35 protein-coding genes, 1 rRNA gene and 1 pseudogene (1 of these 37 running past the window's edge) are annotated in these 57,671 nt (G+C 75.1%); 14 read left to right on the top strand and 23 right to left on the bottom strand.

Features of this window, described 5'->3' with window-relative positions; translation table 11 throughout:
* Nucleotides 1-143: 143 nt before the first annotated feature.
* Nucleotides 144-260 (top strand): 5S ribosomal RNA (gene rrf, locus ABZ836_RS07410).
* A gap of 137 nt (nucleotides 261-397) precedes the next feature.
* On the opposite strand, the gene ABZ836_RS07415 is transcribed toward rrf, so the two are convergent.
* Genes ABZ836_RS07415 through ABZ836_RS07435 form a run of 5 tightly spaced genes read right to left on the bottom strand, consistent with a single transcriptional unit; the run spans nucleotide 398 to nucleotide 6,020 of the window.
* Complete coding sequence (locus tag ABZ836_RS07415; RefSeq protein ID WP_361140316.1) at nucleotides 398-1,708, bottom strand: DUF58 domain-containing protein; 1,311 nt, start codon at nucleotides 1,706-1,708, stop codon at nucleotides 398-400.
* Complete coding sequence (locus ABZ836_RS07420) at nucleotides 1,708-2,730, bottom strand: MoxR family ATPase (protein WP_356138582.1); 1,023 nt, start codon at nucleotides 2,728-2,730, stop codon at nucleotides 1,708-1,710. Before ABZ836_RS07420 ends, ABZ836_RS07415 begins: the two co-directional genes overlap by 1 nt.
* Nucleotides 2,727-4,022 carry a DUF4350 domain-containing protein gene (locus ABZ836_RS07425; protein WP_361140319.1) on the bottom strand — a complete coding sequence of 432 codons (1,296 nt, stop codon included), beginning with the start codon at nucleotides 4,020-4,022 and terminating at the stop codon, nucleotides 2,727-2,729. The genes ABZ836_RS07420 and ABZ836_RS07425 overlap by 4 nt, the downstream gene beginning before the upstream one ends.
* Nucleotides 4,019-4,753, bottom strand: coding sequence for a DUF4129 domain-containing protein (locus ABZ836_RS07430; RefSeq protein ID WP_361140322.1), 735 nt, complete (start codon nucleotides 4,751-4,753; stop codon nucleotides 4,019-4,021). Before ABZ836_RS07430 ends, ABZ836_RS07425 begins: the two co-directional genes overlap by 4 nt.
* A 4-nt stretch (nucleotides 4,754-4,757) precedes the next feature.
* The gene (locus ABZ836_RS07435; protein WP_361140325.1) at nucleotides 4,758-6,020 is read right to left on the bottom strand and encodes a glycerophosphoryl diester phosphodiesterase membrane domain-containing protein; all 1,263 of its coding nucleotides are present in this window, start codon (nucleotides 6,018-6,020) and stop codon (nucleotides 4,758-4,760) included.
* Between the two features lie 191 nt (nucleotides 6,021-6,211).
* On the opposite strand from ABZ836_RS07435, the gene mtnA reads away from it, so the two are divergent.
* The 7 genes from mtnA (at nucleotide 6,212) to ABZ836_RS07470 (ending at nucleotide 15,172) form a co-directional block, all read left to right on the top strand.
* On the top strand, nucleotides 6,212-7,303 hold the full coding sequence (gene mtnA, locus ABZ836_RS07440) for an S-methyl-5-thioribose-1-phosphate isomerase (protein WP_361140329.1): 1,092 nt from the start codon (nucleotides 6,212-6,214) through the stop codon (nucleotides 7,301-7,303).
* A 137-nt stretch (nucleotides 7,304-7,440) separates the two neighbouring features.
* Nucleotides 7,441-8,130 carry a two-component system response regulator MtrA gene (gene mtrA, locus ABZ836_RS07445; RefSeq protein ID WP_277350888.1) on the top strand — a complete coding sequence of 230 codons (690 nt, stop codon included), beginning with the start codon at nucleotides 7,441-7,443 and terminating at the stop codon, nucleotides 8,128-8,130.
* A 1-nt stretch (nucleotide 8,131) separates the two neighbouring features.
* Nucleotides 8,132-10,303 carry an MtrAB system histidine kinase MtrB gene (gene mtrB, locus ABZ836_RS07450; protein WP_361140332.1) on the top strand — a complete coding sequence of 724 codons (2,172 nt, stop codon included), beginning with the start codon at nucleotides 8,132-8,134 and terminating at the stop codon, nucleotides 10,301-10,303.
* Between the two features lie 85 nt (nucleotides 10,304-10,388).
* Complete coding sequence (locus tag ABZ836_RS07455) at nucleotides 10,389-12,272, top strand: LpqB family beta-propeller domain-containing protein (RefSeq protein ID WP_361140853.1); 1,884 nt, start codon at nucleotides 10,389-10,391, stop codon at nucleotides 12,270-12,272.
* Nucleotides 12,273-12,380: 108 nt separating this feature from the next.
* The gene (locus ABZ836_RS07460) at nucleotides 12,381-13,148 is read left to right on the top strand and encodes a ComF family protein (RefSeq protein WP_361140335.1); all 768 of its coding nucleotides are present in this window, start codon (nucleotides 12,381-12,383) and stop codon (nucleotides 13,146-13,148) included.
* A 366-nt stretch (nucleotides 13,149-13,514) separates the two neighbouring features.
* Complete coding sequence (gene raiA / locus ABZ836_RS07465; RefSeq protein ID WP_356138567.1) at nucleotides 13,515-14,213, top strand: ribosome-associated translation inhibitor RaiA; 699 nt, start codon at nucleotides 13,515-13,517, stop codon at nucleotides 14,211-14,213.
* A 212-nt stretch (nucleotides 14,214-14,425) separates the two neighbouring features.
* Nucleotides 14,426-15,172, top strand: coding sequence for a response regulator transcription factor (locus ABZ836_RS07470; RefSeq protein ID WP_356138565.1), 747 nt, complete (start codon nucleotides 14,426-14,428; stop codon nucleotides 15,170-15,172).
* Nucleotides 15,173-15,241: 69 nt separating this feature from the next.
* Here ABZ836_RS07470 and ABZ836_RS07475 read toward each other — a convergent pair whose 3' ends face one another.
* Both ABZ836_RS07475 and ABZ836_RS07480 read right to left on the bottom strand, forming a co-directional pair.
* Nucleotides 15,242-16,429, bottom strand: coding sequence for a crosslink repair DNA glycosylase YcaQ family protein (locus ABZ836_RS07475; RefSeq protein WP_361140339.1), 1,188 nt, complete (start codon nucleotides 16,427-16,429; stop codon nucleotides 15,242-15,244).
* Between the two features lie 140 nt (nucleotides 16,430-16,569).
* Nucleotides 16,570-17,139 (bottom strand): GNAT family N-acetyltransferase, encoded by a 570-nt coding sequence (locus ABZ836_RS07480; RefSeq protein ID WP_361140342.1) that lies wholly within the window; start codon nucleotides 17,137-17,139, stop codon nucleotides 16,570-16,572.
* A gap of 322 nt (nucleotides 17,140-17,461) precedes the next feature.
* Here ABZ836_RS07480 and secA point away from each other — a divergent pair, with 322 nt between their 5' ends.
* Together secA and ABZ836_RS07490 are read left to right on the top strand one after the other, a co-directional pair.
* Nucleotides 17,462-20,272 carry a preprotein translocase subunit SecA gene (gene secA, locus ABZ836_RS07485; protein ID WP_356138559.1) on the top strand — a complete coding sequence of 937 codons (2,811 nt, stop codon included), beginning with the start codon at nucleotides 17,462-17,464 and terminating at the stop codon, nucleotides 20,270-20,272.
* A gap of 132 nt (nucleotides 20,273-20,404) precedes the next feature.
* The gene (locus ABZ836_RS07490; protein WP_361140345.1) at nucleotides 20,405-21,070 is read left to right on the top strand and encodes a hypothetical protein; all 666 of its coding nucleotides are present in this window, start codon (nucleotides 20,405-20,407) and stop codon (nucleotides 21,068-21,070) included.
* Nucleotides 21,071-21,119: 49 nt separating this feature from the next.
* On the opposite strand, the gene ABZ836_RS07495 is transcribed toward ABZ836_RS07490, so the two are convergent.
* The 3 genes from ABZ836_RS07495 to ABZ836_RS07505 all read right to left on the bottom strand — a co-directional run bounded on the left by ABZ836_RS07495 (nucleotide 21,120) and on the right by ABZ836_RS07505 (nucleotide 24,982).
* Complete coding sequence (locus ABZ836_RS07495) at nucleotides 21,120-23,495, bottom strand: LuxR C-terminal-related transcriptional regulator (RefSeq protein WP_361140348.1); 2,376 nt, start codon at nucleotides 23,493-23,495, stop codon at nucleotides 21,120-21,122.
* Nucleotides 23,496-23,741: 246 nt separating this feature from the next.
* Entirely contained in the window at nucleotides 23,742-24,467 is a 726-nt protein-coding gene (locus ABZ836_RS07500; RefSeq protein WP_361140351.1) for an HAD family hydrolase, read from the bottom strand.
* Entirely contained in the window at nucleotides 24,464-24,982 is a 519-nt protein-coding gene (locus ABZ836_RS07505; RefSeq protein WP_361140354.1) for a hypothetical protein, read from the bottom strand. The genes ABZ836_RS07500 and ABZ836_RS07505 overlap by 4 nt, the downstream gene beginning before the upstream one ends.
* A 417-nt stretch (nucleotides 24,983-25,399) precedes the next feature.
* Between ABZ836_RS07505 and ABZ836_RS07510 the strand changes: the two genes are divergently transcribed.
* The gene (locus ABZ836_RS07510) at nucleotides 25,400-25,756 is read left to right on the top strand and encodes an Rv3235 family protein (RefSeq protein ID WP_361140357.1); all 357 of its coding nucleotides are present in this window, start codon (nucleotides 25,400-25,402) and stop codon (nucleotides 25,754-25,756) included.
* A gap of 658 nt (nucleotides 25,757-26,414) precedes the next feature.
* Here the strand turns inward: ABZ836_RS07510 and ABZ836_RS07515 are convergent.
* Nucleotides 26,415-27,104, bottom strand: coding sequence for a TetR/AcrR family transcriptional regulator (locus tag ABZ836_RS07515; protein ID WP_356138549.1), 690 nt, complete (start codon nucleotides 27,102-27,104; stop codon nucleotides 26,415-26,417).
* A 145-nt stretch (nucleotides 27,105-27,249) separates the two neighbouring features.
* On the opposite strand from ABZ836_RS07515, the gene ABZ836_RS07520 reads away from it, so the two are divergent.
* The gene (locus tag ABZ836_RS07520) at nucleotides 27,250-28,167 is read left to right on the top strand and encodes an ABC transporter permease (protein WP_356138547.1); all 918 of its coding nucleotides are present in this window, start codon (nucleotides 27,250-27,252) and stop codon (nucleotides 28,165-28,167) included.
* Between the two features lie 7 nt (nucleotides 28,168-28,174).
* The gene (locus ABZ836_RS07525) at nucleotides 28,175-28,963 is read left to right on the top strand and encodes an ABC transporter ATP-binding protein (RefSeq protein WP_356138587.1); all 789 of its coding nucleotides are present in this window, start codon (nucleotides 28,175-28,177) and stop codon (nucleotides 28,961-28,963) included.
* Between the two features lie 48 nt (nucleotides 28,964-29,011).
* On the opposite strand, the gene ABZ836_RS07530 is transcribed toward ABZ836_RS07525, so the two are convergent.
* The 12 genes and pseudogenes from ABZ836_RS07530 to ABZ836_RS07585 form a co-directional block, all read right to left on the bottom strand.
* A complete protein-coding gene (locus tag ABZ836_RS07530; RefSeq protein ID WP_361140361.1) occupies nucleotides 29,012-31,072 on the bottom strand; it encodes a SpoIIE family protein phosphatase in 2,061 nt (686 codons plus the stop codon).
* 397 nt (nucleotides 31,073-31,469) lie between these two features.
* A complete protein-coding gene (locus ABZ836_RS07535) occupies nucleotides 31,470-36,467 on the bottom strand; it encodes an NAD-glutamate dehydrogenase (protein WP_361140364.1) in 4,998 nt (1,665 codons plus the stop codon).
* Between the two features lie 700 nt (nucleotides 36,468-37,167).
* Nucleotides 37,168-38,538 (bottom strand): hypothetical protein, encoded by a 1,371-nt coding sequence (locus ABZ836_RS07540; protein ID WP_361140855.1) that lies wholly within the window; start codon nucleotides 38,536-38,538, stop codon nucleotides 37,168-37,170.
* A gap of 71 nt (nucleotides 38,539-38,609) precedes the next feature.
* A complete protein-coding gene (locus ABZ836_RS07545; RefSeq protein WP_361140367.1) occupies nucleotides 38,610-40,205 on the bottom strand; it encodes a hypothetical protein in 1,596 nt (531 codons plus the stop codon).
* 770 nt (nucleotides 40,206-40,975) lie between these two features.
* Nucleotides 40,976-42,163, bottom strand: a pseudogene (locus tag ABZ836_RS07550) (hypothetical protein); the annotation flags it as partial.
* A gap of 89 nt (nucleotides 42,164-42,252) precedes the next feature.
* Nucleotides 42,253-44,502 (bottom strand): CDP-glycerol glycerophosphotransferase family protein, encoded by a 2,250-nt coding sequence (locus ABZ836_RS07555; RefSeq protein WP_361140370.1) that lies wholly within the window; start codon nucleotides 44,500-44,502, stop codon nucleotides 42,253-42,255.
* 5 nt (nucleotides 44,503-44,507) lie between these two features.
* Complete coding sequence (locus ABZ836_RS07560) at nucleotides 44,508-47,042, bottom strand: CDP-glycerol glycerophosphotransferase family protein (RefSeq protein ID WP_361140373.1); 2,535 nt, start codon at nucleotides 47,040-47,042, stop codon at nucleotides 44,508-44,510.
* Between the two features lie 287 nt (nucleotides 47,043-47,329).
* Nucleotides 47,330-49,585, bottom strand: a complete 2,256-nt coding sequence (locus ABZ836_RS07565; RefSeq protein ID WP_361140376.1) for a CDP-glycerol glycerophosphotransferase family protein — start codon at nucleotides 49,583-49,585, stop codon at nucleotides 47,330-47,332.
* Nucleotides 49,586-49,849: 264 nt separating this feature from the next.
* Nucleotides 49,850-50,791: a carbohydrate ABC transporter permease gene (locus ABZ836_RS07570; protein ID WP_356134167.1), complete on the bottom strand. Its 942-nt coding sequence runs from the start codon at nucleotides 50,789-50,791 to the stop codon at nucleotides 49,850-49,852.
* Nucleotides 50,788-52,089, bottom strand: a complete 1,302-nt coding sequence (locus ABZ836_RS07575) for a sugar ABC transporter permease (protein ID WP_356134416.1) — start codon at nucleotides 52,087-52,089, stop codon at nucleotides 50,788-50,790. Before ABZ836_RS07575 ends, ABZ836_RS07570 begins: the two co-directional genes overlap by 4 nt.
* Before the next feature lie 78 nt (nucleotides 52,090-52,167).
* Complete coding sequence (locus ABZ836_RS07580; protein WP_361140380.1) at nucleotides 52,168-53,544, bottom strand: ABC transporter substrate-binding protein; 1,377 nt, start codon at nucleotides 53,542-53,544, stop codon at nucleotides 52,168-52,170.
* A gap of 595 nt (nucleotides 53,545-54,139) precedes the next feature.
* On the bottom strand, nucleotides 54,140-57,133 hold the full coding sequence (locus ABZ836_RS07585; RefSeq protein WP_361140383.1) for an FHA domain-containing protein: 2,994 nt from the start codon (nucleotides 57,131-57,133) through the stop codon (nucleotides 54,140-54,142).
* A 526-nt stretch (nucleotides 57,134-57,659) separates the two neighbouring features.
* Here ABZ836_RS07585 and ABZ836_RS07590 point away from each other — a divergent pair.
* Nucleotides 57,660-57,671: the 5' end (the start) of a serine/threonine-protein kinase gene (locus tag ABZ836_RS07590; RefSeq protein ID WP_361140386.1), read on the top strand. It continues 1,722 nt past the right edge of the window; only the first 12 of its 1,734 coding nucleotides appear in the window; it begins with the start codon at nucleotides 57,660-57,662; its stop codon lies off the right edge, out of view.

Raw genomic sequence — 57,671 nt, forward strand, 5'->3', positions numbered from 1 at the left:
GTTGATAGGCCAGATCTGGAAGCCCGGTAACGGGTGGAGGTGACTGGTACTAATAGGCCGAGGGCTTGTCCTCAGTTGCTCGCGTCCACTGTGTTGGTTCTGAAACCACGAACAACCTTTTGCCGGTTGTTGTTTCATAGTGTTTCGGTGGTCATAGCGTAAGGGAAACGCCCGGTTACATTCCGAACCCGGAAGCTAAGCCTTACAGCGCCGATGGTACTGCAGGGGGGACCCTGTGGGAGAGTAGGACGCCGCCGAACAATTATTGGGAAAGCCCCCGCACCGTTATGGTGCGGGGGCTTTCTGCATTTCCGGGGAGTTTATCGTCGCGTATGGGTGTGGTGGGGGAAGGAGAAGGGGGGTGCCCGTGCCGGGCGCCCCCTTCTGCGTTTGCGTGTCAGAGCCGGCCCGCTGCCTTCAGGGCGAGGTACGCGTCGGCCAGGGCCGGCGCGAGTTCGTCGGGCGGGGCGTCGACGACGGTGACGCCGTGGCGGCGGAGCTGTTCCGCGATCCGGTGGCGTTCCTCCTGGGTCTGTGCGGCGGAGGCGGCGTCGTAGACGGCTTCCGGAGTGCCGCGGCCCTTGGCCATCTCGGCGACGTGCGGGTCGGAGACGGAGGCGACCAGCAGGGTGTGCTGCTGGGTGAGGCGGCTTAGGACAGGCAGCAGGCCTTCTTCCACGGCGGCCCGGTCCAGGCTCGTGAGGAGGACGATCAGGGCCCGCCGGGGTGCCGCCGCCAGGGCGGCGGTGGCCAGGCCCCGGGCATCGGTCTCCACCAGCTCGGGTTCCAAGTTGGCCATGGCCGTGACCACGGCGGCGAGCAGGTCGTCCGCCGAGGAGGACTGGACGCGGGCGCGCACGCGACGGTCGTAGGCGAGGAAGCCGACCCGGTCGCCGGCCTTGGTGGCCAGCGCGGCCAGGAGCAGGGCCGCGTCCATGGAGGAGTCCAGGCGGGGGGCGTCGCCGACGCGGCCCGCGGAGGTGCGTCCGGTGTCGAGGACGAGGTGGACGTGACGGTTCCGCTCGGGGCGCCAGGTGCGGAGGGCCACGGTCTGGCGGCGTGCGGTGGCCCGCCAGTCGATGGAGCGGGTGTCGTCGCCGGGGACGTACTCGCGCAGGCTGTCGAACTCGGTGCCCTCTCCGCGGGTGAGGAGGCTGGTGCGGCCGTCGAGCTCCCGGAGGCGGGCCAGTTTGGACGGCAGGTGCTTGCGGCTGTGGAACGGCGGCAGGACCCGCACCGTCCACGGGACGTGGTGACTGCTCTGGCGGGTGAAGAGGCCCAGCGGCCCGTAGGAGCGGATGGTCACCCGGTCCGGGGTGCGGTCGCCGCGGCGGGTGGGGCGCAGACGGGTGGTGACCCGGCGGCGTTCCCCGGCGGGCACGTCGATGACGTGGCGGGACGCGGCGGACTCGGTGCCCGCCGGCCAGCTGCTGGGCGGCCAGGCGTCCCGGAGGCGTCCGCGGAGCGGGCGGCGGGACGGATTGGTGACGGTGAGGGTGACCTCGGCGGTGTCGCCGAGGCGGACCGAGGTGTCGCCGGAGCGGCTGAGGCGCAGACGCCGGACGGGGGCGGCCAGCGCGAAGTCGCAGGCGCAGGCCGCCGCCAGGGTGCCGTTCACGGCGAGGACGCCGGTCCAGCTGGGCTCCAGCAGCCCGACCGGGAGCGATCCGATGGCCGCCAGGAGGGCGGCCCGTCCGGTGAAGCCCATCAGCGCGGCACCGGGACCTGGGCGAGGACGGCGGTGATGACGGAGTCGGCGGTGACCCCTTCCATCTCGGCCTCCGGCCGCAGCTTGACCCGGTGGCGCAGGGTGGGCAGGGCCAGGGCCTTCACGTCGTCGGGGATGACGTAGTCACGGCCGGTGAGCCAGGCCCAGGCGCGGGCCGTGGAGAGCAGGGCGGTCGTGCCGCGCGGGGAGACGCCGAGGGCCAGGGAGGGCGACTCGCGGGTGGCGCGGCAGATGTCGACGACGTAGGCGGCTATGTCGGGCGAGACGGTGGTCTTCGCGACAGCCGTGCGGGCGGCCTCGAGGTCGGCGGCGGTGGCCACCGGGCGGAGGCCGGCGGCGGACAGGTCGCGGGGGTCGAAGCCGGCGGCGTGCCGGGTGAGGACGGAGATCTCGTCCTGCCGCGACGGCAGCGGAACCGTGAGCTTGAGGAGGAAGCGGTCGAGCTGGGCCTCCGGCAGCGGGTAGGTGCCCTCGTACTCGACGGGGTTCTGGGTCGCGGCGACCAGGAAGGGCTCGGGCAGGGGGCGCGGGGTGCCGTCGACGGTGACCTGGCGTTCCTCCATGGCCTCCAGCAGGGAGGACTGGGTCTTGGGAGGGGTGCGGTTGATCTCGTCGGCGAGCAGCAGGTTGGTGAAGACCGGGCCCGGCTGGAAGGAGAACTCGGCGTTGCGGGTGTCGTAGACCAGCGAGCCGGTGACGTCGGCGGGCATCAGGTCGGGGGTGAACTGGACGCGCTTGGTGTCCAGTCGCAGGGAGGCCGCCAGGGAGCGGACCAGGAGGGTCTTGGCGACTCCGGGGACGCCTTCGAGGAGGACGTGGCCGCGGCAGAGCAGGGCGACGACCAGGCCGGTGACGGCCGGGTCCTGGCCGACGACGGCCTTGCCGATCTCTGCCCGCAGGCTCTCCAGGGCGGCCCGCGGGTCGCCGGAGGTCCCGGTGGTTCCGGCGTCGGGCTTCTGCGTCCAGGAGCCGGGGGTGATGTCAGCGGTCGGGTCCGTCATGGACGGCTTACCTCTCTTTCGAGGGCGTCGAGTCGGTCGGCGAGGGAGACGAGGGCCGCGTCGTCGCCGGGCGGCGGGCCGAAGAGGAGGTCCTGGACCGCGGCGGCCCGGACCGGGTCGCCGATGTGGGCGGTCACCGCGGGCAGCAGGGCCTCCGCGGTGTGGGCCCGGGCGGCGGGGACGCCGGTCAGCGGGGCCAGGCGCAGGCGGGTGGCCGTGCGCAGGGCCTCCGCCGCCCGGTCGCGGGCCCTCGCCGCGTGGTAGAGGCGGGCGCGGCCCTCGGTCGTCTCGGAGGCGCGGACGACCACGGGGAGCCGTTCGGCGACGAGCGGGCCGAAGCGGCGTCCGCGCCAGAAGGCGGCGACGACGGCGGCGAGGAAGAGCTGCAGGGAGCCCCAGAGCCAGCCGGACGGCATCAGGTCGAAGAACCCGCGCGGCTCCTCGCCGGCCGCGGCCGAGGCGTCGGCGAGGGAGGGGATGTACCAGACGAGGTCGGGGTGGGCGCCGAGGACGTTCAGGGCGAGGGAGGCGTTGCCGTGCTCGTCGAGGCGGTCGTTGGTGAGGAAGACCGGTGAGCCGAGGACCAGCGTGTCGCCGCCGGAACCGGTGGAGGGGTCGCCGGGGACGCGGACCAGGGTGGGGAGGCCGTCGCTGAGGTAGCAGGCGTCGGCGTCCGGGGCGGTGACGTGGTAGCGGACGTCCGTGGTCTCGGCGGTGCCGGCCCGCTCGGCGGGAGGGAAGGAGCAGGACGGGGCGGCGGTCTCCTCGAAGGCCGGGGTGGCGTCGGCGGTGACCTGGGGCGCCAGGGTCTGGGTGGAGACGTCGGGGGCCACCAGCACCAGCCGGGCGCCGGAGCCGTCGACGGCCTCCCGCAGCCTGGTCTGCTGGCCCGGGGTGAGCAGGTCGGGCACGGCGACCAGGAGGGTGGTGTCCGGTCCCGCCGCGGCGGTGGCCTGGGCGAGGGTGGTGACGACCCGGGTGTCGACGCCGTGGCCGCGGAGGATCTCGGCGACGGCGCGGGCGCCGGTGGGGCGGGGGGAGCGGGGGTCGAGGGGGCCGTGGTCCGACGAGCGGGAGGCGGCCAGGGCGACGCCGGCGACCAGGAGGACGACCAGGCCGAGCAGGACGCCGCGGCCGCGGGTCCACAGCTGGCGTGCGGTGGGCGCGGTGGAGGTGCTCGCGGCCGAGGCGCCGGCGGCAGGGGTCTTACCGGTGGCGGTCTTCCCGGTGGTGTCCGCAGCGGCGGTGTCCGCGGTGGTGCTGTCCGCGGTGGTGCTGGAGGTGGGGGTCATACGGCGGCTCCCGGGCTGGTCCAGCCGTCGGCGGCCGGTGCGGCGTCGTCGGTGAGCAGCGGCTTGGCCTTGCGCAGGTCCTCGTCGAGGCGGGCGGTGCGCCGGTAGGCGTCCTCCACGGCGGTGCGGCCGCCGTAGGTGACGTCGTCGAAGTCGTAGGCCGCGGTGCGCAGGCCCGCGGTGTGGGCGGGGAGGACCCGGCCGGCCTCGGCGGCCGCCTCGTCCGCGGTGCGTCCGGGGCGGGCGTCGAGGAGGGCGCGTTCCTCGAGGGAGCGGAACAGGGCGCGGGTCCGTTCCTGGACGGCCTGGGACCAGTCGCCACGGGCGGCGGCCTCCTCGGCGGCACGGCGGTGTTCGGCGGCGCTGCGCGGGCCGTCCGTGAAGAGCGCCTCGTCCTGGGCCGGCCGTGTCCTGCGGGCCGGGAGGCCGAGGCGGGCGACCAGCAGGCCCAGCACGACCAGGACGCAGCTGAGGATGATCCACAGGCCGGTGTCGCCGCCGGGTGCCACGGAGGACGCCCGGTCGAGGATGTCGGAGATGCCCTCCCAGATCCACTTCAGGGCGCGTTCCAGCAGCCCCGGGTCGTCCTGGTGGTAGACGCCCTTCGACAGTTCCCGCTCGGCCTCCTCCCGCGCGGGGTCGCGCGGGAGGGTGACCGGGGGTTCACCGTCGGCGGACGTGGTGTGCGCGGCCGCGCGGAAGGCGGCCGGGATTCCCCCCGCCCAGCTCACCCCATCAGCTCCCCGTGCCCGGGGCGACGCCGGCGGAGCGGGCGAGATCGAGGTCGAGGGCCTCGCGGCGGATGCGGCGGTCGATGTAGAGCAGCACGGCCACGCCCGCGCTGACCGGCAGGGTGATCGTCTGGGCGATCATGCCGCCGATGCTGACGAACAGGTAGTACGTGACGCCGTAATCCGTCGGGTCGCTGCCGAAGAAGGCGCCGGCCGAGAGGCCGTCGAGGCTCAGGCCGAGGATCTCGAACGGGATGGCCAGGATGAAGGAGACGACGCCGGTGATGACGGCGGTCAGCAGCATGATGCCGAAGATCCGCCACCAGGAGTCCTTCACCAGGGCGGTGGAGCGGGCCATGGCCTGGCGGATGGGCTGCCGTTCGAGCATCAGGGCGGGCGGGGCCAGGCACCAGCGGAAGTTGAGCCAGGTCACCAGGGGGAGCGCGGCCAGCGTGCCGAGGAAGATGAGCCCGACGCCGCCGGCGGCGGAGCCGCCGAAGCCGACCAGGATGCCGGGGAGGAGGCAGACGGCAAGCACCGCGAGCAGGATCAGCGGGATCAGCGCGGTGAGGCCGAGCATGCGCCAGATCTGGTGCCTGGCGTTCTCCCAGGCGTGCCGCACGGTCGCCGGCCGGCCGAGGACCGCCTGGCTGGTCACCGGGGTGAGCAGGGCGGTGGCGGCGGTGGTGCCGAGGAGGCTCACCAGGAGCAGGGCGCAGTAGGCGATGAGGGTCTGGCCCATCAGGGAGGCGATGTCGTCGCCGTCGAGGGAGGCCGGGTCCGCGGTGAGGGTGGTGCTGATCTCGTCGAGGAGGAAGAGGGTGGTCAGCAGGGACAGGCCCTGGGTGACCACGGCGACGACGAGGGAGATGCCGAGGACCGGCCGCCAGTAGGTGCGCATGGTGGTGACCGCGCCGTCGAGGATCTCGCCGAGGCCGAGGGGGCGGAGCGGGATCACGCCGGGCTTGGGCGCGGGCGGGGGTCCCCAGGGTGCGCCGGGCGGGCCGTAGGGGCCGCCGCCGTACGGGCCGCCCTGCGGGGGGACGCCGGGCTGCGGGGCGCCCTGGTACTGACCGCCCGGGTACTGGCTGCCCGGGTACTGGCCGCCACCCTGGTGGGCGCCGTCCTGGTAGGGGCCGCCGGGGGCGGGCTGCGGCGGGACGGCGGGCGGGGGCTGTTCCTTGGACCACTGGCCGCCCGGCCGGCCGCCGCTGGGGTCGTCGGCCGGAGACGATCCGGGCGAGGTCCAGCCCGGAGAGTCGTTCATCGTCGCTCCTTCAGGGTGCTGCCCGCGGGTCACGGCGCAGGTCAGGTCATCGTGCCATGTGCACGGCGGAGCACGGGTGGGCCGGGGAGGACCGAGACGGGACCGAGACAGGACCGGTGCGTCGACGAGAAGGCCGCCTCGCCCGCTTTCTCGGTCTTCTTGCCGCGCCGGATCCGGGGAAGACTGACGGCATGGCTGATCACGGCGCGCGACCCGACGACGGTGGACGGACCGACGGCATACCCATGATCCCAGCGCTGCGCTGGGACGAACCCCCGGAGGGGCCGGTCCTGGTGCTCCTCGACCAGACCCGGCTGCCGGCCGAGGAGTCCGAGCTGGTCTGCACGGACGCGTCCGCGCTCGTCGCCGCGATCCGTTCGCTGGCCGTGCGCGGGGCGCCGCTGCTGGGGATCGCGGGGGCGTACGGGGTGGCGCTGGCGGCGGCGCGCGGGTTCGACGTGGAGCAGGCGGCCGCGGCGCTGGCGGGGGCGCGGCCCACCGCGGCGAACCTGGAGACGGGGGTGCGGCGGGCGAAGGACGCCTACGACGCGGCCCTGGCGGCGGGCGGTGACGCGGCGGCGGCCGCGCTGCGGGCGGCGCGGGCGCTGCACCGGGAGGACGCGGAGGCGTCGGCGGTGATGGCGGAACGGGGGCTGGCGCTGCTGGACGAGTGGCGGCCGGGTGGCGGGCACCGGATCCTGACCCACTGCAACACGGGGGAGCTGGTGTCGGGCGGTGAGGGCACGGCCTTCGCGGTGGCGCTGGCCGCGCACCGGGCGGGGCGGCTGCGGCGGCTGTGGGTGGACGAGACCCGGCCGCTGCTGCAGGGGGCGCGGCTGACCGCCTGGGAGGCGGCGCGGCAGCGGATGGCGTACACGCTGCTCGCCGACGACGCGGCGGGCTCGCTGTTCGCGGCCGGGGAGGTGGACGCCGTGGTGGTGGGCGCGGACCGGATCGCGGCGGACGGGTCGGTGGCCAACAAGGTGGGGACGTACCCGCTGGCGGTTCTGGCGCGGTACCACCATGTGCCGTTCGTGGTGGTGGCGCCGTGGACGACGGTGGACGTGGGCACGCCGGACGGGGCGTCGATCGAGGTGGAGCAGCGGGCCGGCCGTGAGGTGACCGAGATCGGGGGCGCGGTGGTCGCGCCGCTCGGCACGCAGGCGTACAACCCGGCGTTCGACGTGACCCCGCCGGAGCTGGTGACCGCGCTGGTGACGGAGCGGGGGGTGCTGTCGCCGGTGACGGCGGAGGGGGTCGCCACGCTGGAGGGCCGGGCGTAAGGTCCCGCGAGGCGCCCCGGTACACCGGGCGCGCACGGTTCCGGCGCCGCCCGCAAGGGGTTGCGGGTGCCCGCTCAGGGGGACCGACACACGTGACCTCGCTCACCAAGCGTCCCGGTCACCGTTATCGGAATGGGATGATGTGGTTTATGAAGGGACGAGTCCTTGTCGTCGATGACGACACCGCACTGGCCGAGATGCTCGGAATCGTGCTGCGAGGGGAAGGCTTCGAGCCTGCGTTCGTGGCCGACGGCGACAAGGCGCTGGCCGCTTTCCGGGAGGCGAAGCCCGATCTGGTGCTGCTCGACCTGATGCTTCCCGGCAGGGACGGCATCGAGGTCTGCCGCCAGATCCGGGCCGAGTCCGGCGTGCCGATCGTGATGCTGACGGCGAAGAGCGACACCGTGGACGTGGTGGTGGGCCTGGAGTCGGGGGCCGACGACTACGTGGTCAAGCCGTTCAAGCCGAAGGAGCTGGTGGCCCGTATCCGGGCGCGGCTGCGGAGGTCGGAGGAGCCCGCTCCGGAGCAGCTGACCATCGGCGATCTGGTGATCGACGTGGCCGGGCATTCGGTGAAGCGGGACGGGCAGGCGATCGCGCTGACGCCGCTGGAGTTCGACCTGCTGGTGGCGCTGGCCCGCAAGCCGTGGCAGGTGTTCACCCGTGAGGTGCTGCTGGAGCAGGTGTGGGGGTACCGCCACGCCGCCGACACGCGCCTGGTCAACGTGCACGTGCAGCGGCTGCGGTCCAAGGTCGAGAAGGATCCGGAGCACCCGGAGATCGTGGTGACCGTGCGTGGTGTCGGCTACAAGGCCGGACCCAGCTGACATGCCGAAGGCTCTGCTCGCGGGCGGACTGCTCCAGGGCGGCGTCCAGGGCAGTCCGGTCCTGAGGCTCGTGCTGCGCTGGGTGCGCCGGCCGCTGCTTCCGGTCATACGGCTGTGGCGGCGCAACATCCAGCTGAAGGTCATCGTCACCACGCTGCTGATGTCGCTGGGCGTGGTGCTGCTGCTGGGGTTCGTGGTGATCGGGCAGGTCCGCAACGGCCTGCTGGAGGCCAAGGTGAGCGCGGCGCAGAGCCAGGCCGTGGGCGGTTTCGCCGCGGCCAAGCAGCGCGCCGACGAGGTGGCCGGGCTGGCGTCCGGCGCCGGGGCGGCCGAGGCCGCGGGCGAGGGGGAGACGGTCTCCCCGAGCCCGATCGAGTGGACCAGCAACCTGGTCGACTCGCTGTCCAGCGGCGGGCAGGGCGCGTTCGACGTGGTCACGCTGCCGGTCGCCGACGCGTTCGCCAGTCCGCGGTCCTCCGGCACCGTCGACCCCGACGCCTCCATACCCAAGGGCCTGCGGGAGCGGCTGGAGAGCAGCCCGCAGGCCTCGCAGAGCTACACGCGGGTGGTCTACGAGGCGGGGGACTCCCAGCCCGCGCTGGTCATCGGCAAGCAGATCAACGACCCGGACGGCGAGCCGTACCAGCTGTACTTCCTCTTCCCGCTCACCCAGGAGGAGAAGTCGCTGAGCCTGGTGAAGGGCACGCTGGCGACCGCCGGGGTGTTCGTGGTGGGGCTGCTCGGGGCCATCGCCTGGCTGGTGGTGCGTCAGGTGGTCACGCCGGTGCGGATGGCCGCCGGGGTCGCCGAGCGGCTGTCGGCCGGGCGGCTCCAGGAGCGGATGAAGGTCACCGGCGAGGACGACATCGCGCGGCTCGGCGAGGCCTTCAACAAGATGGCGCAGAACCTGCAGCTGAAGATCCAGCAGCTCGAGGACCTGTCGCGGATGCAGCGGCGGTTCGTCTCCGACGTCTCGCACGAGCTGCGCACCCCGCTGACCACCGTGCGGATGGCGGCGGACGTCATCCACGAGGCGCGGGCCGACTTCGACCCGGTGACCGCGCGGTCGGCGGAGCTCCTCGCGGACCAGCTCGACCGGTTCGAGTCGCTGCTGGCCGACCTGCTGGAGATCAGCCGGTTCGACGCGGGCGCGGCCGCGCTGGAGGCGGAGCCGACCGACCTGCGGGACGTGGTGCGGCGTGTGGTGGGCGGCGCGGCGCCGCTCGCCGAGCGCAAGGGCACCCGGATACGGGTGGTCGGGGACCGGCAGCCGGTCGTCGCCGAGGTCGACCCGCGGCGGGTGGAGCGGGTGCTGCGGAACCTGGTCGTCAACGCGGTGGAGCACGGCGAGGGCAAGGACGTGGTGGTGCGGCTGGCCGCGGCGGGCGGCGCGGTCGCCGTCGCGGTGCGCGACTACGGCGTGGGGCTGAAGCCGGGCGAGGCGACCCGGGTGTTCAGCCGGTTCTGGCGGGCCGACCCGGCGCGGGCCAGGACCACCGGAGGCACCGGTCTGGGGCTGTCGATAGCTCTGGAGGACGCCCGGCTGCACGGGGGCTGGCTGCAGGCATGGGGCGAGCCCGGTGGCGGTTCGCAGTTCCGTCTGACGCTGCCGCGCACCGCGGACGAGCCGCTGCGGGGTTCGCCGATACCGCTGGAGCCGCGCGACTCGCGGCAGTCCCGCCGCTCCCGTGAGGCGGCGCGGGCCCGGCAGGCCGTGGACGCGTCCGGTGCGGTCTCGGCGTCGGCCGGCGGCGGTGCCGGGGTGCCCGTCCAGCCGGCCGGGGACCGGCTGCCGCCGCGGGGGGCGTCGGTGGTGCGGCAGCACGGCCCGGTGGCCGACCCGGCCGCCCTGCCCGGCAGCAGCGCGCGGGTGGTGTCCCGCCCGTCGGTGCCCGTCCAGCCGACCGGGGACCGGCCGGTGGCCGGGAGGACGGGGGACGGCGAGGCCGGAGGGGGGTCCGGAAGGACGTTCGGAGGGGGGACCGGAGGGGCGTCCGGTGCCGGAGGCGGGCCGGGCGGCGGCTCCGGCCGGGGTGCCGGTGGCGGTTCTGGTGGTCCCGGTGGTTCCGCCGGTGGCCGGACGGACGGCGGTACGGACACGGCGGGGCCGCGAGGGCCGGAAGCCCGGCCGGACTCGGCGGCGGAGCAGGAAGAGGCGACTCGTGGGGGCTGAGAACGTGGGGAAGGGCCGCGGTCGCGGGGGGCGGACCGTCGTGGCCGCGGCGTGCGGGGTGGTGCTGCTCGCCGGGTGCGCCTCGATGCCGGACGGCGGGCACCTGCAGGACGTGGAGTCCACGCCGCGGCAGGACACGCAGGTCCGTGTCTTCGCCGTGCCCCCGCGCCCGGGGGCCACGCCGGAGCAGATCGTGCAGGGGTTCCTGGAGGCGCTGACCAGTGACGACCGGCAGTACGAGACGGCACGGAAGTACCTGACGCCCCGCACCGCCCGGACCTGGCGGCCGGAACGGTCGATCACCGTCCTGGCCAACGGACCGACCCCGCTGCCCGGGCTGCCCGGCCCGCGCGAGAACCCCGACGAGCTCAACTACACGCTGGCCGGCACCAGGGTCGCGCTGGTGGACTCCCAGCAGGCGTTCCGGCAGGCCGACGGCGAGTACCAGGAGGTCGTCACCCTGCGCCGGGACACCGAGGACGGGGAGTGGCGCATCGACCAGGTGCCCCGGGGCGTCGTCATGGGCCAGTCCGACTTCGCCCGCAACTACACCTCCGTCAACCGGTACTACTTCCCGGCCGGCACCGAGGACGGCGGTCGGGCCGCAGCCGTGGCGGATCCGGTGCAGGTGCGCAAGGTGGACCCGCTGACCGGGATCGTGCGCGCGCTGCTGGCCGGGCCCACCGACTGGCTGGCTCCGGCCGTGCGCACCGCGTTCCCCGCCGGGACCGGGCTGCCCCGGGGCGTGCGCTCGCTGGCGCCGGACGACGAGGGGCGGCTGACCGTCCCCCTCGACAAGGACGCCGGGCGGGCCGGCCACAACGCCTGCGAGGAGATGGCGGCGCAGATGCTGCTGACCCTCCAGGACTACACCCCCACCGGCGTGAAGTCGCTGGAGCTGACCTCGGGCGGGCAGCGGCTGTGCGGGGTCGACGAGCAGCGCGCCGAGCTGTACGCGCCGTACGGCAGGACCCATCCGCCGGACTACCTGTACTTCGTCGACGGCGAGCACCGCCTGGTGCGTATCCCCGCCGAGTACCAGCCCGTGCCGGAGCTCAAGGCGGAGAAGGACGAACCGGCCGACGAGGACGCCGGGCCCGGCCCGGACGAGACGGGCGACGGCCAGGACCCCGGAGCCTCCGCCTCGCCCGACGAGGACGACGCCGCCGCCGAGGACGCCGCGCGGGCCGAGGCGGCGGGCGTCGAACCGGTGCCGGGCGCGTTCGGCGAGGGGAAGACGCCGCTGCGGTCGGTGGCCGTCTCCCGCGACGAGCAGAGCGCCGCCGGTGTCCACCTGGACGGCAGCCGCCTGTACGTCGGACCGCTGACGGAGGACGGCGAAGGCGTCGGCCGGCCTGTGCTGAAGAGCGCGGGCGCGTCGGAGAGCGACCGGCTGACGGCGCCGAGCTGGGACGCGCACGGTGACCTGTGGATCGCCGACCGCGACCCGGACGCGCCGCGGCTGCTGATGCTGCCGGGCGGTGGGGGCAAGCCCGTGGAGGTACAGGTCCCGCAGCTCGACGGCCGGATCGAGGAGGTCCGGGTGGCCGGCGACGGCGTGCGGATCGCGCTGGTGGTCGCCAAGGGGAACAAGCGGTCCCTGTGGGTCGGGCGGATCGAGCGCGGGGGCACCCAGGACCGGCCGGTCGTGGCGGTGCTGGACCCGCGTGCCGTCGCGCCCCGGTTCCAGGACGTCACCGCGATGTCCTGGGCGGGCGCCGGCCGGCTGGTCGTCGCCGGACGGGAACAGGGCGGCGTGCAGCAGATGCGGTACGTGCGCGTCGACGGTTCGGCGGCCGTCGGTATGGCGCCGGCCGCGCTCTCCGGCGTGCGGGAGATCGCCGCGTCGGAGGACGAGGAGTCGCCGCTGACGGTGTACTCGGGGACCGACGGGCTCGTCCGGTTGCCGTCCGGGGCGCAGTGGAAGCAGATCGTCACCAAGGCCATGAGTCCGGTATATCCCGGCTGAGCGCCGGGGCCGGAAGTTGTCCACAGGGGTGCGGGCGGGAGTCGTCCGCACCCCTCGGGTTTTCCACAGGCCTGCCCGGAGAGCGTCGTCCGGGCGCACAGTGGCGGCATGAGGGACTGGTGGCGAGCACTCGCCGAACTGATGCTGCCCGGTGAGTGCGCGGGCTGCGGGGCGCCGCGCACGGTGCTCTGCGAGGAGTGCCGGCGGGCGGTGTGCCGCGGTTCGCCCCGGCCGGTGCGGCCGGGCAGCGCCCCGGACGGACTGCCGCCGGTGTGGGCCGCCGTGCCGTACGCCGACGCGGTGCGGTCGGTGCTGCTCGCGCACAAGGAGCGCGGGGCGCTGCCGTTGGCGGCTCCGCTGGGTGAGGCGCTGGCCGCGGCGGTGCGGGCCGCGCTCGCGGGGGCCGCCCCCGATGCCGCCCCCGATGCCGGTGCGGATCCGGGGGCCCTCGGGGAGGCGGCCGCCAGGGACGGGCCGGTGGTGCTGGTGCCGGTGCCGTCGGCGCGGAGTGCGGTGCGGCGGCGGGGGCACGATCCGGCGCGGCGGATCGCCCTGGCTGCGGCGGCGGTCCTGCGCGGTGCGGGGACGCCCGCGCGGACCGCTGCGGTGCTGCGGCAGCGGCGGGCGGTGGCCGACCAGGCGGGACTGCCCGCAGCGGCGCGGCTGGCCAATCTGGGCGGCGCCCTCGAACTCAGGCCCGGCGGGGCGCACCTGCTGCCCATGAGGGGGCGGTTGCTGGTGGTCGACGACGTGACGACCACCGGTGCCTCGGTCGCCGAGGCCGCGCGCGTCCTGCGGAAGGCCGCCGAAACAAAAGGAACACCCGTTCCCTTTGCCGCGGCCGTTGTCGCGGGGTCACCAACTTTCTTCGCTTGAAACCGGAATCGAATGAAATTCTCCTCGTGCACGCCATTGGTTGAATCACCAACGGAACACCTGGTGACCAGCGGATACGACAGGGTTAATTCGTCGGAACGGAGGTATGTGGCGGTAACGGGTGACGACATCAGGCCGGGCGAGATATGTTCGGTAGTGAGGGAAAAGGCGCAGGCCATGCCCCTCCTGTCGCAATGCCGAGCCGCGGGAATCGAGTCCCGTCCCGGGTGTCCGGGATGGTCGACGCGCCTGCGGGGGAGGAGGAGGTGGAGTCACCGAGTCCGGGGTTCCGGTGCCGATCCGGAACCTGGTGCGAATGGGAGATGTTCCGCCGGTGAGGCGGGCGATCCGGGAACGGAGTTCTGCGTGGACATCGTCGTCAAGGGCCGCAAGACCGAGGTGCCCGAGCGGTTCCGTAAGCACGTGGCCGAGAAGCTGAACCTGGAGAAGATCCAGAAGCTCGACGGCAAGGTGATGAGCCTCGACGTCGAGGTGTCCAAGGAGCACAACCCGCGTCAGGCGGACCGCAAGGACCGCGTGGAGATCACGCTCCGCTCCCGCGGGCCGGTCATCCGGGCGGAGGCGTCGGCCAGCGACCCCTACGCCGCTCTGGACCTGGCGGCGGAGAAGCTGGGGGCCCGGCTGCGCAAGCAGCACGACAAGCGGTACACGCGGCGCGGAGTGGGCCGGGTCTCGGCCGCCGAGGTGGCCAGCCACGTGCCGGACGCCGCGACCCTCGACGCCACCGGTGCGGTGGTGCCGTCCACCGAGGAGCCGGAGGCGGTGCCCACCAAGCGCATCGGCTCGCTGGAGATCCAGGGCGACGGCCCGCTGGTGGTGCGCGAGAAGACCCACACCGCCGCTCCGATGAGCCTCGACCAGGCGCTCTACGAGATGGAGCTGGTCGGCCACGACTTCTACCTCTTCGTGGACTCCGAGACCAAGGAACCCAGTGTCGTCTACCGGCGGCACGCCTACGACTACGGCGTGATCCACCTCCGCACCGATCCGATGATCGGGGGCGGCGAGCCCTCCCCCGACGCGGGCGGGACGCTCGGCGGCTGACCGCCCGGAGGAGCCCGGTGTGCCCCTGGGGCGCGTGCGACGCGCCCTCAGGGGCACCGGTGTGCGCCCCCGTGCGACGGGCGCGGCGGTGCGACCGGACCGTCCGCCGGTCCGGGCATGGAATCATGGCCACACGGCCCAACGGGCTGTTCACCGCCGCAGGTTGACGCGGCGGCGGGACGGACAGGCCTCAGCCTCATGGGGGAGGAACGATGGTGGACACCTTCGGACCGATGCGGGACGGGGGCGCCGGCGACCGTACGCCCGGCGGCGAACCGGCCGCGGAGGGAGGGCGCTCGGAGCCCATCCGGGTCCTGGTGGTGGACGACCACGCGCTCTTCCGGCGCGGCCTGGAGATCGTGCTGGCCGCCGAGGAGGACATCCAGGTCGTGGGCGAGGCCGGGGACGGGGCGGAGGCCGTGGACAAGGCCGCCGACCTGCTGCCCGACATCGTGCTGATGGACGTCCGCATGCCGCGCCGCGGCGGGATCGAGGCCTGCACCTCCATCAAGGAGGTCGCCCCCAGCGCCAAGATCATCATGCTGACGATAAGCGACGAGGAGGCCGACCTCTACGACGCGATCAAGGCCGGCGCCACGGGCTACCTGCTCAAGGAGATCTCCACCGACGAGGTGGCCACCGCCATCCGCGCGGTCGCCGACGGACAGTCGCAGATCAGCCCGTCGATGGCCTCCAAGCTGCTCACCGAGTTCAAGTCGATGATCCAGCGCACCGACGAGCGGCGCCTGGTGCCGGCGCCCCGGCTCACCGACCGGGAGCTGGAGGTGCTCAAGCTGGTCGCCACCGGGATGAACAACCGGGACATCGCCAAGGAGCTGTTCATCTCCGAGAACACGGTCAAGAACCACGTCCGGAACATCCTGGAGAAGCTGCAGCTGCACTCCCGCATGGAGGCCGTGGTGTACGCGATGCGGGAGAAGATCCTCGAGATCCGCTGACGCCCGTGCGCGAGACGCCTCCGGGCGGGCCGTGGCCGGGGCCGGGGTTCGGACCCTCGTCCGGCCGGTTCAGGCCGTGAGCGCGGCGAGTTCGGCGATCAGGGGCTCGCGGAGTTCCGGCGCGTCCACGCGTTCCAGGCGGACGTCGGCGCAGTCCACCCAGCCCGCCGCCTCGACCAGGGCGCGGGCCACGTCCGGGACCGCGCGGCGGTTCGCCAGGGTCACCTGCCGCGCCACCAGCGTGCGGCCGGCCCGCGCCGGGTCCACCCGGCCCACCAGCCGCCCGCCCGCCAGCACCGGCATCGCGAAGTAGCCGTACACCCGCCGGGCCTTGGGCACGTACGCCTCCAGCCGGTGGGTGAAGCCGAAGATCCGCTCGGTGCGCGGACGTTCCCAGATCAACGAGTCGAACGGGGAGAGCAGCGTGGTGCGGTGGCGGCCGCGCGGCGCGGTCGCCAGGGCCGCCGGGTCGGCCCAGGCCGGGCGGCCCCAGCCCTCGACGTCGACCGGGACCAGACCCGAGTCGGCGAGCACGGCGTCGACCTGATCGGCCCTCAGGCGGTGGTAGTCGGCGATGTCGGAGCGCGTGCCGACACCCAGCGCCTGCCCGGCCTGCGCGACCAGGCGGCGCACGCACTCGGTGTCGTCCAGGTCGTCGTGGAGGAGGTCGCCGGGGATCGCGCGTTCTGCGAGGTCGTAGACCCGCTTCCAGCCGCGGCGCTCCACGCAGACCACCTCGCCGTACATCAGCGCGCGTTCCACCGCCACCTTGGAGGCGGACCAGTCCCACCACTCGCCGGTGCGCTTGGCGCCGCCGAGTTCGGTGGCGGTCAGCGGGCCCTCCGCGCGGAGCTGCTTGATCACCTGCTCGTACGAGCCCTCGGGGAGGTCGTGGTGCCACAGCGGGCGGGCCCGGTAGGCGCGGCGGCGGAAGGCGAAGTGCGGCCACTCCTCCAGGGGAAGGACGCAGGCGGCGTGCGACCAGTACTCGAACGAGTGGGGACGGCCGTCGCGGTCCCTGTTCCAGTACGCCGCCTCCACGGTCCCCCGGCCGACGGCGCCCAGGCGGGCGTACGGGACGAGTTCGTGCGAGCGGGCCAGGACGGAGATGGTGTCCAGCTGGACGGCGCCCAGGTGCCGGAGCATGCCGCGCACGCCGGAACGTCGGTCGGGGGCGCCGAGCAGGCCCTGGGCGCGGAGGGCGATGCGGCGGGCCTCGTCGGCGGAGAGGGTGACGGTGGGGTGCGGACCGGTCATGGGGCGCCACGATAGAGGGTGGCGCCGACAGCGGGGGGGCGCCTTGGAGCGACTGCCGCGCGCGGAGCGCCCCCGCCGAGCCTCAGCCCGCGCCTTTGTCGCGCCCCGCGCCTCCGGCCCTGCCCTTCGGCCCCGCCGCGTCAGTGCGGGGCGTCCTGCGGCAGGAGGGAGGCGATCCAGGCGTCGTGGCGCGTGCCGCCGCTGACGAGCGCCTGGCGCAGCACGCCCTCCTGGACGAACCCGCAGCGCTCCGCGACCGCGCGGGAGGCGGTGTTGCCGACCCCGGCACGCCACTCGACGCGGGCGGCGCCCAGGTCGGTGAAGGCCCACCGGCACAGCGCGCGGGCGGCCTCGGTGACGTGACCGCGGCCGCGGTGCTCCTTCACGGACCAGAAGCCGATCTCCACCGTGTCCTGGCCGCGCACCTTCAGACCGAGCATCGCGACGAACGGCCCCTCCCGGCGCTCCGGGCCCCCTGCCGCGGCCTCCTCGGCGAGGTAGGCGCCGAAGACGTACTCGGTGTCGGCGGCCCAGGCCTCGGGCACGTACACCCCGACGAAGGCGCGGGCGTGCTCCGGCAGGTAGGGGGAGGGAACGGCGGTCCAGCGCCGGATGTCGGGGTCCTGGCAGGCGGCGAGGACCGCGCGGGCGTCCCCCGGGGCCGGCGGTCGCAGGATCAGACGTTCGGTGGTGAGGATGACGGGTTCCATCGCCCGAGGATGCGGGACGGGCGGGCGGGGGGCCAGAGGTTTTCCGCCACCGGTGGCGCCCCGGTGACATCCGTGGCGCGGGAGGCGTTTTCCGGCAATTCGGTCGGCCGTCGCGGCACTATCCGCCACTCCCGCACGTTGTGTCCTGTGGGAAGCAGCTCGCGGCGGTCCCGTGCCGCGAGGTTCTCCGTTCCACGAGGGCGAGGCCAGACCTCCCGGCGTGGCGGGGTCCTCGCATACGATGGCCGTTGCTCACCAGTATCAGTAGGCCAGTACCAGCAAGCGACCGTCCCAGGCCCGACCGGCAAGGAGACCAGCCCCCGTGTCCGTCCTCTCGAAGATCATGCGTGCAGGCGAAGGCAAGATCCTGCGCAAACTGCACCGCATTGCGGACCAGGTCAACTCCATCGAAGAGGACTTCGTCAACCTCTCCGACGCCGAGCTGCGGGCCCTCACCGACGAGTACCGCCAGCGGTACCAGGACGGCGAGAGCCTGGACGACCTGCTCCCCGAGGCGTTCGCCACCGTCCGCGAGGCCGCCAAGCGCGTCCTCGGCCAGCGGCACTACGACGTGCAGCTCATGGGTGGCGCCGCCCTCCACCTCGGCTACGTCGCCGAGATGAAGACCGGTGAGGGCAAGACCCTCGTCGGTACCCTCCCCGCCTACCTCAACGCGATCTCCGGCAAGGGCGTCCACCTGATCACGGTGAACGACTACCTCGCCGAGCGCGACTCCGAGATGATGGGCCGGGTCCACAAGTTCCTGGGCCTCGAGGTGGGTTGCATCCTGGCGAACATGACGCCGGCCCAGCGCCGCGCGCAGTACGCCTGCGACATCACCTACGGCACCAACAACGAGTTCGGCTTCGACTACCTGCGCGACAACATGGCGTGGTCGAAGGAAGAGCTGGTGCAGCGCGGCCACAACTTCGCCATCGTCGACGAGGTCGACTCGATCCTGGTGGACGAGGCCCGTACCCCGCTGATCATCTCCGGTCCGGCGGACCAGGCCACCAAGTGGTACGCCGACTTCGCCAAGCTGGTCACCCGCCTCAAGCGCGGTGAGCCCGGCAACCCGCTGAAGGGCGTCTCCGAGACCGGCGACTACGACGTCGACGAGAAGAAGCGCACGGTCGCGATCCACGAGTCCGGCGTCGCCAAGGTCGAGGACTGGCTGGGCATCGACAACCTCTACGAGTCGGTGAACACCCCGCTGGTCGGCTACCTGAACAACGCCATCAAGGCCAAGGAGCTCTTCAAGAAGGACAAGGACTACGTCGTCATCGACGGCGAAGTCATGATCGTCGACGAGCACACCGGCCGTATCCTCGCCGGCCGCCGCTACAACGAGGGCATGCACCAGGCGATCGAGGCGAAGGAGGGGGTGCCGATCAAGGACGAGAACCAGACCCTCGCCACGATCACGCTGCAGAACTTCTTCCGCCTCTACAGCAAGCTCTCCGGCATGACCGGTACGGCCATGACCGAGGCGGCCGAGTTCCACCAGATCTACAAGCTCGGCGTGGTGCCGATCCCGACCAACCGGCCGATGATCCGCAAGGACCAGTCCGACCTCATCTACCGCACCGAGGTCGCCAAGTTCGACGCGGTGGTCGACGACATCGCCGAGAAGCACGCCAAGGGCCAGCCGATCCTGGTCGGTACGACCTCGGTGGAGAAGTCCGAGTACCTGTCGCAGCAGCTCTCCAAGCGCGGCGTCCAGCACGAGGTGCTGAACGCCAAGCACCACGAGCGCGAGGCGGTGATCGTCGCCCAGGCCGGCCGCAAGGGCGCCGTCACGGTCGCCACCAACATGGCCGGCCGTGGTACCGACATCAAGCTGGGCGGCAACCCCGAGGACCTCGCCGAGGCCGAGCTGCGGCAGAGGGGCCTCGACCCCGAGGAGCACATCGAGGAGTGGACCGCCGCCCTTCCGGCCGCCATGGAGCGCGCCGAGGCCGCGGTCAAGGCGGAGAAGGAGGAGGTGGAGCGCCTCGGCGGCCTCTACGTCCTCGGCACCGAGCGGCACGAGTCGCGCCGTATCGACAACCAGCTCCGCGGCCGTTCCGGCCGTCAGGGCGACCCGGGCGAGTCCCGTTTCTACCTGTCGCTGGGCGACGACCTGATGCGGCTGTTCAAGGCGCAGATGGTCGAGCGCGTGATGTCCATGGCGAACGTGCCGGACGACGTGCCGATCGAGAACAAGATGGTCACCCGGGCCATCGCCTCCGCGCAGTCGCAGGTCGAGCAGCAGAACTTCGAGGCGCGCAAGAACGTCCTCAAGTACGACGAGGTGCTCAACCGGCAGCGCGAGGTCATCTACGGCGAGCGCCGCCGCGTCCTGGAGGGCGAGGACCTGCGCGAGCAGATCCACCACTTCATGGACGACACCATCGACGCGTACGTCGCCGCGGAGACCGCCGAGGGCTTCCCGGAGGACTGGGACCTGGACCGCCTGTGGGGCGCGTTCCGCCAGCTGTACCCGGTGAAGGTCACCGTCGAGGAGCTGGAGGAGGCGGCCGGCGAGCGGGCCGGCCTGACCGCCGACTTCATCTCCGAGTCCATCAAGGACGACATCCACGAGCAGTACGAGGCGCGTGAGACGCAGCTCGGCTCCGAGATCATGCGTGAGCTGGAGCGCCGGGTCGTGCTGTCGGTCCTGGACCGCAAGTGGCGCGAGCACCTCTACGAGATGGACTACCTCCAGGAGGGCATCGGCCTGCGGGCGATGGCCCAGAAGGACCCGCTGGTCGAGTACCAGCGCGAGGGCTTCGACATGTTCACCGCCATGATGGAGGGCATCAAGGAGGAGTCCGTCGGCTACCTGTTCAACCTGGAGGTCCAGGTCGAGCAGCAGGTCGAGGAGGTCCCGGTCTCCGACGCCGCGCCGTCGCTGTCCAAGCAGGACGCGGTTCCGGCGGGCGCCCGCCCGGAGATCCGCGCCAAGGGCCTGGAGGCGCCGCAGCGGCCGGACCGGCTGCACTTCTCGGCGCCGACGGTCGACGGCGAGGGCGGGGTCGTCGAGGGCGACTTCACCAGCGACGGTGAGCCGGTGCGGTCCGCCGCGGACGGTCTGACCCGTGCCGAGCGGCGCAAGCAGGCCAAGGCCTCGGGGCGTCGCCGCAAGAAGTGACGACCGCCGGCCGGTGACGGCCGGGAGGTGACCGCAGGGGCCGGACGCGCGCAGCGTCCGGCCCCTGCGCGGTCCCCGGCTCCGGTGTCCGTTCCGGCCCGTGGCCCAGGGGGCCGTGGCTATTCTCGGTGCATGACAACTCCGGGGGTGCGCACGGGTTTTCGGGCCGGTGCGGTGTCGCTGTCCGTCCTCGCCCTCGTGGCCTGCCTGTTCGTGTGGACCACGGATCCCCGGGGCGACGTGATCGTGGGCGTCGACATCCAGTACGTCACCCAGTACGTGGGTGTGCTGCATCCCGTGGCCGAGGGGTTCGTCGAACGGTTCGGCGCGCTGGCGCAGGTCGCGGCGATGCTGGGCGTGACGGTGGGTGTGCGGGGGAACCGGACGCGGTTCCTCGCCGCGGGCGTGGTGTCGCTGGCGGCGGCGGGCATGGTCGGCGTGGGGGTGCGGATCCTGGGGGACCTCCATCCGGGCGCGGCGCCGGACCTGGTGGCGGCCGAGCGGGCCGAGGCGGTCGCGGTGTTCGTCCTGGCGGCGCTGCTGCTGGGGACGGCGGTCGCGCTGATCTGCCGGAGATTCGCCCTGCACGACGGGTTCGTGGGCGTCTGCCTGGCGGTGGTGGGCGGTCTCCACCTGGTGTCGATGTACCTCGTGGTCAGCGGGCTGTCCCCCGCGATGGCGCTGGCCGCATGGGCCTGGGTGCCCGGTGGGTGCCTGCTCCTGGCCGCGCTGTGCACCGCGGGGACGGCGGTCCGCCCGCGGGCCGGCCGCGAGGCGGTGCGACCGCTCCCCGCCTGACCGCCAGGGGTCCTCCGCACACGCCCGACCCGCTGCCTCCCGCGTGGAACTAGGGGTCGCAGCGGGGGATCTGGGTGCGGGAGGTGACGCCCAGTTTGGTCAGGATGTGTTCGACGTGGGCGTCGGCGGTGCGCTTGGAGATGACGAGGCGTTCGGCGATCTCCCGGTTGGACAGGCCCTGGACGACCAGGGCGGCCACCTCGCGTTCGCGCCGGGTGAGGGCCTCCATGCCACGGCGGGCCGGTGGCACGCAGGAGCGGCGCTCGCCGGGACGTTCGCGGTCCTCGAGCACGGCCTCCAGGACCTGCGCGAGGGCGAGCTGCTCCCCGGCGCGGTGCCACCGGGTGAACTCGGCTTCGCCCAGGGCCGCGCGGACCTCGGCGCGGATCGACTCCCGCTCCTCGGACGGCCGGGGCAGCCGCGCCACCGGGTCCGCTCCGGTCCGCCGGGCGTGCTCGGCGGAACCCAGCAGCCAGGCCGCCCGGACCGGGCGGCCGCGCCGTGCGGCGTCCCGGCCGAGGAACAGGCAGGCGAGCGCCGCGACCGGCCGGTCGCCCGCCTCCACGGCCGCCTCCAGGGCGGGCAGCAGGGATCCGGCGCTGTCCTCCGGGCGCCCGGCGAGCTGGAGGGCGAGGCCGCGGACGGCGAGCAGCCTCCCGGGGAACCGGCGGTCGGCCGAGCCCTCCAGGAGGGCGAGGCCGTCGGCGCAGCGTTCCAGGGCGGAACGGGGGTCGCCGAAGGCGGCGTGCAGCAGGGCGGCCTCCTCGTGGAGCAGGAGCGGCACGGCGTCCGGGGTGGTGCCGTCGACCTCGCCGTTGCCGCCGCCGCCACCCTCGCCCTTGCCCTCGCTCTTGCCGGCACCGGCAAGGGCGAGCGCGACGGCCTGGCGTGCGGCCCCGTCGAGTGCGGCGAGGCCGGTCGCCGGGTCACCGCCGAGGGCGGTCAGGGATCCGCGGTGGCCCCGGGCGAGGAGCCGGACCCGCTCGGCGTCGGCCCCGGCGTGGCGGGCGGACTCCTCGGCGGCGGGGAGCAGTTCCGCCGCGGCGGCCAGGTCGCCGCTCCACACCGCGGCCGTCCCGGCGAGCAGCAGGCCCCAGGCGCGCTCCGGGCAGTCCTCCGTGACGCGGCGGAGGCCCTTCTCCAGCCACCGGCGGCCCTCGGCGAGGGCGCCCGCGGCGCGGAACGAGGGGATCAGCAGGGCCGCCGTCCGCAGCCCGCGCCGGGCGAGGGCGGGGTCCGCGGCGAAGGCGTGGCCGAGGGCGGCGCGGACGTCGGCGGCGTCGGTGTGGAGGGGGTGCCGCGGGGGGACCGGGGCGGTGGCGGGCGGGCCGTCCCAGAGGCGGGCGGCGAGCTCCTCGTGGTGGGCGAGGTGCCGGTCGCGGACCCGGCCGGCGTCCTCCGTGCCGGGGAGCAGGTCGGCGGCGTACTCGCGGAGGGCGTCCAGCAGCTGGTACCGGCGGCCGTCCTCGCCCACCCGCCGCACGACCGACTTGTCGACCAGGCCGATCAGAGCCTCCAGCGCGACGCCGTCCCCGCCGAGGGCGCCGAAGGCGCAGACCCGTTCCAGGGCCGCCAGGTCGAACGGGCCGGCGAAGACCGACAGCCGCGCCCACAGCAGCCGCTCCCGTGGCGTGCACAGGTCGTGCGACCAGCCGATGGCGGTGCGCAGCGTCTGGTGGCGGGCCAGGGCGGTGCGGCGGCCCCCGGTGAGGACCTCGAGCCGGTGGTCGAGGCGGTCGGTGAGCTCGGTCAGGGGCAGCGCGCGCAGGCGCACGGCGGCGAGTTCGAGGGCCAGCGGCAGGCCGTCGAGCCGGTCGACCAGGGCCAGCACCCGTCCGCGTTCCGCCTCGGGCACCGTGAAGGACGGCGTCACGGCCCTGGCCCGCCGGATGAACAGCTCCAGCGCGTCCTCGCGGGGGAGCGGCGCCAGGGGCAGGCAGCGCTCGCCCGGGACGTCCAGCGGCTGCCGGCTGGTGGCCAGCACGCGGACCCCGGCGGTCTCGTGCAGCAGGAGGTCGGAGAGCATCGCGCACGCGTCGACGAGGTGCTCGCAGGTGTCGAGGACGATCAGCGCGGCACGGTCCTCGAGGTGGGCGACCACGGCGTCCAGCGGGGCGGCGGCCGGGTGTCCCGCCGCGCCCAGCACGGCGGCGAGGGCGGCCGGGACCTGTTCCGGGTCGCGCAGCGCGGAGAGCTCCACCAGCCACACGCCGTCGGGGAACCGGTCGGCGAGCCGGGACGCCGCGCGCAGGGCCGTGCGGCTCTTGCCGACACCGGCCGGGCCGACCAGGGTGACCAGGCGGGCCTGCGCGAGCGCGTCGTGCAGCAGGGCGAGTTCGTCGGCGCGGCCCACGAAGCTGGTGGTCTCCGCCGGCAGCCGGCCGACGCGGGGCGTGGAGTCCGGTGGTTCGGTCAGGTCCTTCATGTCGCCACAGCCCCCGTCAGCCGGCGTCGTCGTCTCGGATGAGTCCTCGGCGGAGAGTTCTCAGCAGCAACTACGAACGCGGGGGCGGGGAGTTACCGGCCGCGACGGGACGTGCACGCAAGTGCACGCTCTCCACACGTTTGACGAACGGGCGTGCGACAGGGGGGTGGGCGGGTGCCGGGTTCACGGAGCGCCTGTTCGAGCGGTCGGCAGGCGGCGCACCGGGGTGCCCGCGCCGCGGGAGGGTCAGGACTCCGCGAGGCGTTCCACGAGGTGTTCGGCGAGGGTGACCGCCTCGGTGAGCGTGTCCACGACGGGTACGCCCGCCTCCTCCAGGCTGGCCCGGCTGTGCGAGCCGCCGGTGTAGAGCACCGCGCGGGCCCCGGCGCTCTCGGCGGCGAGCGCGTCGTCGACGGCGTCGCCGATCACCACGGTGGTCGCGGGGCGCACGCCGTGGTCGCCGAGGGCGGCCAGGTGGCGGACCATGTGCTCCGCCTTGGTGCCGCCGGAGGGGCCCTGGCGGCCGTCGACCCGCAGGAAGTGCGGCTCGATGCCGAAGCCGCGGACCAGCGGGACCAGTTCCTCGTGGCCGTGCATGCTGAGGATCGACTGGCTGCGGCCGGACGCGTTCCAGCCGTGCAGGAGTGCGCGGACGCCCTCGGTGAGGTCGCAGGCCGGCAGGTGGGTCCGGTAGTGCTGGTGGAACAGGCCGTCCATCACCTCCCACTCGCGCTCGGTGGGCAGACGGCCCATCAACTGCTCGTAGAAGCGGGGGACCGGGACGCGGTAGAGCGCGCGGTACTGCTCGAGGGTGACCGGCGACAGGCCCACCTCCGCGAAGGCGGCGTTGGTGGCCCGGATGACGGCGTCCATGTCGTGGAAGAGGGTGCCGTTCCAGTCCCAGACGATGTGCGGGAGCGGGCCGCCGGAACCGGGGCCGGCCGGTGGCCGGGGGGTCGCTGTCGCGGTCATGCGGGCAGGTCCTTCCCGCCCTCGCCGCCGCCGACCAGGGCGGGGATCTCCTGGGTGGCGAACCACAGGAGGTCGTGGTCGGCGGCCAGGTCCACGGTGTTCATCGCCTCGACGTCGTCCCGGTCGGCCGCGTCCAGGGCGTCCGCGGCGGCGGCCACGTCCTGCCGGGCCTCCTCCGCGTCGACGTGCACGGCGGCCGCCTTGGCGAGCCGGAGCGGGCCGGGGACGAGGGCCTCGCCCATCGCCTCCGGGGACAGGTCCACGACGCCGTCGGCGACGTCCACGGCCACGACCACCCGGCGGCGCGGCGCGGCGGGGTCCAGGGCCAGCAGGCGCAGCGAGGCGTGGGCGGCGAGTCCGAGGGCGGCGTACTCCAGCTCCTCCTCGTCCTGGGACTCGTACCAGTCGGCCAGGACAGGCGTCGCGGCGTACACGCTGACGCGGTCCGCGCCCAGCTCGCCCGTCCGGTGCGCCTCGGCGAGCCCGGGGAGGGTCAGGGGTACGTAGACGCGCATGCGGCCGCCGCTTTCGGTCGGGGACGGGTGGTCAGCTCAGGATACGTGCGGGGCGCGGGGGCGGTCCCCTTTCGGGGCGGCGCCGGACCGGGCGCGGGGGGCGCGGAGGGGGCCGCCGGTGGCGCCGGTGGCGGTGCGGGGCGCGGGCCGTGCGGGGCGATTGGGCCTGATAGGTGAATCGCGGGGACGGGTGCGGGCGTCGTGTCGGTCTTTGCCCGGGGGCGGCGACGGCTCTACAAGATCCGCAACGGCGTGGTTACTCGCCGGTATCTCTCTCGCGGAACGGGGATCGCAGTGAACAAGGTCATGACGAGGGTGCGGGGCGGCGGAGCGGGGGAACGGCCCGGGGCGACGGGGCGGAGAAGGCCGCCGGGCAGGCGGGACGCGCGGCGGCCCGGCGGCGGCGGTGCGGGGACGGTGACGCGCAGGCCGCCGGCCGTCCGGGCGGCTCCGGTGCCGGCGCGTCCGACGGACGTCTTCGCGGAGCGGCTGGTGGGGGTCCTGAGCGGGCAGTCGCCGGTGCACTCGATGCTGCGGCACACCGTGGGCCGCGCGTACGACGACCTCGCCGTGCTGGCGGAGCGGGGGGTGCTCCGGACCCGGGGCGGGGTCCGGCCGGTGGTGCGGGACATCGGGTACTACGTGGCGCGGGCGGGGGCGCTCGAGGTGTTCGTGCGGGTGGGGGCGGGTGACCGGGTGCGGGCGCTCGCGTTCCGCCTGGAGCGGGGGGACGACCGGCGGTGGCGCTGCGTGGCCGTCGAGGCGGGCCCCTGACGCGGGCCCGCCCTCGCGGTGGCCCCGGCTGCGGGCCCCGGTTGCGGGCCCGCCTACGCGGTGACCCCGGTTGCGGGCCCGCCTACGCGGTGGGCCCCGGCTGCGGGCCCCGGCGGCCGGCCCGCCTCAGCGGTGGGCCCCGGCCGCTCGGAGCGGCTCCGTCCCCGCCCGGCGCGGGCGCGGCCGGGGCACCGGGCCCGCAGCCGCTCGTGCCGGGCGGCCCGGCGGGCGGCCTGTGCAGCGCGGTCTCCGGGCGGGGCCGGGGCCGGTCACGGGGGCTTCCCTGCCGTCCCGGAGGCGTTCCCTGGCGTTCGCCGGGCCGGGCCGGGACCGCTCGGGCCGAGATCCTGGGGTCTGGGGGCCGGGACCGCTCGGGCCGAGATCCTGGGCCTGGGGCGGGACCGCGCCGTCCCGGAGGCGTCCCCAGGGTGCCGCCGGTCCGGAAGCGGCGGTCCCGGTGCGCGGCGGGGTGTGCAGGGGTGCCGGTCACCGGTCGGCCCGCGGCCCGGGGGCGGCGGTGCGTGCGGAGGGCGGCAGGCCTGCGGCGATCGTGCTCGTCGGCAGTCGGGCGGCGTGGCCCTGGGCGGTGTGAGGGCCGGGCCCGGACCGCGCGGGACCACGGTAGGAGAAGCGGGGGCGCGGCCCGTGCGCGGTGGCTTCAGAGGGCCTTGAGGGCCGCCGTGGTGGCGCGGGTGAGGGTGGGGAGATGGGTCTTGGGCAGGCGGGGCTGGCGGAGGATGACCGTGCGCCAGTACAGGGGGCCGGTGATGAGGTCGAGCGCGATGTCCTCGTCGAGCCCGCGCCGCAGCTCGCCCCGCTCGACCGCCGCCGCGACGATCCGCAGCGCCACGCTCTCCTGCCCGGACCGCACCGCCTTGCGCAGTGCCTCGTCGATCTCCGGGTTGCGGGCCGCCTCCGCCTGGAGGTCGGGGATGATCTGCGACGCCACCGGGTGCCGCAGCGCCCGTGACGTGAACTCGTAGAGCAGCCGCAGGTCCGTCTCCAGCGAGCCCGTGTCGGGCGCCGGGAGGCCCTCCACCGCCAGCGCGGACACGATGTCCAGCACCAGGTGCAGCTTGCCGCGCCACCGCCGGTAGACCGCCGTCTTCCCCACGCCCGCGCGGCGTGCGATCCCCTCGATCGAGGTCCGCGCGTACCCGACCGCCGCCAGCTCCTCCAGCACCGCCGCGCGGATGGCCTCCGTCACGTCGGGGCGCAGCACCGCCGCGCCCGCCGGGGCCCTCCGGCGCGCGGAACGCCCCGCGGGGCCCGCGGCCCCCGCGGCGGCGTCGGCGGGCTCCGCGGCGGCTCCGGTCCCGGCGACCCCTCCGGCTTCGGCGTCAGTCATGCCGACCAGCATAGGGCGAACGGCGGCGTTACGACGGGACGGTTGCGTTCCGGCGTGCCCCCGCCTAGGCTCCCGGTGCAACGACGATACGGTCCCGTTCCGTCGTAACGTCGTCCCCCCTCCCGCTCGACGAAAGGCCGCGGATGTGAGCCAGGTCCTCGACGCCCCGCACGCCGGCCCGGCGGCCCCCGACCACGGGGACCTCTCGGCGCTGGCCGCACGGCACGGCCTCACGGTCAGCGGGGCCCGCCCCGGCCTGGCCGCCTACGTCCGGCAGCTCATGGCCCGCCGGCACTTCATCACCGCCTTCGCCACCGCCAAGCTCACCTCCCAGTACAGCCAGGCCAAGCTGGGCCAGCTCTGGCAGGTGCTCACGCCGGTGCTGAACGCCGCGGTGTACTTCTTCATCTTCGGCATCCTGATGGGCACCTCCCACGGCGTGCCGGACTTCGTGCCGTTCCTGGTCACCGGCGTCTTCGTGTGGACGTTCACCCAGACCTCGCTGATGACCGGCACGCGCTCCATCGCCGGCAACATCGGCCTGGTGCGCGCCCTGCACTTCCCGCGGGCCTCGCTGCCGATCTCGTACTGCCTCCAGCAGCTCCAGCAGCTGCTGTTCTCGATGGCGGCGCTGGTGGTGATCCTGCTGGTCTTCGGCGTGCCGGTGGCCTGGTCGTGGCTGCTGGTGGTGCCCGCGCTGATCCTGCAGTTCGTCTTCAACACCGGGCTGGCGATGGTCCTCGCCCGGCTGGGCGCGCACACCCCGGACCTCGCGCAGCTCATGCCGTTCGTCCTGCGCACCTGGATGTACGCCTCCGGCGTCATGTTCAGCCTGGCGCAGGTGGCGCAGCGCACCGACCTGCCGCAGTGGGTCTTCAACCTGCTGCAGTGGAACCCGGCGGCCGTCTACATCGACCTGATGCGGTTCGCGCTGATCGACAGCTTCACCGCGAGCCAGCTCCCCGACCACGTGTGGATGATCGCCACCGGGTGGGCGCTGCTCGCCGGCGTCGGGGGATTCGTTTTCTTCTGGAAGGCTGAGGAGACCTACGGCCGTGGCTGAGCAGCGGATGGACCTCGGGAACGAGGAGGCGGTCCCCACGGTCGTCGTCGACCACGTGGACATCGTCTACAAGGTCAACGGCGCCGGCGGCGGACGGGGCGCGGCCACGGCGGCGCTGAGCCGGATGGTGCGGCGCAAGGAGAAGGTCGAACGGGTCTCCGGGGTGCGGCGGGTGCACGCCGTGAAGAACGTGACGTTCGTGGCGCACCGCGGCGAGGCGATCGGGCTGATCGGCACCAACGGGTCCGGCAAGTCCACGCTGCTGAAGGCGGTGGCGGGGCTGCTGCCGGTGGAGAACGGCCGCATCTACACCGACGGCCAGCCCTCGCTGCTCGGCGTCAACGCCGCGCTGATGAAGGACCTCACCGGCGAGCGGAACGTGTACCTCGGCGGGCTGGCCATGGGCATGTCGCGGGAGCAGGTCGCGGAGCGGTACCGGTCGATCGTGGACTTCTCCGGGATCAACGAGAAGGGCGACTTCATCAGCCTGCCGATGCGGACGTACTCCTCCGGCATGTCGGCGCGGCTGCGGTTCTCGATCGCCGCGGCCAAGGACCACGACGTGCTGCTCATCGACGAGGCGCTGGCCACGGGGGACAAGAAGTTCCAGAAGCGGTCCGAGGCGCGGATCCGGGAGCTGCGGAAGCAGGCGGGGACCGTGTTCCTGGTCAGCCACAACAACAAGTCGATCCGGGACACCTGCGACCGGGTGCTGTGGCTGGAGCGGGGGGAGCTGCGGATGGACGGGCCCACGGAGGACGTCATGCGGGAGTACGAGAAGTTCACCGGCAAGTAGCCTGACGCAAGTAGCCCGACGCCGCACCGGCCCCCCGGGGCGGGCCGGTCACGGCCGGTCGTGCGGACGGACGAGGAGCAGGGCGATGTCGTCGTTGCGCGGGGCGGTCCGCTCCGCGTGGTCGACGAGTGCGTCGGCGAAACCGTCGAGGTCGCCGAGGTCCGGGTGCTGCCTCGACGCCATCGCGTGGGCGAGGGCGGCGATGGCGTCGTCGATATCGGCGCCCGGGTGTTCGACGAGCCCGTCGGTGTAGAGGGCGAGGACGGCACCGGGGGCGAGGTCGATCTCGGTCGTGGGGTACACGGCGTCCGGGTCGATGCCGAGGAGCAGCCCGGCCGGCAGGGCGAGGGTGCCGGTGCGGCCGTCGGGGTGGCGGATCAGGGGCGGAGGGTGCCCCGCCGTGGCGAGCCGGAGCCGGTGGTCGCCGAGGTCGAGCTGGGCGATGAGGCAACTGGCGAACAGGCCGGGGTCGAGCCCGGTCAGGAGGCGGTTGGTGCCGACGAGGATGTCGCCCGGCGTGGAGCCGGTGGTGGCGTGGGCGCGGACGGCGGTGCGGACCTGCCCCATGAGGGCGGCGGCCTTGGTGTTGTGGCCCTGGACGTCGCCGATGGCCACGGTGGCGATGCGGGGCTCGGGGGCGATGAGGTCGTAGAAGTCGCCGCCGATGTCCATGCCGTGGCCGGCGGGCCGGTAGCGGGCGGCCACCTCCAGGCCGGGGACGGCCGGGAGCGTGTGGGGCAGCAGGCCCGTCTGGAGGGTGTGGGCGAGGGACTTCTTGGCGTCGTAGAGGCGGGCGCGGTCCAGGGCCTGGGCGATCAGCCCGCTCAACGAGGTGAGCAGAGCACGCTCGGCGGGCGGGAAGGGGCGTGTGTCCTCGTAGCCGAGGACGAGGCAGCCGACCGGGCGGCCGGAGACGGTGAGCGGGAGGAAGGCCCAGGCCGCCATGTCGTCGTGGTGCACCGCCCCGCCGACGGACCGCTCGAGGTCCGCGAAGGTGGAGAAGAAGCCGGGCACGCCGGTGGTGACGGCGCGGACGGCGGGGCTGCCGGAGGTCAGGGGGTCCGCGTCGAAGCGGGCCATCAGTTCCGGGCCGTAGCCGCGGGCCCCGGCGACGCACAGTCTTCCGTCCTCCACCGTCAGCAGTGCCAACGCCTGGGGGCCGAAGGCGGGCATGATCTGGTCGGCGGCCAGTTCGACCACGTCACGGACGCCGGCCGCTTCGGCGAGGGCGGTGGCGAGGTGCGTCAGGCGGTACAGCGCGCTCGCCCCGAGCGGGGACGCGGGCGGCCCCTGCTCGGTGGTGGCCGACGGCACGGGCTCGGGCGTGATGTGGACGCTGATGCCGTCGGCGTCCGGGTAGAGCTGGAAGAGCAGCCGGACGCCGCCCGGACGCGTGGCGGTGAACGAGGTCGGCAGGCGGGAGACCAGAGCGGCACGGTAGGCGTCCTCGTGCACCGGATCGTGCAGCCACAGGAGCACCTCCCACGGGCGGTTGCCCAGCAGGGGCGCGGCCCCGGCGTCCAGCAGGTCGGCGGCGGCCGCGTTCAGGAAGGTGACGCGGCCGTCCAGGTCGAGTGCGCAGCAGCCCACCGGCAGGCGTTCGGTGAAGTCCAGGGCCGCCGAGGTCCGGGCCGGGTCGGCGTCGCGGGAGTGCGGGGCCAGGAGCAGGCGGGGTTCGTCGGCCAGGCGCAGCGGACGGCCGCCCTCGGTGGCCTGCTCGATGACGGCGGCCGCGCGGCGGCAGCCGTCGTCGACCGCTCGTCGTTCGGCCTCGTCGAGCTGCGGGGGATGCCAGGGCGGCCAGAGCAGCACGAAGCCGCCCCACACGGCGGCGGCGCCCAGGATCGGGGCCGCGGCGAGCATGAAGTCGTACGGCAGGACCAGCCCGAGCCGGGGGTAGTGGAGGGAGATGTCCTGCTGGCTGCCCAGCCACACCAGACGCCGTTCACGCATGGCGTCCGCCACCGGTACCGGGGCGTCCGCCGGGAGGCGGGCCCACGGCGAGGCGATCTGCGGGGACACGCCCGAGAGCATCTCCAGCCCCAGCATCCGCTCACCCGGAGGCCGCAGGTACAGCAGGCCCGCCGAGGCGCCCGTCTCCTGGACCACGTCCGCCAGGACGGAGTCCGGCAGGACGACGCCGGGACCAGGACCAGGGCCGGGGCCGGGACCAGGACCAGGGCCGGGGCCGGGACCAGGACCAGGGCCGGGGCCGGGACCAGGACCAGGGCCAGGACCAGGGCCGGGGCCAGGACCAGGGCCGGGGCCAGGACCAGGATCAGAACCAGGGCCGGGACCGGGACCAGGACCAGGACCGGGGGAGGAAGGCACGGCTGCCCCCGGCGGCGGAGTTCCGTGCCGGTCGGACCGCATATCGCCCATACGGCGACCATACGCCCGACCGGGTGACGGCACCTCTTCGCGAGCGGCGCACCGGCCCGGGACCGGGCATCGCGCACCGGGGCCCCCTCTCCCGGCAGGGAAGAGGGGGCCCCGGGGGCGGCGGTCAGGAGCGCAGCAGGGTGCGCATGGTGCGCATGGCGACGGAGAGGTTGGCCAGGTCGAAGGACTCCGAGCCGTGGATCTCCTCCAGCGTCGTGCGGGCCCGGCCGAGGATCGCCGCGTGCCGCTGCTCCCACGCCTCGAACCGCTGCTCCGGCGTGGCCGCGTCCCCGCCCGCCGCGAGGATCTCCGCGGTCAGGGCGGCGTGCGCGGCGTACAGGTCCTCGCGGATGGAGGCGCGGGCCATGGACTGCCACCGGTCGGCGCGCGGCAGTTCCAGGATGCGGTCCATCAGCTGGGTGATGCGGAGCCGGTCGGCGAGGTCGTAGTACACCTCGGCGACCTCCAGCGCGTCCCTGCCGGTGCGGTCGGCGACGGTGACGATGTCCAGCGTCGGGAAGGCGGAGGAGAAGCCGGCCACGTGGGTGGCGAGTTCCTCCGGCACGCCGGCGCCCGAGAGCTCGTCGTGGACGTGCTGGTACCAGGCCTGGTCCGCGCCGCGCAGCAGCTTGGGCAGGTGGCCCCAGACCTGGTCGACGCCCTCGGCGAAGAAGTCGACCGTCTCGGAGATGGCGAGCGGCTGCGGCCGGTTGTTGAGCAGCCAGCGGGTGGCGCGCTCGACCAGGCGGCGCGAGTGCAGCCGGATCCGGGTGAGGACGGCAGCCTCGACCTGGTTGTCCAGGTCCTCGACGGCGTCCCAGACGCGGCCGCAGTGGAAGATCTCGCGGGCGACGGTGTGCGCCCGCACCACCTCCTCCAGCGAGGCCCCGGTCTCCTCCCGCAGCCGGTGCAGGAAGGTCGTGCCGCCGGTGTTGACGGTGTCGTTGACCAGGACGGTGGTGACGATCTCGCGCCGCAGCGCGTGGTTGTCGATCTGCTCCTCGAAGCGCTCGCGCAGCGCCGCCGGGAAGTAGGCGTGCAGCAGGCGGCGCAGGTACGGGTCGTCGGGGAGGCCGGTGGTCACCAGCTCCTCGGCCGCCGTGATCTTGGTGTAGGCCAGCAGGACGGCGGTCTCGGGGCCGGTGAGGCCCAGCCCGTGCTGCAGGCGCTCGCGGATCTGGCGGTCGGTGGGCAGGAACTCGATGGCCCGGTCCAGGCGGCCGGAGCGCACCAGGTGGCGCATGAAGCGCTGCTGCGCGGGGAGCATGTCGTGCGCCTGGACGGCCGCGTTGGCCAGCGCGGTGTTCTGCGCGTAGTTGTTGCGCAGCACCAGGGTGCCGACCTCGTCGGTCATCTCGGCGAGCAGCTTGTTGCGCTGCTTGACGGTCATGTCGTCGGCGGAGACCAGCCCGTTGAGCAGGATCTTGATGTTCACCTCGTGGTCGGAGGTGTCCACGCCCGCGCTGTTGTCGATGGCGTCGGTGTTGACCTTGCCGCCCGCGCCGCCGTTGCCGGCCGTCGCGAACTCGATGCGGCCCAGCTGGGTCAGGCCCAGGTTGCCGCCCTCGCCGACGACCTTGACCCGCAGGTCCTGGCCGTCGACGCGGATGGCGTCGTTGGCCTTGTCGCCGACGTCCGCGTGGGACTCGGCGGACGCCTTGACGTAGGTGCCGATGCCGCCGTTCCACAGCAGGTCCACGGGGGCGGTGAGGACCGCCTTCATCAGCTCGGCCGGGGTCATCTTGGTGACGCCCGCGTCGATGCCGAGCGCCTCGCGGATGTGCTGGTTGAGCGGGATCGACTTCGCGGTACGGGGGAAGACGCCGCCGCCCGCGGAGAGGAGCCCGGTGTCGTAGTCGGCCCACGAGGAGCGCGGCAGCTCGAACAGGCGGCGCCGCTCCGCGTAGGAGACGGCGGCGTCCGGGTTCGGGTCGACGAAGATGTGCCGGTGGTCGAAGGCGGCCACCAGGCGGATGTGCTCGCTCAGCAGCATGCCGTTGCCGAACACGTCGCCCGACATGTCACCGACGCCGACGACCGTGAAGTCCTGCGTCTGCGTGTCCACACCCAGCTCGCGGAAGTGCCGCTTCACGGACTCCCAGGCGCCCCGGGCGGTGATGCCCATGCCCTTGTGGTCGTAGCCCGCGGAACCGCCCGAGGCGAAGGCGTCGCCCAGCCAGAAGCCGTACGCCTGGGCGACCTCGTTGGCGATGTCGGAGAACGTCGCGGTGCCCTTGTCGGCGGCGACCACCAGGTAGGTGTCGTCGCTGTCGTGGCGCACCACGCCCTCGGGCGGGACGACCTCGCCGCCGACCAGGTTGTCGGTGATGTCGAGCAGCGCGGAGATGAAGGTGCGGTAGCAGGCGATGCCCTCCGCCATCCAGGCGTCGCGGTCCACCGACGGGTCGGGCAGCTGCTTGGCGACGAAGCCGCCCTTGGCGCCGACCGGCACGATGACGGTGTTCTTCACCATCTGCGCCTTGACCAGGCCCAGGACCTCCGTGCGGAAGTCCTCACGCCGGTCCGACCAGCGCAGGCCACCGCGGGCGACCTTGCCGAACCGCAGGTGGACGCCCTCCACGCGCGGCGAGTACACCCAGATCTCGAAGGCGGGGCGCGGCGCCGGCAGGTCGGGGATGGCCTGCGGGTCGAACTTCATCGACACGTAGTCGTGCGGCCGGCCGTCCTCGGTCAGCTGGAAGAAGTTGGTCCGCAGGGTCGCCTTCACGACCGTGAGGAACGAGCGCAGGATGCGGTCCTCGTCCAGCGAGGCCACCTGGTCCAGCGCGCCGTCCAGCTCCTCCAGCAGGCCCTCGACGATCTCCAGGCCGGCGCTCTGCCGCTCCGGGGACAGCCGCGCCTCGAAGAGGGAGACCAGCAGGCGGGTGGTGTGGACGTTGTCGCGGAGGGTGTCCTCCATGTAGTCCTGCGAGAACGTCGACCCGGCCTGGCGCAGGTACTTGGCGTAGGCGCGCAGCATCATCGCCTCGCGCCAGGTCAGACCGGCGCTCAGGACGAGGGAGTTGAAGCCGTCGTTCTCCGCGCGGCCGGTCCAGGTCGCGGCGAAGGCGTCCTGGAACCGCTCGCGGGCGTCGTCGCCGCCGAGGAACTCGCCGCTCGCGGTGAGCGCGGTGCGCGGCAGGCGCAGACCGAAGTCGTAGATCCACGCCCCGTCGCCCTCGCCGCAGCGCAGCTCGTAGGGACGCTCGTCGGTGACCTCGACGCCGAGCCGGGTGAGGACCGGCAGCACCGCCGAGAGGGAGACCGGGGCGCCGTGGCGGTAGATCTTGAAGCGGCGCTCGCCGGGGGCGGCGCCCACCGGCTCGTAGAGGCTGAGCGCGAACTCCTCCTCGGCACCCCCGGCGAGCAGGTGCTCGAGCCGGGCGATGTCGGAGACCGCGGCGCGCGGCGTGTGGTCGGCCTTGTAGCCCTCGGGGAAGGCGTTGCCGTAGCGGCGCAGGAGCTCGGCGGCGCGCTCCTCGCCGAACTCGGCGTGCAGCGCCTCGGCGAAGCCGTCGGCCCAGGAACGGGCGGCCTCGGCGAGCCGGCCCTCGATGCGTTCCTTGTCCGCGTCGGACAGGTGCGGCAGTTCGGTGCCCAGCGGCACGCGGACCACGAAGTGCAGCCGGGAGAGGATCGACTCGGTGTTCCAGGCGGTGAAGTCGACGCTGGTGCCGCCGAGCTCCTCCTTGAGGATGTCGATGATCCGCAGCCGGACCGCGGTGGTGTAGCGGTCGCGCGGCAGGTAGACCAGCGCCGAGTAGTAGCGGCCGTACTCGTCCTGCCGCAGGTAGAGCCGCAGCCGGCGGCGTTCCTGCAGGTAGAGCACGGAGGTGACGATGGAGCGCAGCTCCTCCGCGGGCGTCTGGAACAGCTCGTCGCGCGGGTAGGTCTCCATGATCTGGAGCAGGTCGCGCCCGCCGTGGCTGTTGGCCGAGAACCCGGTGGCGGCCAGCACCTCGGCCACCTTGCGACGGATCACCGGCACGCGGCGCACCGACTCGGTGTACGCGGCCGAGGAGAACAGGCCGAGGAAGCGGCGCTCGCCGATCACCTCGCCGTTCTCGTCGAACTTCTTGACGCCGATGTAGTCCAGGTAGCTCGGCCGGTGCACGGTGGCGCGGCTGTTGGCCTTGGTGAGGACCAGCAGCCGGTGCTCGCGGGCCTTGGCGCGGGCGTCGGCGGGCAGCCGCTCGAAGGTGGGGCCGGCCGGGTGGGCGCCGCGGTCGCCCTCGCCCTCGCCCTCGCCGTCGGCGTCGGGGGCCTGCTGGGGGTCGGAGCGCAGGATGCCGAGCCCGGTGCCGGGGACGGCGGCCAGGGTGTCGTCGTCGACCAGGCGGTACTCGCGGTAGCCGAGGAAGGTGAAGGCGTCGGCGGCCAGCCAGCGCAGCAGTTCGCGGGCCTCGTCGACCTCCTCCTGCGGCAGGTCGGAGGCGAGCGGCTCGACGGGCAGGTCGTCGGCGATGCGCACGGCGGTGTCGCGCATCTTCTCCCAGTCCTCGACGGCCTCGCGGACGTCGGACAGGATGCGCTGCAGGTCGGCGGTGATCTGCTTGAGGTCGTCGCGGTCGGTCTCGCGGTCCATCTCGACGTGGATCCACGACTCGACGTGCGCGTCGTGCGGCAGCTCCGCGTCGCCGGCGGGTGCGTCGAGCACCTCCAGGAGCTTGCCGGTGACGTCCCGGCGGACCACGAACTGCGGGTGGACCACGACGTGGATGCCGCGCCCCTGCCGGGAGAGCTCGTTGGTCACCGAGTCGACCAGGAACGGCATGTCGTCGGTGACGACCTCGACCACCGAGTGGCTGCTGGTCCAGCCGTTCTCCTCGACGGTCGGCGTGTGCACCCGCACCGCCGCCGTGCCCTGCGGCCGGTTGCCGGCCAGGCGGTAGTGCGAGTAGGCCGCGCCGAGCACGTCGACCGGGTCGCGGTCGGTGAGGTCCTCGGGCGCCGTGTGCAGGTAGTAGCGCTGGAGGAACGACAGCACCGCGGCCCGGTCCGGGCTCCTCCCGCCGTCGTCCGTCGCCCCCGCCGGAAGGCGTCCTCCGGCCGGGCTGTTCTCAGCTACCCGGGCGGCCCTCTCGAGCAGCTCGGCCTTGGCTTCGTCCAGCTTGGTCTGCATTGTTCTCTGGCTCCTGTCGCGCGCCGTTGCGTGACGTCGAAGGGAAGTCGGCCGGTGCGGCCATGGTGGTTCCCGCGGCACGTCGTGGTGATGACGCCGAGTGTCCGGTTCGTTCCGACGCTATGCCTGGGGAGGAGGCGGTGGTGGGGAATCCGGCCAAGCGCGACACCGGTGTCGCGGCCCCCCTCGCCCACCCCTCGGAAATATCAGCGAGCGGCGCCCGGTCCCGGCTGTCCTCCGGGTGCTCCGGGCGCGTCGCGAGGGCTGGTACGCCCGCGCCGGCTATCGCGCTGATCACGGCACCAGGCTATATCCCGGTGCGAGGGGGCCGTCATGAGCCGTATGTGTACAAAACAGGGGGGCGAACTTTGCCGGTCCGCACAGCACCGGGGTGGGGTGGAGAGGGGTATGGGAGCGCCGGCCCGGGGCCGGATCTCGGTATACCGATCCGCCGCGGAACCGATGACGGGACGCCGGCCGGGGCGGCAGGGTGGAGCACGTCTCCCGGGACGGGCGTGCCGGGGGCGGACGGACCGGCAGTGGTCAACTCCACCCGCTGTCACGGCGATCCCCCACCCGTCCGCTCCCGGCACGCGGGAAACCCCGCCCCGGGGGCGGTCCTCCTGCTCGGAGACCACGGGGGCCGCCCGGGACGGCGGGGCGGCCCCCGGGCCCGGCCCCCGCCCCGGGCGGGCCGGGCTCAGCCGCCCAGCGGGCTGCGCGGCGTCGGCGCCGGCGGTCCGTCCTCGTCCCGCGCGTCCCGCGCGTCCCGCGCGTCCCGCGCGGCCCGCGCGTCGCCGTCCCGGGCGTCTCCGTCGCGGGCGTGGCCGTCCCGCCCGTCTCCGTCGTGGACGCCGCCGTTCCGGGCCTCCCCGTCACGGGCGCCGCCGCCCCGCGCGTCCGGCGCCGGGGAGCACCGGGTGAGCCGGTCGAGGCGGGTGCACGCGAGCACGGCGGCGGCCACCAGCAGGCCGTTGCGGACGGTCATCACCAGGCAGCCGGTCCAGGTGCGGGCCACCACCTCGTCGTACAGCACGGGGTAGGCCAGCGCGCTGACCGCCGCTGCCGCCGTGACCAGGAGGGCGACCGGGCGCTGGGTGGTGTCGCGGCGGGTGAGGCAGACCGCCGCCAGCCCCAGCAGCCAGACCATGTACTGCGGGCTGATCACCCGGCTGGTGACGGTGAGCAGCAGCACGGCGGCCAGCGCCGCGTCGTACGGGAGGACCGCGGGCCAGTGCCCGTGCCGCAGCGCCGCGCGGACCGCGCGCAGCCGCCACAGGGCGATCAGCGCGAACGCCGCCGCGGTCAGCGCCAGCGCGACCGCGGCCACCGCCCCGACGCCCGGCCCGACGAGCTCCATCGCCCCGTACCGGTAGCGCACCTGCCCCGGCCAGCCGGCCCGGGTGGCCAGCGACAGCAGGGTGCCGCCGAGCGACTCGATCTGGACGCCCCGCTCACCCTGCTGCCGCACGAACGACAGCACGCCGGTGAACAGCGAGGCCAGCAGCGCCAGCAGGGTGACGGCGGTCAGCGCGGCCGCGGTCCAGGCCCGGCGGGTGGTCCGCCCCGGCTCGGTGCCGACCAGGACCAGCGCCGGCCACGCCTTGGCCAGCGCCCCGAAGGCGGCCAGCGCGCCGCCGAGCCGCGGCAGCCGGGCCGTCACCAGCAGCGCGCCCACCGCCGGCGCGGTGACCTGCACGTCGAAGCGGGCCAGCGGGAGGTGCAGCAGCAGGGGCAGGCCGCCCGTCCACAGCAGCGCCCCGCGCAGACTGCGGTCCCGCGCCCGTCCGGCGCGGCTCAGGCCCGCCCCGGCGAGGGCGGCCGTGATCACCGCGTCGGCGGCCAGGGTGAGCGCGGTGAACGCCCACGGGTAGGGCAGCCGGGGCATCAGCAGCCCGGGCAGCAGCAGGGCCGGTCCGGCGCCGGGCGGGTACTGCCACAGCGGGTCGCCGGCCGGGTAGGCGCCCTGGTCCAGGGTGTCCCGCCAGCGGGTGTAGAGCCGCTCCGGCTCGTGGGAGACGGCGCCGGAGCCGAGCCACGGCAGGTCGTCGTGGGCCAGCAGCCAGAGCATCGCGGCGCGGGTGACCAGCCAGCCGAGGACCAGCGCCGTCAGGACGGCGGCGCGCGCCCGCGGTGTCGCCGTCACCGCCCCACCCGGGCGAGGACCTCGCCCGTCTCCCGGCTCCAGGCCACCACCACGGCCTCCTCCGGCGCCTTCTTCCAGCGGGTCAGCAGCACCCAGCGGACCTCGTAGCGGCGGGCGATCGCCTCCCGCACGGCACGCCCGGTGCCCGGGTCCAGGTAGCGGGCGGTGGCCGCCAGCCGCCGCCCCCGCTCCGCCTCACCGAGCACCGGGTCCGGCCAGGGCGGCGCGAGCAGGTCGACGCCGTACCCCGGCAGCAGACGGGGCGCGAAGTAGCCGTCCGACAGCAGGGTCTCGCCGCGGCCGACGTGCCGCGCGGCCCAGTCGTACGACGGCCAGCGCGGCGGCTGGGCGAAGCGGTCGGAGGCGACCAGGGCCCCGGCGTGCACGGTCAGCAGCCCGGTCACCGCGCCCGCCGCCGCGGCGACGCCCAGGGCGCGGCGCGCGGGCGGCCAGGGACGCGGGGCGGCCAGTTCGACGGCGAGGGCCAGCTGGAGCGGGAGCAGCGCCGGGCCGAGGAGGCGGGCGTAGGTCCAGTGGCCGCTGAACCAGCCGTACGCGAGCACCGCGCAGTCGAGCAGGAACAGCAGCACCAGCGGGTCGCGCCGGAAGCGCCCGGCCCGCCGGGCGCGCACCCACAGGGCGGGGAGGCCGAGGACCACGGCCAGCCAGAAGCGCTCCGGGAGGCGGTCGTAGAGCTGGCGGTGCATCACGTCGAGGCTGGTGTCCCCGGCCAGGGCGAGGACGTCCGCGTAGGGCCAGGCCGTCGCGGTGGCCGCCGCCACGGCGGCGGCGAGGGCCCAGCGGGCGAGGAGCGCGGGCGCCGGGCGCCGCCGGGGGAGGGCGACGGCGAAGGCGACGGCGCCGAGGACGGCGGCGACGAAGGTGACGGGGTGGGTGAGCAGGACCAGCCCGTACAGGAGCCCGAGGGCGGCGTACCCGGCGAGCCCCGGCAGGCCCGAGGGGCCGGTGAAGCGGACGGTCCGGGCGCCCCCGCCGTCCGCGGCGCCCCCGCCGTCCGCGGCGCGGACCCGGTCGGCGGTGAGGGCCCACGCCCAGAGCGTCGCGCCGAGGGCGAAGGCGGACGGGTAGCCGAGGTGCCCCGTCATGGAGATCAGGTTGAGGAACCCGCTCCACCAGGCCCGCTCGGTGCCCCACAGGAGGGTGACCGCGCTGAGCGCCCACACCGGCGCCCACGGGCGGTCGGTGAGGGCGCGCACCAGCCGGCCCAGGCCGGTCAGCAGCACGGCCAGGTTGAACGGGGTGGCCAGGCGGACCGTCTCGATGCCGTTCAGGCCGGTCAGGCGGGCGAACGCGCCCTGGGCGACGGCGTACGGCGAGAAGTACGGGTTGCCGTCGCCCGGCAGGTCGGCCAGCGGGTGGCGGGGGTCCAGCAACGACTCCCGCAGGCGCTCCACGACGGCGGCGTGCTGCCCGTAGTCGCAGCACATGGGGACCCGCCAGGAGGCCAGGGTCAGCACCAGCCAGGCGAGGCCGCCGAACACCAGGTAGGGGGAAGGGCGGCGGGGGCGGAAGCGGCGCAGGGCCGTCGAGCCCCGCGCCGCCCTGCGGGTCGCAGTGGCCGTGACGGTCACGTCGCCGGGACCTCCGGCGCGGGAGCCCCGCCGTCCGCCGCCGGAGGGGCGACCGAGCCCTCCGCGAGGTACGCGAGGTGGGCCGGGGGTCGGCGGGGCATCCGGGTCACGGCACGGCGCGGGGCGCCCGCGGCCCGGGTGGAGCCCTCGGCGCCCTCGGCCGCCGGGGCGTGGTGCGGGGTGGTCGGCGCGACCGGGGGCTCGGCGGGCGCCGTCGCCGCCGGGTGCGGACCGGGAGCCGGTGCGGGGGCGGTCGCCTCGGGGGGCGGGGCCGGGGCCGGGGCCGCGGTGGCCGCGGCGGGGGTGGCAGCGGCGGTGTCGACGGCGGTGGTGTCGGGGCCGTCGGTGCCGGTCGCGGCGGGCGTCGTCGTGGACAGGCGGGCCGGGTCCTCGGCGACGGCCCGCAGGGTGGCCGCCGGGACTTCGCCGGCCGCGAGGGCGGCATCCCAGGGAGCGCCGGAAGCGCCGGAACCGCCGGAACCGCCGGCCGGGGTGGCGGGCAGGCCGGCGGCCGGCCCGGCGGCGGTGGGCCCGGCGGCCGGGGCCGGGGCCTCGGCACCGGCCAGGGAGGCGCGGGCGCCCGGGGAGCGGCGTGGTGCCGGGGTGGTGCCGGCCGGGGCGGACCCGGCGAGCGCGGCCAGGTCCGCCACGGCCGTCGGGGCGCGGCGCGGGGACGGGGTGACCGGGAGCCGCTCCACCGAAGTGGCCGGGAGGGGGAAGCGGACCGGGACGCTGGTCGGGGTGAACGGCCCCTGGCGGGTCGTCAGGCACTCCAGCAGCAGCGGCAGCCCCAGCACCGGCAGCACCCAGGCCAGGACGACGAGACGGCCGCCCCAGATGGCCATGTCCGGGTGCGCGGCCTGGGTCAGCATCCCCGTGGCCGCGGCGCCGACGAGGAACACACCGAACGCGGGCCGCCGCCGCAGCGCGCCCCACGCCCCCGCGGCCAGCGCGGCGGCGAACAGCGGCTCCCACAGCTGGCGGCGGGTCCACTCCACCCAGAAGTTCAGCTCCAGGTGCAGGAACTCCCGCCACGGGTGCGCCCGGTCGGGCCGCTGGAAGTGGTCGGTGAGCAGGTCCTGCACGCTGTCCGTGGTCGTCGGGTGGTTCAGCGCCCAGGCGGCCACCACGGTGGCCAGCGCCCCGTACGCGGAGGCCGCCGCCACCGCGACCACCCCGCGCCCCGCCGGGCGGGCCCGCCGCAGCCGCCGCAGGGCGACGACGGCGCCCGCCACGGCCAGGCACACCCCGAGGAACAGGGCCTGCGAGTGCTTCACGGTGAACAGCGCCGCCAGCGACAGGGACACCAGCACCGCACCCGTCCAGTCCCGGCCGCGCAGCACCAGGGCGCAGCCCCACAGGGCGGTGAGGGTGAACAGGAGCAGCAGCCCTTCCGTCATCGGCCGCATCGCCGTCGCGCCGGTGGGCAGTACGTAGAACAGCGCCTGCCCGGTGAGCGCGAGGGCGGGCCGCACCCGCAGGGTGCGCAGCACCAGGAAGGCCAGCACCCCGCAGGAGGAGGCGACGACCACGCCCGCCGCCCACAGGCCCCACTTCACGCCGAGCAGCGCGACGAAGGGCACCAGGAAGGCCGGGTAGCCGGGCCGCACCTCGAAGATCCGCTGGAACCGCTCCGACATGAAGGGGGTGGTGTGCCCGCCGGTCTGTCCCGCCTTCAGCCGCTCGTCGACCGTCTTCCAGTGGTCGGAGCGGCAGGAGGAGGCGACCTCCTCGGCGGGCGAGGCGCGGTGGAAGCGCTCCACGTCGACCTTCTGGTCGCGGCGGGCCACCGAGGCCCGCCCGGCGCAGGCGTACTCGATGGTGACGCCGGCCGCCTGCCGTTTGTCCTGGCCGAGCAGGCTGAGCGTGTACGACAGGTAGTTCTTGGTGTCCGGGGTGTCCCGGCCGCTGACGTTGGCGAGCTGGAGGACGGCGAAGACGGCGGCCAGCAGCAGCACCCAGCCGCGGGTCCGGCGTGGTCGCAGGGCCGTCCGCAGCGACGGCGCGGGCGCGGTCCTCGTCCCCCCGCGGGGCAGGGCGGCGGCGCTCATGACCGCTGCAGGAGGTCGTCGCGGCCGGCGGCCGGGGCGGGCAGGGCGGCGGCCGCGCCGGAGGGGCCGGCCGCCACGGGCGGCGCCGGCTCGCCCAGCATCAGCGTGCGCACCACCCGCTCGGCGGCCCGCCCGTCGTCGAACTCCCCGTACACGGCGCGGAACCGGGCCCGCCGCCGGGACGACTCCTCGTCCCGCCAGGCGTCCGAGGCGAAGAGCTCCGCCAGCTCCGCGTAGGAGCGCGTCACCCGGCCGGGCGGTTCGGCGGTGACGTCGAGGTAGAGGCCGCGGCTCGCCGCGACCGCGGCCAGGTCGTCGGCGTGGACGACGATCGGCCGGTCCAGGTTGGCGTAGTCGAACATCAGCGACGAGTGGTCGGTGACCAGGACGTCGGAGGCGAGCATCAGATCCTCCACATGGAGTTCGTCGGTGGCGTCGACGAGGACGCCCCGCCGGTGCAGTTCGGCGAGTCCGAGGCCGCGGGCCGGGCCGTCGGCGAGCGAGGGGTGGAGGCGGACCACCAGGGTCCGCCCGGGGCCGAGGTCGGCGGCGAAGCGCGCCGGGTCGACCGGTTCGGTGTGGCCGCCGCGGACGTGGTCGCGGCGGGCCGGGGCGTAGAGCACCACGGTGTGCCCGGCGGGAATGCCCAGGCGGTCCCGGGTGGCCGCGCCGCGGGCCGCGTCGCCGCGCACCAGCACGTCGTTGCGGGGGCTGCCGGTGCGGACCGAGGTGAAGTGGCAGGGGAAGGCGCGGTCCCAGACCCGTTCGGAGTGCCGGTTGGCGACCAGGCTGTAGTCCCAGGCGTCGGCACGCCGGAGCATCCGCGGCACGTCCAGCCCCTGCCGGGCGCCCGGCTTGGTCAGCAGGTCGGCGCCCTGGTACTTCAGCGGGGTGCCGCGGTGGGTGTGGATGTGCGTGCTGCCGGGGCGCTTCACGGGCATCCAGGGCCAGTTGACGTCGTTGACGAACCAGGCGGCGCGGGCCTGCAGCGCCAGGTGCCGGCGCGATCCGGGCGCGACGTGCTCGATCCCCTCCGGGACCTGGTGGGCGTGCTCGGGCCGCACCACCCACACGCCCCGGATGTGCGGGGCGAGTTCGCGGGCCGCCGCGTGGATCGCCGCCGGGTCGCCGAGGACGCCGCGGTGGTGGAACGACGAGTACAGCGCGAGTTCGCGGTCCAGGGCACGGCGGCGGTGCGCGAACTGCCGGACGCGGCCCGCGCGTTCGCCGGCGATGCGGCGGGCGCGGGCGGTGGCGGCCACCGCGCGCCGCCGTGCGGCGGCCGCCTCGCGCTCCAACCGGTAGGCCGCATACGGCCGTTCCAGCACGCGCAGGGCGGGGTCGCGGCGGATGCCCTCCGGGCGGAACTCGCGGAACAGCCGCGCGGTGGCCCGGAAGAACTCCCCCTTCGCGGAGGGCGGGAGCCGGTCCGGCTTCCCCAGCACGTCGAGGCAGTGCTCGCCCATCTTCCGGTGCAGGTACGGCTTCCAGGGGGCGAGTTCGGGGTGCTCGTCGACGAAGGCGAACACCCGGCGGTACTGGGCGTGCAGGTCGAAGTGCTTGCGGCTGGTGGTGGAGAGGATGGAGCCGGAGGGGCGCTGCCGGTAGGCGAGGCAGACCCGGTCCAGGGCGGCGATCCGCCCCGCGGTCAGCAGGACCGGGAAGGTCCACGGGGTGTCCTCGTAGTAGCCGGGCGGGAAGCGGAAGCCGTTCCGCTCGACGAACTCGCGGCGGTAGGTCTTGTTCCAGACCACCATGAGGAGGTCGAGGATCCCGGGATGCTCCGCCGCGGTGAACACGCCGCCGGGGGCGGCCCCCGCCTCGGCGAGGACGTGCGCCAGGGCGTTGCGGCGGACGCCGCCCCACCAGTGGGCGCGGACGTAGTCGAAGACCAGGACGTCCGGGTCGTCGGTCTCGTCGAGGCGGTCGGCGATCGCCTGGAGGGCGCCGGGGGTGAGCGTGTCGTCGCTGTCCAGGAAGAGCAGGTGGTCGCCCGTGGCGTGCGGGATCGCGGCGTTGCGGGCGCGGCCGAGGCCGACGTTCTCCGTCAGGTGCAGCACGGTGATCCGCGGGTCGCGGGCGGCGTACTCGTCGAGGATCTCGCCGCTGCGGTCGGGGGAGTGGTCGTCGACGGCGATCAGCTCCCAGTCGGGGAACGACTGCGAGCGGACCGAGTCCAGGCACTCGCGGAGGAAGCCCTGCACGCGGTGCGCGGGCACGACGACGCTGAAGCGGGGGTGCGGCACGGGGTTCAGCTCCTCGGCGGACGGTCGGGTTCGGTCACCGCGCCGGCCCGCGCGGGCGGGGCGCCCGTCCGCGCGGGCGGGGTGCCGCCGGTGGGCGCGGCCGGTGCGCCGCCGGTCCGCGCGGGTGCGGCGCCGCCGGTCCGCGCGGCGCCGCCGAGGGCGAGGCCGTCCCCGGCGGCGGGGTGGGGCAGCCGCTCGCCGCCGGGACCGGCGCCCGCCACCGGCGCCGGGGCGGACGGCGGGGGCGCCACCGGGGCCCTGGGCGGGGCAGCCGAGGGGGCGGGGGTACGGGCGGCGAGGGGGACGACCGGCGGCAGGGACGCGGGAGTCTCGCCGAGGAGGACGTGGCGGACCACGCGCTCCGCGGCGCGGCCGTCGTCCCACGGGCAGAACCGCTCGCGGAACGCGGCCCGGCGGCGGGCCTGCTCGGGAGTGGCGTGGACGCCCTCGGCGAGGAGGCGGTACAGCTCCTCGGGGGTGCGGGAGACGGGCCCCGGCGGCTCGGCGAGGAGGTCGAAGGTGACGCCGCGGGTGGCGCGGTACACCTCCCAGTCCGCCGCGTGGATCACCATCGGCCGGTCCAGGTTCGCGTAGTCGAACATGATCGACGAGTAGTCGGTCACCAGCACGTCCGCCGCCAGGCACACCTCCTCCGCGGAACGGTGCGAGGTCACGTCGATCACCCGCGGGGACGCGGCGGCCCGTTCCCGGCCGGCCCGGTCGTGGAAGTAGTGCGCCCGCAGCAGCACCACCGCGTCCTCGCCCGCCGCCTCGGCCAGCCGCACCGGATCGACGCCCGCGGGGTCGAAGCCCTCCGCGTGGTCCCGGTGCGTGGGGGCGAAGAGCACCGCCGTCGCCCCCTCGGGGACGCCCAGTTCACGGCGGATCCGCGCCACGTCCCGGGCCGTCGCCGTGAGGTGGACGTCGTTGCGGGGGTAGCCGTACTCCAGCGTCCGGTGGCCGCCGGGGAAGACCCGCTCCCAGGTCTCGGTGGAGTGCGGGTTGGAGGACAGGTTGTGGTCCCAGCGCGACACCCGGGCCAGCAGCCTGGCGAAGCTGCCGGTGGCGGCGGCCACCACCGGATGGGCGGCCTGGTCGAGCCCCATCCGCTTGAGCGGCGTGCCGTGCTGGGTCTGGAGGTGGACCGTGCCGGGCCGCTTCACGACCGCGTCGGGGAGGTTGGCGTTGGAGACCAGGTAGGTGGCGCGGGCCAGCAGGTCCCAGTACTTCCGGGTGCCGATCACCGCGTGCTCCACGCCCGGCGGAAGCGTCGGCACCGCCTCCGGCTCCACCAGGAACACCCCGCGCAGGTGCGGCGCGAGCTCGCGGGCCCTGGCGTGGATCGCCGCCGGGTTGCAGGCGTAGCCGCGGCCCCAGTAGGCGCAGTACACGACCAGGTGGGGGTCGAGGGGGCGGCGCAGCGCCCGGCGGTAGTACAGGCGGGTCCGCAGCCCGCGCAGCGGACGGGGCGGCGTCGCCGCCGCCGCGCCGAGCCGGCCCGCGCCCCGGTGGACCGCCCGCAGCAGGCGGAACGCCGGGTGGGCGCCCCGGGCGAGCAGCCGGTGCTGCGCGCCCAGGCTGCCCCCGGGCGGCCGGTAGCCGGCCGGACGGTACCGGCGGTACAGGTCCGCGGCGCCGCGGAAGAAGGCGCGCCGGTCGGCGGCGGGCAGCCGGCGCGGGTCGGCGGCGGTGCGCAGGACCAGCGCGAACACGTCGGTGAAGACCGCCTCCCGCCGCGCGGCGGGCAGCGGGGCCGTGCGGTGCAGCAGGTCCTCGGCCCGGTCCAGCAGGTCCAGGTGGTGCGGCCCCGGCTCGTTGAGACGGCTGCCCTGCCGGCGCACCCGGTGCTCGACGACGGTCCGGCGCAGCACGGCGACCCGGTCCGCGGCGAGGATCGCGGCCGGCGTCCAGGACAGGTCGGTGTACCAGCCCTCCGCGAAGGCGAGGCGGCGCTCGAGCAGGAAGGCGCGGCGGTAGGCGGCGCTCCACGCGGGCAGCCGGACGCCGGTGAGGCGGGGTGCCTCGGACGGGCGGAACGGCCAGTCTGGCGCGGCCTCCTCCGGCTGCCGGGGCCCCGGCGCGGATGGCTGCGCGCGCCGGGGCGCGGGCGGCTGTGCGGGCGGCCACCAGGGGACGCGCCGGTGGCCGAGCACCAGCACGTCGGGGTCGCCGGTCGCGGCGAGCCGGCCGGCGACGGCGGCCCGCGCGCCCGGCGCCAGGGTGTCGTCGCCGTCGAGGAACAGCACGTAGTCGCCGCGTGCCGCGGCCAGCCCGGCGTTGCGGGCCGCGCCCAGCCCGGCGGAGGGCGGCGAGACGACGGTGCGGATCCGCGGGTCGCCGGGGCGGCCGGCCAGGACGTCGGCGGCCGGGGCGTCCCGGCCGTCCAGGACGCAGACCACCTCCACCTCCACGTCGCCGTCGCCGTCGTCGTTGCCGTCGCCGTAGGGGGTTCCGCAGGGCCGGCCGACGACGCTGTCCAGGGCGTCCGCCAGCCGGTGGGCGGTGCCATGGGTGGGGATCACGACGGAGAACCGGGGCATGGTTCGCGCGCCTCCTCTTCGCGTTCTTCGCGGGCTTCGCGGGCGGGCGTCTTCTCTCGGCGGGCGGGCGTTCCCGCGGGCCGGGCGGGTGGCTTCCCACGGCGGTTCCACGGCGGTTCCACGGCGGTTCCGCTGCGGACCGCGGTGGGCCGCGGCGGTCGGCGGCGGGTCAGCGGTCGTGGCACGCCCCGGGGCGGTGCCCGTACGGCCCGGGCGGGCGGCCCGGCGGGCGCCAGGTGGAGGGCCGGGTCGGCGTGGGGCGTGACGTGGGCATGGGTGACGCTCCCTCAGCGCTGTTCCGCCAGGCCGTATCCCGCGGCAGGGCGCGCGGCCGGCCGCGCGGCGGGCAGCGCGGCCGGGGCGGAGCCGAGCGCGGTGACCGGCGCGGCGGCGGGCACCGGGCGGCGCTCGGCGGGCGCGGTCACCGCGGGCAGGCCGGATCTCTCGCCCAGGACCACGCGCCGCACCACCCGTTCGGCGACCCGCCCGTCGTCGTAGGGGCAGTGACGCTCCCGGAAGGCGGCGCGCAGCTCGGCGGCGGCGGGACCGTCGCAGGCGCCGGTGGCCAGCAGCCGGGCCAGCTCCGCCACGTCCCCGGCCACCGCCCCCGGCACCGGCACGGGGTACAGCCCGCGCACGGCGTCCAGGGCGGCGCGGTCCGGGCCCCAGGCGATCACCGGGCGGTCCAGGGAGGCGAAGTCGGCGATCAGCGGGGAGCAGTCGGTGAGCAGCACGTCCGAGGCCAGGCAGAGGGTGGTCGGGTCGGCGAGCGGGGCGGCCGTGGCGGACACGTCGAGCACCCGGCCGGGCGGGTAGGTCCCCGGGTCGGCGACGGTGGTCAGCAGCACGAAGCCCTCGCCCAGCCGGCGTGCCAGGTCCTCCAGGTCCAGCGAGGGCGCCGGGACCTGGCGTGCGGTCGGGGCGTACAGGACCGCCGTGCGGCCGGCCGGGACGCCCAGGGCGGCGCGGGCGCGGGCGACGTCGGCGGCGGTGGCCCGCTGGTAGGCGTCGGTGCGGGGGCGGCCGAACTCCAGCGTGGTGTACCGGCCGGGGAAGCCGCGTTCGTGGACCAGCGTGGTGTGGAGGTCGCCGGAGAGGCAGAGGTTCCGGGCGTCGGCGTCGGCGAGGACGGAGGAGACGTCCGGCCGGGGCGCGTCCAGCCCCTCGCGGGTGAGGGGGAGGCCGTCGAGGGTGTGCAGCAGTACCTGTCCCGGGCGGGGGCGCACCGGCACGCCGAAACCGGTGTCGGTGACCAGGTGGCGGGCGCGGGCCAGCGCCGCCCACCAGGCGGCGCCGTACGGGGTGAGGCGGAGGGTGCCGGCCGGGACGGTGTCCGCGAGGTCGCGCGGCGCGGCCCAGGCGGTGCGGGTCCGCGGCGACCACACCCGGAACGCGGCCTCCAGGGCCCCCGGGTCGCCGCCGTACGCGCCGCCGCCGCACCCCGTGAAGAGGGCGAGGTCGCGGAGCGGCAGGCGCCGCTGCACGGCGAAGTGGAGCCGCAGCAGCCCCGTCCGGGCGGCGCGTCCGGCGGCGCGGGCGGCGCGGGCGGCGCGGCGCGCGGTGAGGAGGGCCAGGCGCAGGGCGTGCCAGAGCCGGGGGCTGCCGCTGCGGATCACCAGGTGCCGGCCGCGTGCGCGGAGCCCGGCGGGCGGCGGGCAGGGGAGGGCCCGGTGGCGGCGGTGCAGGTCGCGGGCCCGGCGCAGGAACTCGCGGTGGGCGCGGGGCGGCAGCCGGCCGGCGCGGCTGAGGACGGTGAAGCAGTGGTCCGTCATCCGGTGGAACAGCGGCCCCCGCCAGTGCGCCAGTTCGGGGCGGGTGTCGAGGAAGGCGAAGACGCGGTCGTACTGGGCGAACACGTCGAAGTGCTGGGGCCCCGGGGTGCCGAGGATGTTGCCGTGGCGGCGCTGGCGGTAGTGGACGCAGACCCGGTCCAGGGTGGCCAGCGAATCCGCCGCCAGCAGCGCCGGGTAGGTGAACGGGGTGTCCTCGTAGCAGCCCGGCGGGAAGCGCAGTTCCCGGCGCTCCAGGTAGGCCCGCCGGTAGGCCTTGTTCCAGACGACCATCAGCAGGTTCAGCAGCCCGGGCCGGTCGTCGGGCCGGAACGGGGCGGGTCCGTCCTCGCGCAGTTCGGCGGCGAGCCGGTTGCGGACGGTGGTGCCGTCGAGGTGGAGGCGGGCGTAGTCGTAGACCAGGACGTCCGGGTCGCCGGTCCGCTCCAGCCGCTCGGCGACGGCCCGCAGGGCGTGCGGGGTGAGGGCGTCGTCGCCGTCCAGGAAGATCAGGTAGTCGCCGGACGCCTGCTCCATGCCGGCGTTGCGGGCGGGGCCGAGCCCGGTGTTCCGCTCCAGGTGGACGGGGCGGACGCGGGGGTCGCGGGCGGCGAACTCGTCGATGATCGCCCCGCACCGGTCCGGGGAGCCGTCGTCGACCGCGATCAGTTCCAGGTCCGTGTACGACTGCCCCAGCACCGACTCCAGGCAGGAGTGCAGGTAGGCCTGGACCTGGTACGCGGGCACGATGACGCTGAACCTGGGCAACGGCACATCCAGGGGGTGACGGGGGCGGTCGGCCGGGGCGGGACATCCGACGGTGTGACATGGATACGCCCCGCCGCCCCGCCGACCGGCGACTCCGCACGCGTGTCGGGGCGGCCCGTTGACCGGACCGCCCCTTCAGGTGAACGGATTCGCCCGCTTGACGGACGCTTCCGATCGGGTGGGGTGCGCGGGCGGGTGTGCGCCGCGCCCCCGACGTGCGTTCTCCGCAGGCCGCTGCTTCCCCTGCTGCCCCTGCTTCCCCCGCTTCGCCTACTTCACGGCGCCCGCCATCACCCCGGAGACGAACTGCCGCTGGAAGGCGAAGAACACGGCCAGCGGAATCGCCATGGACAGGAACGCCCCCGGCGCGAGCACGTCGATGTTGTTGCCGAACTGCCGCACCTGGGTCTGCAGCGCGACCGTGATCGGCTGGCTGCCGGAGTCGGCGAAGACCAGGGCGACCAGCATGTCGTTCCACACCCACAGGAACTGGAAGATGCCGAGGCTGGCCACCGCGGGTCCGCCCAGCGGCAGCACCACCCGGGTGAACAGGCGCAGTTCGCCCGCCCCGTCCAGCCGGGCCGCCTCCAGCAGTTCCCGCGGGATCTCCGCGAAGAAGTTCCGCAGCAGGAACACCGCGAACGGCAGGCCGAACCCGGTGTGGAAGAGCACCACGCCCGCGATCGACCCGAACAGCCCGAGGTCGCCGAAGAGTTCCGCGATCGGCAGCAGCGCCACCTGCACCGGCACCACGATCAGCCCGACCACGCCCAGGAACCACCAGTCGCGTCCCGGGAACTCCATCCAGGCGAAGGCGTAACCGGCGAGCGCGCCGATCACCACCACCAGCACCGTGGCCGGCACGGTGATCAGCAGCGTGTTCACCAGCGAGCCGGTGATGTCGCCGTTGCCCAGCAGGTTGGAGTAGGACTCGAAGGTCAGCCGGGACGGTTCGGTGAGCACCGTCCACCAGCCGCTCTCCGCCATGTCCTGCGGCGAGCGCAGCGAGGAGAGCAGCAGACCGATGGTGGGGACCAGCCAGAACAGGCCGACCACCACCAGGAACAGCTGGACCAGCGTTCCGCCCAGCCCGGAGACCAGCCGGGAGCCGAGGGAGGGCTTCCCGCCCGGCCCACCGCCTGGCTCGCCTCCCGGCTTCCCGCCCGGCTTTCCGCCCGGCTCCCTGTCCGTCGTGACCGTCGTCGACGTCATCGCTGTCGGCCCTCCTGCCGGATCCGCCGGACGTTGAACCACATCACCGGGACGACGAGCAGCAGCAGGAACACGGAGATGGCGCTGGCCACACCCGGCTGGTCCTCGGCGAAGCCCTTCCGGTAGAGCTCCAGGGCGAGCACGTTGGCGTCGTCCTGGGCCGAGCCCGGCGGAATGATGAAGACCAGGTCGAAGATCTTCAGGACATTGATCATCAGGGTGACCAGCACCACCCCCAGCACGGGCGCCAGCAGCGGCACGGTGATCCGGCGGAACACCTGCCACTCGGTGGCGCCGTCGACCCGGGCCGCCTCCATCAGCTCCCGTGGCACCCCGGCCAGGCCCGCCGCGATGAGCACCATCGCGAACCCGGCCCACATCCACACGTACGCCCCGATCACCGCCGGCGTGACCAGGGACGGGCCCAGCCACTCCAGACCGTTGTAGGGCTGCCGGAAGTTCTCCGCCGGCAGGCGCAGCACCGCGCCGTCGGCCTCGGCGGGCAGGCTGAACGAGCCGTCGGAGGCCGCGGTGGCGGTCGCCACCACCGTGCCGTCCTTGACCGCCTCGATCCGCATGCCCGGGTAGCCGACCTCGGTGGCGTCGGGCTGGTTGAGCGTGCCGACGCCCTTGCCGCGGGTGAAGTCCTGCCAGGTCACCCCGGTGATCCTGGCCGGATCGGCCTCGGCGGCCCTGGCCGGGGCGGCGTCCTCGGGCATCACGTCGGGCGCGACGCCCACCAGCGGCAGCGCCACCGGCGTGCCCGCCCGCACCGGGTCGGTGGTGACGAACGCGCCGCCGCCGGCCGGTTCCAGGGGCGACTCGCGGCCGGGGTGCGCCTTCGGGAAGGCCGAGGACTCGGCGAAGGTGTCGTGCACCCCCACCCAGACCGCGTTGGCGATGCCCTTGTCCGGGTCCTGGTCGTAGACCAGGCGGAAGATGATGCCCGCCGCCAGCATGGAGATCGCCATCGGCATGAAGACGACGAGTTTGAACGCCGTCCCCCAGCGCACCCGTTCGGTGAGCACCGCGAAGACCAGACCGAGCGCGGTGGCCACGGCGGGCGCCACCACCACCCAGATCAGGTTGTTCGTCAGCGCCTTCAGGATGCCGTCGTCGGTGAAGAGCTCCGCGTAGTTGTCGAAGCCCACGAAGCCGTCGCCGGTGCGGTCGAAGAGGCTGCGCAGCACCGAGTACCCGATGGGGTACAGCACCAGCGCGCCCAGCAGCACCAGGGCGGGCAGCAGGAACAGGAACGGAAGCGCGGACGTCCGCCTGCTCGACGTCCGGCCCGTCACGGGCGGTTCGGCGGGGGGCGCCCCGGCGGGCTCGGCCGCCGGGGTCCCCTCCTTGGTCACGGCCGGTTCCATGGGGCCTCAGTCCCCGTAGGCCTTGGCCGCCTCGGCCTCCAGCTTCTTCTGGGCGCCCTCGACGTCCTTCGGGTTCTTCAGGAAGTCCTGGAGGATCTTCCACTCACCCTTGCCGGGCGTGCCGCCGAACGCCTGGGGCGCCTGGTCGGACATGTCGAACCGGAAGTCGTCACCGGCCTGGATCAGCGCCTCGGCCATCTTCCGCTGGACGTCGTTCGGGTACAGGGACGCGTCCACCGCCTTGTTCGGCGACAGGTAGCCGCCCAGCTCGGCCTGGATGCCGGCGGCGTCCGGCGAGGCCAGGAAGGTGGCCAGGGCCTGCGCGGCCTTCGAGTCCTCCAGGATCACCGCGGCGTCGCCGCCGGAGACCACCGGCGGGGCGTCGCCCACCGCGGGGAACGGGAACACCTTCGCGTCGGTGCCCACCTCGGCTTCCGTCTCGCCGATGTTGACCTGGACGAAGTCGCCCTCGTAGACCATGCCGGCCTTCGGCTGGTCGCCGCCGGTGAAGGTCTGGGTCACCGAGGCCGGGAACTCCGTCTGCAGCGCGCCGTCCGCGCCGCCCGCGACGTAGTCGGCCTTGCCCCAGATCTGCGCCAGCGAGGTCAGCGCCTCCTTGACCGAGGGGTCGGTCCACGGGATCTCGTGCCGCGCGAGCTGGTCGTACTTCTCCGGGCCGGCCTGCGAGAGGTAGACGTTCTCGAACCAGTCGGTGAGCGTCCAGCCGTCCGCGCCGCCCACCGAGAAGGGCGTGACGCCGGAGTCGTAGACGGTCTGCGCGGTGGTCAGCAGCTCGTCCCAGGTCTTGGGCTCGCTCGCCCCCGCGTTCTCGAAGACCTGGGCGTTGTACCAGATCAGGGACTTGTTGGCGGCCTTGTAGTAGACGCCGTACTGCTTGCCGTCCACGGTGCCGAGGTCCTGCCAGCCCTTGCTGTAGTTCTTGGCGAGCTGCTCCTGCGCCTCCGGGCCGAGCGGCTTGGCCCAGCCCTTCTCCACGGCCTGGTGGATCGCCCCCACCTGCGGCAGCATCGCGACGTCCGGCGGGGCGCCTCCGGCGATCTTCGAGCCGAGGAAGTTGATGATCGGGTCCTGGGCGGGGACGAAGGTGACCTTGGCGCCGGTCCGCTTCTCGAACTCGGCGAGGACCTTCTTGAAGTTCTCCTGCTCCGTCCCGGTCCAGACGGCCGCGACCTCGAGGGTCTCCCCGTCCAGCTTGGGCAGGTCGACGGTCTGCGCGGTGGCGTCGTCGCCGCCGGCCGTCGCCTTGCCGGTCTTCCCGCCCCCGCCGTCTCCGCCGCCGCAGGCCGCGAGGGCCAGGGCGAGGCCGGTGGCCAGGAGGGCGGTGGAGATCCGTGGGTGCCTGAGCGTGCTGGGTATGCGCATCGTTGCCCCGTTCTTCGTTCGTCCTTGAACGTGTGGGTGGACCCTTTCGCGCCAAGCGCCTTCCCAAGGGCGGGGCGGTCTACGCCCGTCACGCTCCCACGCCGGGCGTATACGCCCCCCGAACACCCCGATTGTTGCCTCGCCGTGACCCTTTCGCCGTTCCAGGGCGGCGAGTTGACGCCATTCGGGTCCCCCGGCCGGCCCCTCGGGCGGCCCGGGCGGGCGGGGACGGGACCCGCCCGGCACGGCCGCGGGGGCTGCCTCCGGTGCCGGGGCCGGGCGGTGACATCCGGTCAGGTCGCACACCGCCGGGCGGCGGCGCCGCGTCCGCCGGACGCCCGCCGGGCCGTCCCGCTCGCAGCCCGGCGCCGGCGTCCGCCCGTCCGTCCGCCCGGCCGGGCGGCGGGGCAGCGGCTGTCCGCCGGCGCTGGACGGCCCTGCCGCTCGGCCACCGCCCCCGCACCGCGGCGCCTGGCGGGCGGTTCCGCGCAGGGGCGCCGGCGTTCCGCGCGGTCCGAGCCTGTCGGTCCGCTCCGGTCGGCGGCGAGGTCCCGGGCCGCCGCGCTCGGGTCGCCGCCCGGGCCGGTAGCGGGGGCTACCGGGTGGCCGGGGAGGCGGTGCGGGTGGGGTGCTGGTCGGCGGCGCGGGTGAGGGCGCTGGCGAGCAGGGCGAGGTCGGTGGGGCCGTTGCCGAGTTCGCGGACGGGACGGCGGGTGGGCGGGTCGCCCATGCGGGACCAGTCGAGGGGCTGGACCGTCGGGCGGAGGGTCGCGGTGCGCGGGATGCGGCCCGTGACCCGGCCGGCCTGGAAGGGGACGGCCCCCGCTCCGGCCCCGGCGTGCGGCGCGAGGAGCCTGCCGCGGCCGGGTTGGGCGCTGTCGTCCAGGACCGCCCGCGGCGAGCCCTGGTGGACGGTCGCGGAGCCCTCCGCGGAGACCGCCGCCGCGACCAGGTGGACGCCCAGCCGCTCACCGTCCCGCGCGACCGCCTCGAGCGCCCGGACCACCGACCCCGCGGCCGGCCGCCCCGGAGCCCCCAGCGGGGGCCGCAGCAGCGCGTCGAGGTCGTCCACCACGACGACCAGGCGCGGCAGGGGCGCCGGTCCCGGCTCGTCGGCGGTCGCCGCCGGCCCCCGCTGCGGGACGATCCGCGCCGGCCTGCGCCCCGCGTGCCAGGACGCGAAGTCCAGCAGCCCCAGCACCTCCCCGCGCCGCTTCAGCTCCGCGCTGAGCCGCTGCGCGAACTCCCGCATGACCAGCGGGTCGTTGGCGAGCAGCCGCTCGGTGACGTGCGGGATCTCCGCGCACGGCTCCAGCCCCTGGGCCCGGACCGCTCCCGCGCCGTCGACGAGCAGGACGGAGAGCCGCTCGGGGCGCTCCGCGGACGCCAGCGACGCCGTCACCGCCCGCAGCAGCTCGGTACGGCCGCTGCCGGGCGGCCCCTCGACCAGCAGGTGCGGGCCCTCCGCGGCGAGGTCCACCGCGAGCGGCCCGTGCGGACCCGAGCCCAGGACGGCCACCGCGCGACCGCCGGGGGAGTCCGGGTCGTCCGCCGCGTCGGCCCAGCGGGCCAGCAGCGAGGACGGGGTGGCGCGGGCCAGCCCCAGCTCGTCCAGCAGCCGCGCGGCGTCCGGCAGCGGCACCGCCGGCCCCGGGCGGCGACCGCGCAGGCCCCCCGCCACCGGCGGGGGCGGCGCGTCCGCCCGCAGCGGCGCCAGTGCGCGGGCGAACCGCTCGGCCCACTCCAGCGACACCGCGTCGAGCGTGCCCACCGTGCCGTGCCCCACCGGAGCCGTCCGCGGCAGCACCGGAGCGGCGCCCTGGACGGCCGACCCGGGCCCCGACCGCGGCGCCGGGACCCCCGTCACCGGGGCGATCCGCAGCAGCCGCAGCGCCGTGGCGACGTCGCCGCTGAGCAGCGCCACCGCCCCGCAGGCGCGGAAGGCGGGCACCGTCGAGCAGGCCGCCTCGTAGGTCTCGGTCACCGGGGAGGCGGGGGAGGCGGCGGCGGTCTCGGCGAGACACAGCACGTGGACGCCGGCCCGCGGGCCGGTGAGCGCCAGCCGGGACACCGCGTCCCGCACGTCCGCGCCCCCGGGGTCGCCGTCGACCACCAGGACCGTGGACCGGACGGGGCGTGCCCGGCCCGCGTCCGGGCGGTGCGCGGCTGCGGCGTCGGCCACCCGGCGCAGCAGCTCGTCGGTGCGGGCCGCGGCCTGGTCGCGGTCGTGGGCGAGCAGCAGCCGGCAGTCCTGGCCCTGCGTGGGGCGGACGTGCGGGAGCAGGCCGAACCAGGCCCACTCCGCGGTCCGTTCCTCCAGGGAACGTGACCGGTCCGCGCTGATCAGCACCAGCTCCAGGGTGTCCGGGGAGTGCAGCGCGGCGAGCTGCGCCAGCACGGCGCGGGCCAGCCCGGCCAGCCGGGGACGGGGCCCGGCCAGGCCCAGCGACCCCGCCTCGCGCAGCGCGGTGGTCACCGGGACGGCGGGCAGCAGACCCTCGCCGTCCGGGGACGGGCGGTCCGCGGTGCCCAGGCGGACGGTCAGCGCCTCCGGATGGTCGTGGGGACGTTCCCAGAGGCGGGGGCCGGGGGTGAGGGCGGTGAGCAGCAGCTCCGACGGGTCGGGCCAGGTGTCGGGGCGGCGGGTGACGGCGGCCCACCCGTCGGTGTGCGCGGTCGGGCCGGGCGACCCGGTCTCCGGCCCAGGGGCGGCGCCCCGGCCGGTGGCCAGCCGCCGCGCCCAGGCGGTTATGCCCCGCCGCCGCACGGGCTCCCCGGCGCCGCGGCCGCCGTCGGCGGCGAGCGCCGGCCCCGCGCCGTCGTGGGCGACGGTGGGCCCGGCGGGCCCTCCCGACGCACCCGGCCCGTCGGACCCGGGCGCTCCGGCGGCCGCGGGCGCCCCGTGCCCGGCGTCCGGCTCCGGGCCCGCCTCCGGCCGCGGGGACAGCCGCAGGCACCCCTCGCCGTCCGGGGTGACCGGCGACGGCGACGCGGGGGTGGCGGGCAGCGTCAGCCGCAGCGTGGACTCGCCGACCCGCAGCAGCGCCCCCGGCGGCAGCGGGACGGGCCCGCCCTCGACCGGGCGGCCGTCGAGCCGGGTGCCGTTGGTGGAGCGCAGGTCGGCCACGGTCACCGACCCGTCCGGGGCGACGGTGACCGCGCAGTGCAGACGGGAGACGTCCGGGTCGTCGAGCGGGATCTCGGCGTCCATGGACCGGCCGACGCGGATCATGCCGCCGTGCAGCAGGTGGACGCCGCCCGCGTCCGGCCCGGCGACGACGTGCAGCTCGGCGACGGCCGAGGGCCCGATGCCGTCCTCCGCGCCGAGGTGGGCGTCCAGGTCGGCGGGCCCGCCCACGGACAGCACCGCGCCGTCCACCAGCGGGGGCTCGCCCAGCACCCGGCGCAGCGGGTCGAGCCGCTCGGCCCCGGCGTAGAGGACGGCCCCGCCCCCGTCGCCCCCGGCGACCGCCGCCGCCAGGTCCGCCGCCACGGCCGCCAGCGCGGTGCCGGCGGGGGCGGTGACCAGCACGTCACGGCTCGCGGCGGGCGGGTTCAGCGGGTCTACGACGGTCAGCCGGATCTGCATCGCCGTCAGCGATCCCTTCCGCTCGGGCGCCCGGGCAGCGGTCGATGCGCCTCACGGTCCCCCACCGCGCCGTCCCCACCGCCCGCCCGAGCACGTCGGCCTGTAGCTGTAGCAGCATGCATCCTCGCACCTGACCCCCGGCCCGCGCCCGCGGGCCACCCTCAAGTGATCTTGATTGGTCGCCTCTGCCCGAGAAAGTGGCCCATTCGACACCTGTTCGTGACCGATATCGCTCGCTGCCGGAAACCAAGCGACCGGGAAGCACGTCTTTTCTTCTGGGACCCGGGCGGGGACCCGCACCGGACACCGGACCGGGAACCGGACGGAGAGCCGGCGGCGACCGGACGGCGACCCGGCGGCGACCCGCACCGGACACCCCGGCGCGCGCCCGCCCCGGGCCGTGTCCGGACCGAGACGCATCCGGCCCTCCGGACGACCGCCGCCACCGGGCCCCTCGGCACTACAGTGGGCAGGACCGGTCATCAGCGCCGGTGCGAGTGATCACGACCAGCAGGGAGCGCATGACGTGCGGCCGGTA

Origin of the sequence: Streptomyces sp. NPDC047130 (assembly GCF_040643475.1) — a bacterium.
In the GTDB taxonomy this organism is placed as follows: domain Bacteria; phylum Actinomycetota; class Actinomycetes; order Streptomycetales; family Streptomycetaceae; genus Streptomyces.

Coding starts and splice junctions, on each gene's coding strand:
- ABZ836_RS07415 (WP_361140316.1), bottom strand. CDS start 1,708: ATGGGCTTCACCGGACGGGCCGCCCTCCTGGCGGCCATCGGATCGCTC.
- ABZ836_RS07420 (WP_356138582.1), bottom strand. CDS start 2,730: ATGACGGACCCGACCGCTGACATCACCCCCGGCTCCTGGACGCAGAAG.
- ABZ836_RS07425 (WP_361140319.1), bottom strand. CDS start 4,022: ATGACCCCCACCTCCAGCACCACCGCGGACAGCACCACCGCGGACACC.
- ABZ836_RS07435 (WP_361140325.1), bottom strand. CDS start 6,020: ATGAACGACTCTCCGGGCTGGACCTCGCCCGGATCGTCTCCGGCCGAC.
- mtnA (WP_361140329.1), top strand. CDS start 6,212: ATGGCTGATCACGGCGCGCGACCCGACGACGGTGGACGGACCGACGGC.
- mtrA (WP_277350888.1), top strand. CDS start 7,441: ATGATGTGGTTTATGAAGGGACGAGTCCTTGTCGTCGATGACGACACC.
- mtrB (WP_361140332.1), top strand. CDS start 8,132: ATGCCGAAGGCTCTGCTCGCGGGCGGACTGCTCCAGGGCGGCGTCCAG.
- ABZ836_RS07455 (WP_361140853.1), top strand. CDS start 10,389: ATGCCGGACGGCGGGCACCTGCAGGACGTGGAGTCCACGCCGCGGCAG.
- ABZ836_RS07460 (WP_361140335.1), top strand. CDS start 12,381: ATGAGGGACTGGTGGCGAGCACTCGCCGAACTGATGCTGCCCGGTGAG.
- ABZ836_RS07470 (WP_356138565.1), top strand. CDS start 14,426: ATGGTGGACACCTTCGGACCGATGCGGGACGGGGGCGCCGGCGACCGT.
- ABZ836_RS07475 (WP_361140339.1), bottom strand. CDS start 16,429: ATGACCGGTCCGCACCCCACCGTCACCCTCTCCGCCGACGAGGCCCGC.
- ABZ836_RS07480 (WP_361140342.1), bottom strand. CDS start 17,139: ATGGAACCCGTCATCCTCACCACCGAACGTCTGATCCTGCGACCGCCG.
- ABZ836_RS07490 (WP_361140345.1), top strand. CDS start 20,405: ATGACAACTCCGGGGGTGCGCACGGGTTTTCGGGCCGGTGCGGTGTCG.
- ABZ836_RS07495 (WP_361140348.1), bottom strand. CDS start 23,495: ATGAAGGACCTGACCGAACCACCGGACTCCACGCCCCGCGTCGGCCGG.
- ABZ836_RS07500 (WP_361140351.1), bottom strand. CDS start 24,467: ATGACCGCGACAGCGACCCCCCGGCCACCGGCCGGCCCCGGTTCCGGC.
- ABZ836_RS07505 (WP_361140354.1), bottom strand. CDS start 24,982: ATGCGCGTCTACGTACCCCTGACCCTCCCCGGGCTCGCCGAGGCGCAC.
- ABZ836_RS07515 (WP_356138549.1), bottom strand. CDS start 27,104: ATGACTGACGCCGAAGCCGGAGGGGTCGCCGGGACCGGAGCCGCCGCG.
- ABZ836_RS07525 (WP_356138587.1), top strand. CDS start 28,175: ATGGACCTCGGGAACGAGGAGGCGGTCCCCACGGTCGTCGTCGACCAC.
- ABZ836_RS07535 (WP_361140364.1), bottom strand. CDS start 36,467: ATGCAGACCAAGCTGGACGAAGCCAAGGCCGAGCTGCTCGAGAGGGCC.
- ABZ836_RS07540 (WP_361140855.1), bottom strand. CDS start 38,538: ATGCTCTGGCTGCTGGCCCACGACGACCTGCCGTGGCTCGGCTCCGGC.
- ABZ836_RS07560 (WP_361140373.1), bottom strand. CDS start 47,042: ATGCCCCGGTTCTCCGTCGTGATCCCCACCCATGGCACCGCCCACCGG.
- ABZ836_RS07570 (WP_356134167.1), bottom strand. CDS start 50,791: ATGACGTCGACGACGGTCACGACGGACAGGGAGCCGGGCGGAAAGCCG.
- ABZ836_RS07580 (WP_361140380.1), bottom strand. CDS start 53,544: ATGCGCATACCCAGCACGCTCAGGCACCCACGGATCTCCACCGCCCTC.
- ABZ836_RS07585 (WP_361140383.1), bottom strand. CDS start 57,133: ATGCAGATCCGGCTGACCGTCGTAGACCCGCTGAACCCGCCCGCCGCG.